Source organism: Actinocatenispora thailandica (assembly GCF_016865425.1).
In the GTDB taxonomy this organism is placed as follows: domain Bacteria; phylum Actinomycetota; class Actinomycetes; order Mycobacteriales; family Micromonosporaceae; genus Actinocatenispora; species Actinocatenispora thailandica.
In genome coordinates this window covers 4,363,148-4,418,758 of the sequence record NZ_AP023355.1, presented here as the reverse complement: position 1 = coordinate 4,418,758, position 55,611 = coordinate 4,363,148, and the positions used below count along the sequence as shown (strand labels likewise).

The following is a 55,611-nucleotide window of genomic DNA, read 5'->3' as shown; positions in this document are numbered from 1 at the left end:
ACCGACGAGACGCGAACCGCCCGCGGGTACCACCCCCGGCCCATGTACTACCCCCGGATCCGCTCATGTACCCTTGTCCGCGTCGGTACGCCACACCACGGCGCACACGATCCCGCGTAGCTCAATTGGCAGAGCAGCCGGCTGTTAACCGGCAGGTTATTGGTTCGAGTCCAATCGCGGGAGCTTCTTTCCAGGTCAGAGGCTTGACGGCGGCACTGCCCAAGATCAAGACCATGCTTTACCCTCACTTTTCGATCTGGGTCGCGTACCCGTCTTCCAGGGCCGCCGCGATCCGCGGGTTGACGGTGTTGCGGGCGAGGTAGACGTCCTGGGTCATCGACGGCCGCTCGTGCCCGAGCTGATCGGCCATCATCCGCGGCGTGAATCCGGCGTCGTCCAGGAACGTCGCCATCGTCTTGCGGAATGTGTGGCTGGTCACCCACGACAGGTCCCCGGTCCCGCGAGCCGCCCGGAACGCGTTCAACACGTTCGATGGATCGCGGAACCCGGTTCCCCGGTTGTTCGGAAACAGCGGGTCGTCCGGTTCGTATCCGTCCTCGGCCCGTTCCTTCAACGTGGCCAACGCCCAGGAGGGAAGCAGCAGGCTGCGCTTACCGGCCCGCGATTTCGTGCCCGTTCGAGGTCACCGAGTTCGTCATGCGTGCCGACAGCAATGCGCTGACTACAACATACCGATCGAGGACTGACTGTGACGACGCCAGAATCGCCCAACCGCAACGGTTCCGCCAAGGTCCGTGTTCGGACCGCGGACGACATCCCAGCCTGCGTACAGGCGCTCAAAGACGTCTACGCAGTAGATGGGTACCCCGTCGAGGGAGTGAGCCAGGCGGAGAAGTGGCTGTTTCCAGACGGTCTGCTAGAGGCATGGGTTGCAGAGGTCAACGGCGAGGTCGTGGGCCACGCGGCCGCCTCCGAACCGAGAGACGAGGCAGCGGTACGGATGCCGGTCGAGAAGGACGGCACACCGCTTGACCACATCGCGGTCGCAGCCCGACTGTTCGTGGCCCTGAAGGGACGAGGGAACGCTCTTGGGCGGGACCTGGCGGTCGCGGTGTTCGGCTACGGGCAGCAGCACGGACGCAGGATCGTGTTCGACGTGATGACCAAGGATCAGACCGCGATCCGGCTCTACGAGCGCATGGGTTGCATCCGCCTCGGTACCACCGTCCACGAGTTCGGCGACAACCAACAGGTCCCCGCCTACTGCTATGTGGCCCCGTGAGTGGCGTCAATCGACGAGTGGGAACGCGATGAGCGCGAGGCGTTACGTGGCCAGAGGGGTACCGGGCGGGTACCGAATCTGGGACAACAAGCGACGCCGTTGGTGGGGCGACCTGTACGAGCTGTGCCCAGACGACTTGCTCGTAGAACTCAACCATGGTGCCAGTTACGAGAAGGTTACAGCCCTGCTCAAGCGCTACAGAGCCATGAAGCGCTGAGTGAGCGGCACCGAACCCCAGATCCGGTGAGAACTTTCTGTACGGGCTCAAGGCGGCCCTGACGGGCCGCGCGCGCCGCCGTTCGGGCCGCGTTCCGGCCGCTCTGCTGGCGCCCGCGGCCGGAACGCTTCAGGCCCGCGGCAGGCGCGCACACCAACAGGGCCGCCACCCTCGGCAAGTCCACACCGAGAGCGACGGCCTCATCGAACGAATCGTGGCTGCCGGCCGCGCCGGTCACTGCCGGCGCCGGATGGCAGGGCCCGCCGGGGTGGGTCGGCCGGGCGGCGGTTCACCGGACGGTTGCGGGTACTGCGCCTCCGGCGGGGGCGCTCAGGCTCCGGGATGGCCGGGACCGCCGCCCGGCCGCTGGGTTGCTGGGTGGTTACCGGCCGCCATCCCGTCACCGCCGCCCCAGGCACAGCCGAGCAGACCGCCGCCGGGCCGCCAGCGTGGGCGGGCACGTCCAGGCCGTCGGCAGGTGGCGGCCCCGGCGGCGGTCTGCTCCCCGGAGGGTGGGACGACGGCGACGGGATGGCGGCCTCAACGTGGTAGTCATATAACGGAAACTGGCCAGTCACGGCGGCAGCCACGGCACACGTCGGAGATACCTAGATCACTCTCTGCCACAACGAAGGACCCGAAAGGCTCTCGTGTCGATGCCGAAGACACATCCGGACGAGATCGATATCGACCGGGCGCTGGTCGCTGGATTGATCGAGAAACAATTTCCGCAATGGGCGCACCTGCCCATCGTCAAGGTCGCGTCTGATGGCACCGACAATGCGATGTACCGCCTTGGCGACGACATGGCGGTACGCCTGCCTCGTCTACCCAGAGCCGCCGAGATGGTGATAAAGGAGCAGCGGTGGTTGCCAGAGCTTGCTCCGCTTCTGCCACTGGCGATACCTGTGCCCTTGGCCGCAGGCATGCCTGACGACGAATATCCCTACCCATGGTCGGTCTATCGGTGGCTGGCCGGCATGGACCTTGCGCATGACTCCGGTTCCAACTTGGAAGAGGCGGCCGTCGGGCTCGGGCAGTTCCTTACCGCACTTCAGGCAATCGATACCACCGGCGGACCGTCGTCGGCTCGGGCAACGCCAGTCGATCCCCGAGACGACGGGTCGGTCCGATCCACCATTGGCTACCTCGCCGCTTCCGGCGTCATCGACGCAGAGCCGGCGATCGGTGTGTGGAAGGCCGCACTGGCGGCACCGGCATGGCGTCGCTCGCCACTGTGGATTCACGGTGACCTGTTCCCTTCGAACCTGCTCGCGACGAACGGCCTATTGACCGGTGTCATCGACTTTGGGCTACTGGGGTTGGGTGATCCGGCCTGCGACATGCTGCCGGCCTGGACCTTACTGACCACCGGAAGCCGTGACCTGTTCCGCGCGGAATCCGGCGCTGACGACGCGACCTGGGTGCGGGGGCGCGGTTGGGCATTGAGCGCCGGGCTCGGGGCCGTACGCGTCTACCGAGTCACCAATCCGGTGCTGGCGGCAGCCGGTCATCGTGCCATTGCCGAGACCATCGCCGACTACCAGCGCAAGTGCTGACGTGACCGACACCGACTGTCTCCGCTTCTCCGGAACATGCCTGGTTTCGTATCGCAGCCCCACGGCTTCTTGTGTCCGCCAGTCGGTGAGGCGTTATGGCCGGCGCCTACCGGCGGCGTCCACTCGCACGTCCCTCGTGTCAGAGCCAACCCATGCTTGTGGATGGGAAGTGAGAGGAACCGAGGGCAACCAGGAGGTTCGATGGCTGGCTAACCTCGTAGGCAAGGCCAGGCAGAGGGCAGCAACGAGCAACACCGAGATCGACCCGACGGAAGCGGGCAGGTTATTGGTTCGAGTCCAATCGCGGGAGCTTCCGTTCCGGAGTTTCTCCGCTCGGCGAGATCGCTTCGATCGTCCGCCACCTCCCGTTACCGCGCTCGGCGTTGGCGCTACGTCGGCTGGACTCTGCGTCGGCTGGACTCGGCGCTCTCGCCGTGATGGCCCGCGGGTTCTAGAAGAAGGCGGATAAGTCACTAAATCTCACCTTGCTTGCTTCGCTGTGTGACTCTCGGCCGTCACCCGATCGAGCAGGGGAGTTGCCGGATGCAACGACGAAGGCTCATCAGCGGCGTGGCGGCGGGCGCGGTCGCCGTGCCACTGACCGCGCTGGCCACCACGTCCACCGCGAACGCCCAGGATGTCGACAAGGTCAAGCACCGCCAGTCCACCAGTACCGAGGGGAGCGCCATCGTGGGCAACATCGACCCGACCGAGGACGCGTACGGCAAGTCCTACACCGCGACGGTGGACCTGTCGGGTCCGCCGGAGAACGACGAGTACGCCACCGTCACGGTGGACTTCCGGGTCGAGGTCACGAACGGCCAGGGCACCTTCCAGGCGTTCACCGCCGCCGACATGGAGAACCTGGTGACACAACTGCTCAGCTCGTACCGCAGCCAGTTCGCCGGGAGCGCGTCGGCGAACCCGGTGCGGTTCACCGAGCAGGTGACGCTCACCGCGACGACCAACCTCAGCTGACAGCCGCTGGCGGCACGCGACCGCACCCGCCCTGCTGGGTGCGGTCGCGTGCCGCCGCACGTTCACGACCGGAACGAAGCGAGGGCGGGATGCCGGAACGCATCGACTACCTGGACGATCCGGACGCGCCGACCGCCACCCGCGCCACGTCATCCGCTACACCAGCAACGGCGGTGCGGTACTTCCCGGTCGGCGAGGCGCCGCGGCTGTTCAGCCAGCAGCATCGGGACGCCCTCACCGATCTCGCCGCGGGCCGGTCCGCCGTCTTCCGCTGAACCAGCAGCCGGCTCGGATCGAACCGGCGAACCGGCGAACCGGCCCGCCGCCGGCCGTGGCGGGCTCGGCCGCCGCTACCGGGGGCGGCGGCGGAACTGGGGGAGCTGCTGCAGGTCGTACGGGTAGGGGTGGGGGCGCTCGCTGGCCTCGGTGAGCCGGTCGAGGTGCGACGGGTCGAGCGACCAGCCGGCGGCGCCGAGGTTGTCCCGCAGCTGCTCGACCGTGCGTACTCCGACGATCGGTGCGGTGACCCCGGGGCGTTGCAGCAGCCAGCGCAGCGCGACCTGGGCCGGTGTGCGGTCGACCTCGGCGGCCACCGCTCGTACCGCGTCGATCACCTGCCAGGTGGTGTCGGTGTCGCGGCGCGGCCAGCTGCCGTCGGAGTCGGCGCGGGTACCGGCGGGCGGCTGGCGCATGCCCCGCTGGTACTTGCCGGACAGCCAGCCACCGGCCAGTGGGCTCCAGGCGACCAGGCCGGCGCCCTCCTGCTCGCAGACCGGGATCAGCTCCCACTCGGCCTCGCGGGTCAGCAGGTTGTAGGTGGGCTGCAGGCAGGTGAAGGGTTCCCAGCCGTGCTGCCGGGCGAGGCCGATCGACTTCTGGAACTGCCAGCCGGTGTAGTTGGATGCCCCGACGAACCGCACCTTGCCGTCCCGGACCAGCGTGTCGAGCGTCGACAGCGTCTCCTCGATCGGGGTGGCGTCGTCGTACACGTGGATCTGGTACAGGTCGAGGTAGTCGGTGCGCAGCCGGCGCAGGCTGTCCTCGACCGCGTGCAGCACGTGTTTGCGGCCGGCGCCCCGCACCGGCTCGCCGGGCGCTTTCTCGCCGTACACCTTGGTCGCGATGACCAGGTCGTCGCGGTCCCGGCCGGCGAGCCAGCGGCCCAGGATCTGTTCGGCGCGGCCCGAGGCGTACACGTCGGCGGTGTCGACGAAGGTGCCGCCGGCGGCGGTGTACTCGTCGAGGATGCGGTGGCTGGTCTGCTCGTCGGCGCGGTCGCCGAACATCATCGTGCCCAGGCACAGCTCACTGACCTGGAGCCCGGTGCGGCCGAGGAAGCGAAGGTCCATGTGCCGGACGCTACGGCCTGGACCGCGCTCCAGATCAACCCCGTTCGACGGGGTCCGGGTGCGGAGTCAGGGTGTTCAGGAGGGTGCGGCGCAGCCCGTCGGCGCCGATGCCGGGCCGGTGCTCGGCGGCGGCGTGGGCGAGCGCGATGACGGCACTGGCGAGCCAGCCGGCCGGCAGCCGATCGTCGAACTCGCCGGTGCGCTGGCCGCGGCGGATCACCCGTTCGATCCGGTCCGCGACCGGCGCGTGCCGTTGCCGGTCGGCCTCCGCGCCGACCGGCTCGGCGGCGATCTGCTGGAGCAGCGCCGGGTAGCGGCCGGTGGTCTGCTGGCCGGCGGCGAGCAGCCGCAGCAGCGCATCGCCGGCGGTACCGGAGTCGAGGTCGACGGCGTCCATCGCGGCGGCGGCCTGCTCGGTGAGCTGCTCGACGACGGCGGCGAGCAGCCGTTCCCGGGAGGCGAAGTGGGCGTAGATCGTCTGTCGGGTGACGCCGGCGGCGCGGGCGACCGCGGCCAGGCCGGCGTCCGGGGTGGCGTCGAGCACCTCTGCCGCGGCGGCGAGGATCGCGGCGCGGCTCTTGCGGGCGTCGGCGCGGCGCCGGGTCGTGTCGGCTCCGCGCACATCGGCCGGCGCGGGCGTGTCGCGCCGGCGTCCCGGTGGCACCGGGTCGGTGGCGGGGCGGGGCACAGGTGCGTTCATCTCTTACACCTTGTCAAAATTGAACCCGGGAATATATCTTACAACATGTAAGAGATAATACCGGATCGTGAGACTGGGCGGTACGCCATGCGTTCGTTGACCGACACCGAGCCGGCGCGGTTCATCGCCGACTTCTTCACCTCGTTCACCGCCGATCTGCTGCGCGACGACACCGACCCGGCACTGATCGTCGATCGGTACCACACCGCGGACGTCGTGCAGGTCGCCGACGGCAACGTGATCGACCGGGACAAGCTGATCGCGCACACCCGCCCGGTGCGTAAGAACCGGCCGAGCATCCGGATCGAGGTGCACGACGCGGTCGCCGACGGCGACCTGCTTGCCGCGCGGTACACGCTGCACGCCCGGCAGCGCGGCCGTGACCTGGCCATCGACGTGTGCTTCTTCGGCCGGTTCACCGCCGATGGCCGGATGCGCAGCGCGCACCTGCTCACCCGCGCGCTCGCCGACTGACGAGTCCGGCGCTGCCAGCGAGCCCGACGGGCCCCGCCGGAGACGACGATGGCGCCCGACCGGCCGGCCGGGCGCCACCCTCGCGTGTCGGGTGCGACCTATTCGAGGTAGTCGCGCAGCAGCTGCGAGCGGGACGGATGGCGCAGCTTGGACATCGTCTTGGACTCGATCTGGCGGATCCGTTCCCGGGTCACGCCGAACGCCTGGCCGATCTCGTCCAGGGTGCGCGGCTGGCCGTCGGTCAGTCCGAACCGCAGCCGGACCACGCCGGCCTCCCGCTCCGACAGGGTGCCGAGCACCTGCTGCAGCTCGTTCTGGAACAGCGAGAACGACACCGCCTCGACCGCCGACACCGCCTCGGAGTCCTCGATGAAGTCACCGAGCTGGCTGTCGCCCTCGTCGCCGATGGTCTGGTCGAGCGAGATCGGCTCCCGCGCGTACTGCTGGATCTCCATCACCTTTTCTGGGGTGATGTCCATTTCCTTGGCCAGCTCCTCCGGGGTGGGCTCGCGGCCCATCGACTGGAGCAGCTCGCGCTGCAGGCGACCCAGCTTGTTGATCACCTCGACCATGTGCACCGGGATGCGGATCGTGCGCGCCTGGTCGGCCATCGCCCGGGTGATCGCCTGCCGGATCCACCAGGTCGCGTAGGTCGAGAACTTGAAGCCCTTGGTGTAGTCGAACTTCTCCACCGCGCGCACCAGGCCGAGGTTGCCGTCCTGAATCAGGTCCAGGAAGGCCATCCCGCGGCCGGTGTAGCGCTTGGCGATCGACACCACCAGCCGCAGGTTCGCCTCCAACAGGTGGTCCTTGGCGCGGATGCCGTCCCGCTCGATCTGCTTCAGCTCGCGCCGCAGCTCGATCGTGACCTCCTCGCCGGACTCCTCCTTCTGCCGGAGCAGCTCCGCCGCGTACAGCCCGGCCTCGATCCGCTTGGCGAGGTCGACCTCCTGCTCGGCGTTGAGCAGCGGCACCCGACCGATCTGCTTCAGGTACGCCCGGACCGAGTCGGCGGAGGTGGTCAGCTCGGCGTCCTTGCGGGCCTGCCGCAGCGCCTCGGAGTCCTCGTCGTCCCAGTCGAAGTCGTCGGACTGCTCGCCGTCACCGTCGCCCTTCTTGCCGCGCGCGGTCTTCTTCGCGGCAGTCTTCTTGGCGGTCTTGGCCCGAGCGGTCTTCTTCGCCGGCGCCGGCGGCTCCTCGGCGGCGAGGTCGACCTCGTCCGGAGCCTCGTCGGTGGCCGGTTCGTCGGCGGGCTTCGCCGCCTTCGCGGCCGGCTTCTTCGCGGCGGCCTTCTTCGCCCGCTTCGCCGGGGCCTTCTTGGCCGCCTCCGGCGCGCCCGCGCCGGCCGGCTCGACGTCGCTCGCCTCCTCGGCGGAGGCGGCAGCGCCGACCGGCTCGGTCACCGTGGCCGGGGACGGCTGGGTGGCGGCCGGGGTCGACCGGGTCACTGCGGGGCGCGTCGAGGACGCGGCCTTGCCGGTGGTGGCCGGGCGGGTGGGCGTGGCACGGCGGCGCTTGGCGGTGCCGGCGGAGCCGTCCACCACCACGGTCACGCCGGCCTGGGCGAGTGCCTTGAGGATCTTGCGACCCTGGGCCGGGGTCACCTCGGCGGCGGCCAGCACCCGGGCCACGTCGGCGGAGGTGAGATGGCCGGACGAATCGGCCTGCGCGACGAGCGAGTCGGTGACGGCGCGAACGTCGGAACCGGCGGAGGAAGCGGCTTCGGACACAAACGACCTTCCAGAGAAGACGAGAACACCGCCCGGTCGGACTCGGCCGGTCGGGCTCTCCAGCAGGGCCACTGGCTTCGCGGCGAGCCACCGCGGGGACCGGCGTGAAGTATAACGAGGTAACAGCCGGGCGGCCCGTCGACGCATCGGTACCGGGTCCGATCGGTCTCGACGATCTCCCCGAACGGTGGGTGGAGCTGAGTCGGCCCCACGCAAGATCGCCGCCATCTTGCCGACACTCAGTGTGCACGTCACCGCCGCCCGCCGGCCCGCTCGCACCGGCTCGTAGGCTCATCCGGGTGAGCCGAGTACGAATCGAGTCACTCTCGCTGCCGAAGGCCGATATCGGGCCGATGAACCCGCTGCCGCCGGTCGCCGGGCCGCCGGCGGCGCCGTACCGACTGTCCACTGAGGAGTTGCCGGCCGCGGTGGTGCGCAACGCCGAGCACGGCGCGCCGCGCACCCTGCTGCCGTACCTGACCCAGGACGGTTACTCTCGGTTGCGGCAGCCGGGGAACTCTCCACCGTCGTACTCGACAACGACGTGCTGCGTGCCACGTTCGTCCCGGAGCTCGGCGGCCGGCTCTGGTCGCTGGTCGACCTGCGCGACGGTCGCGAGTTGCTCTACCGCAACCCGGTGTGGCAGCCGGCGAACCTTGCGCTGCGCAACGCCTGGTTCGCCGGCGGGGTGGAGTGGAACATCGGCACCCGTGGGCACAGCCCGACGACCTGCTCGCCGCTGCACGCGGCGCTGCTGACCGGGCCGGGCGGGGTGCCGATGCTGCGGATGTGGGAGTACGAGCGGCTGCGCGGCGCGGTGTTCCAGGTCGACGCGTGGCTGCCGGCCGGCGCCGACGCGTTGCGGGTGCATGTCCGGATTCGTGCCACTGCTCCCGAGCCGACCTTCATGTACTGGTGGTCCAACACCGCGGTACCCGAGGACGTGCGGGTGCTCGCTCCCGCCGACCGGGCGTTCTGCACCAGCTACGACGGGACGATCCGGGCGCGGCCGGTACCGGTCCAGGACGGGGTGGACACCTCGTACCCGCTGCGCAACGAGCACGCGGCCGACTACTTCTTCGACACCTCCGGCGTGTCGCGGCCGTGGATCATCGCGGTCGACGATCAGGGCGGCGGGCTGGCGCAGACCTCCACCGCCCGGCTGACCGGCCGCAAGTTGTTCGTCTGGGGCACCTCCACCGGCGGCCGGCACTGGGCCGACTGGCTGTCGCCCGGAAACGACGGGTATGCCGAGATTCAGGCCGGCCTCGCCGCCACCCAGTACGAGCACCTGCCGATGCCGGCCGGCGCGTCCTGGAGCTGGCTGGAGACCTACGGGCCGGTCACTGTCGACCGCGAGGTCGCACACGGTGACTGGACCGCTGCGGTGTCGCATGTGGACGGTCAGCTGGCCGCCGCGGTCCCGGCGGCGCAGCTGGACGCCGAGCTCGCCGAGGCGGTACGGCTGGCCGACGCGCCGCCGGCCGAGCGGGTCTGCGCCGGCTCCGGCTGGGGCGCGCTCGAGCGGCACCGCCGCGGGGCCGGCTGGTGCGACGAGACCGGTACCCCGTTCGACGAGGACACCCTCGGGCCGGAACAGCAGCCGTGGCTGGCCCTGCTGGCCGACGGCGCGCTGCCCCCGGCGGACCCGGCGACGCCGCCCGCCTCGTACGTCGGCGGCGCCGGCAGCGAGCCGGACTGGGCGGCCCGGCTCGGCGCGGACACCGGCTGGCTCGCCGCGTACCACCGGGGGGTGCTGGCGCACCAGCGCGGCGACGCCGACACCGCGGCGCGCGAGTACGCGGCGTCGCTGGCCGCCGCGGAGTCGGCGTGGGCGGTGCGCGGGCAGGGCCTGCTGGCGACCGCCGACGGCCGGGTCGAGGCGGCCGCCGACCTGCTGGAACGGGCGTACCGGTCGGCGCGATGGTGCCGGCAGCTCGCCGCCGAGGCCGGCGAGGCGCTGCTCGCCGCGGACCGGGCCACCGGATGCCTGGCGCTGCTCGACGGGGCGCCGGCCGAGGTGCGCGAGCACGGCCGGATCCGGCTGCTGACGGTCCGGGCCGCGCTCGCCGCCGGGCAGCCCGATCGGGCTCGCACGATCCTGTCCGACGGGCTCGAGGTCGCCGACCTGCGGGAGGGCGAGACGTCGCTCGACGCGCTGTGGACCGCCGCGTTCCCGGACCGCCCGATCCCGCCCGAGTACGACTTCCGGATGCACTGACCCGCCCCGGCCGGCGACGCACCGCCGCGGCCGACGCGATCGGAGACCTGGGCCCACCCTATGGCGGTACCGGCGGGGCGGGCCCGGGGTCAGGTACCGGCGGCGCCGTCGATGGTGATGGTCTGGCCGTGGATGTTGGTGTCGGCGAGCAGCAGCATCCGGACCACCGGGAGCACCTCGGCCGGCTCGGTGAGGTGGCCGGTCGGGGTGCGGCGGACGATCTGGTCGAGCTGGTCGGTGCCGAGCACCGAGGACATCTCGGAGGCGAAGAAGCCGGGTGCCACGCAGTTGATCAGCGCGCGGTCGCGCAGCTCGCGGGCGAGCGAGCGGGTCGCCGCCTCCATCCCGCCCTTGGTCGCCGAGTAAGCGACGAGGCCGGGGAAGCCGCGCCGGGCGCAGATCGAGGTGACGTTGACGACCCGGCCGCGCCGGCCACCGGCGAGCATCCGGCGCAGCACCAGCCGGGTCAGCAGCAGCGGCGCGGTGAGGTTGACCTCGATCAGGTGGGCGAGCCGGTCCGGCGAGGTGTGCACGTGCAGCGAATCCTGGCCGATCGCGGCGTTGTTGACCAGCGCGTCGATCGGGCCGAGCGAGGACTCCGCGGTACGGACGAACTCGGTCGTCGCGGCCCGGTCGGTGATGTCGACGGCACCGGCGAGCACCCGGTCGGGTTCGGCGTCGGCGAGCTTGGCCAGCTCCGGGGTGATGCTGCGGGCGAACGTGGCTACCCGCAGCCCGCTGCCGACCAGATCCTCCACAATGGACAGACCGAGGCCGCGCGAGCCGCCGGACACCAGGACCACCGACGCGGGCGGTACGAACGGTTCAGACATCGCTCTTCAACGTTTCCTTCACCGGGATCTCGGACAGGATGCGGATGTGCCGGGGTACCGCCGTCTCGGCCAGCCGTTCGCCGGCGAACCGTTGCAGCGCAACGGTGTCCACCGAACCATCGGTGACGATCTCGGCGCTGACCACCTGGCCGACCAGCGGGGCGCGGCGGCCGGTCACCCGGGCCCAGCGCACCGCGGGATGACCCAGCAGCACCTCGCGGACGGTGCCGGCGGACACCTTCGTACCGCCGACGTTGATCTCGTCGCGGCCCACCCGGCCGGGCAGCAGCACCCGGTCGCCGGACAGCTCGGCCCGGTCACCGGTGCGGACCAGCTCCGGCTGCCCCAGGCCGCGGTGCGGTGAGCCGACCAGCAGTTCCCCGTCCGCCACGGACAGCCTGGGCCGGTCGCCGGTGTCGCGATCCAGCCAGGAGGCGGGGAAGCCGGCCCGGCCGTCGTGCACCACGACCGCGGCGCCGACCTCGCTGGAGGCGTAGATCCAGCTGATCCGGGCGGCCGGGAAGGCGTGCCGCAGCGCGTCCAGGATCGGCTGGTCCACCGGTTCGCCGCCGAGCGTGAGCTGCGCCAGGGCGAGGCCGGCCAGCTCGTCGCCGTGCCGGTACAGTGCCTGCCGCCAGAACGTCGGCGTGCCGGACACCGCGGTCACCCGGTGCGTCACCGCGGCGGACACCCAGTCGTCCACAGTGGACGGAACCACCAGATCCTGACCCGGCACCGCCAGCGACAGGGTCACCAGCTGCCACCACGCGTAGGTGCCCGGCGAGTACGGGCAGAGCCACACCCGCGGTGGCTGTGGCGCGCGCACCGTGGTGAGCCCGGCGAGGGTGTGCGCGACCTGTTTGGGGCGACCGGTGCTGCCGCTGGTGAGCAGCCACAACCGGCCCGGATCGGCGGCCCGGTGCGCCGGCACGCCGTCCTCCGGCAGGGCGAAGCCGGCCTCGATCAGTTCGACCCGCAGCGCCTCGTCGACCCGCGACCGCGACGCGACCAGCAACTCGGTGTCGTGGTCGACGTGATGGCGCACCGCGGCGAATGCGGTCGTCGCATCGTCGGTGCACACCGCGACCGGGTCCGGCAGGCTCGCCGCATCGGCCAGATCCGCCCAGCTCGTGACGACGTCGCCGAGCACCAGCCGGTTGTCCGCCGCGATCATCCGAGGCCCCTCCCGGCGGTCGCGCCCGCGCCTCCGGCGGTCGCCGGGTCGGCGCCGGGACGCGCGGCCCGGGCCACCTCGCAAGCGGCGACGTCGAATGCGATCGGGTCGGCGCCGGGACGCGCGGCCCGGCCACTCCGGCCCCCGGCCCGCTCGGCGCCGCGGCGGGCGCCTCGCCCGGCCCTGGCGTCCGGGCTCATGCCGGGTCCTGCAGCTCGGTCAGGAAGTCGAGCACGTCGCCCACGGTACGGATGGTGCGCAGGCCAGGCGCGTCGAAGTTGAGCTCGCGACCGATCTCGTCCTCGACCCGCAGCGCCAGCTCGGAGAAGTCCAGCGACCGGAACCCGATCGCGGCCAGCTCCGCGGACTCGCCCGCCGGAAGATCCTTTCCCTGCGCGGCGAGTACCTGCGTGAGCAGTTCCCGGATCTGATCCCGGTTGAGCGCGGAAATCGGTGCGGCGGATCCGTCAGAATTCATTTCTGCACAACCTCGTGTTCATGTGGGGATAGGGTGCGTGGCGGCCTGGAATGTAGCGTACGAACCGCAACCGAAGGTGAATTCCAGGGAGCCGTGAATGTTGCGTGTCGCGCGTGAGGCGGAGCGCGAGACCATCCGACGCTGGCGCAATCACCCGCAGGTGCGGGCGGCCAGTTTCACCGACCACGAGATCGCCGCGGACGAACACCGGGTGTGGTGGCGGCGGGTCGCCACGGATCCCACCCGGGCGCTGCTGGTGTACTGCGAACCCGACGGTGCCGCGGCGCTGCCGACCGGCGTGGTGCTGTTCGAGGACCTGCGTACCGAGTCCGGGCAGCGCACCGGCTCGTGGGGTTTCTACCTCGACGTCGACGGCGTCGAGGCCCGGGGCACCGGGCTGTCCTCCTGGCTCGGCGTGCAGCGGGCCGCCCTGGACCACGCGTTCGACGTGCTGGGTCTCGACCTGCTCACCGGCGAGGTGCTGGAGCACAACACCGCGGTGCGCCGCGGCAACCGGCGGTTCGGGTTCGTCGAGGGGCCACCGGCGGTGCGCACCGTGGCCGGCCGCACCGTCCGGTACCGGCGGATCAGCCTGCGCCGGGACCAACGTCGCGGCACCTCCCGCCCCGCGCCGGCCGCCGGCACCGCTTCACCAGGGGCCGCTTCGCCCGGCGCCACCCGGACCGCTTCACCCGCCGAGACCGCTTCGCCCGGCGCCACCCCGACCGTTTCCCGCGAGGAGAACAGATGACCAGCTCGGACCCGACCAGCCGGCCGGACGTACAGATCGGCAAGACCAGCATCGGGCCGGCGCACCCGCCGATGATCATCGCCGAGATGTCCGGCAACCACGACGGCCGGCTGGACCGCGCGCTGGACATCGTCCGGATGGCCGCCGACGCCGGCGCGCACGCGGTGAAGCTGCAGACCTACACCGCCGACACCATCACCGTCGACGTGGACACGCCCCGCTTCCGGCTCGCCGCCGACCACAAGCTGTGGCCCGGCCGCCGGCTCTACGAGCTGTACCAGGAGGCGCACACGCCGTGGGAGTGGCACGAGCCGATCTTCGCGCTCGCCGCCGACCTGGGCCTCGCGGCGTTCTCCAGCGCGTTCGACCCGACCGCGATCGAGTTCCTGGAAGGGCTGGACGTGCCCGCCTACAAGGTGGCGTCGTCCGAGGTCACCGACCTGCCGCTGGTGCGCGGAATGGCGGCCACCGGCAAGCCGCTGATCATCAGTACCGGGATGGCCACCCTCGGTGAGATCGACGCCGCGGTGCGGGCGGCCCGCTCGGTCGGCAACGACCAGCTGGTCGTGCTGGGCTGCACCACGTCGTACCCGGCGCCCCCGGAGGACAGCAACCTGCGCTCGCTGCCGGTACTGGCGGGCGCGGTCGGCGCGCACGTCGGCCTGTCCGACCACACGCTGGGTATCGGCGCGGCGGTCGCCGCGGTGGCGCTCGGCGCGACCGTGATCGAGAAGCACGTCACGCTGTCTCGTTCGGACGGCGGCGTCGACTCGGCGTTCTCGCTGGAACCGGCGGAGCTGGCCGCGCTGCGGACCGAGACCGAGACCGCCTGGCGCGCGCTCGGCCGGGTCTCGTTCGGCCCGTCCTCGGCCGAGGCGGAGGGGCTGCGGTTCCGCCGGTCGCTGCACGTGGTCGAGGACGTTCGCGCCGGTGATGCGGTGACCGCGCAGAACGTCCGGTCGATCCGGCCCACCGGTGGGCTGGTGCCGGACGCGTTCGACACCGTCGCCGGCCGCACGTTCCGTACCGACGCCGCCAAGGGCACCCCGCTCACCTGGGACCTGCTCTGAGGGTGCCACCTGCCGCCGGGCCGGCGGTGCCACCCGCCGCCGGGCCCGCGGTGCCACCTGCCTCCCGGCCGGCGCGGCGGTGCCGGTCGGGTCAGCGGGTGCCGCCGTTCGACCCGGCGACCGCGTCGGCCGGGTCGAACGACGGCTCCGGTCATTCGGGGCTGGGCGGACCCGACCGAATCCCGGGTTCGATCTGCCTCGGACGACCTGCGGCGGCGGGGCGGAGCGCGGCGAGGGCGTCGGCCACCCGGCCGGCGCCCAGACCGTCGACCAGCTGCCAGGCGGTGGCGTGCAGCCGGGTGCGTTCGGCCCGGTCGGTCAGCAGCCACCGCAGCGTGCTGGTCGCCGGCGCCGGATCCTCCCGCAGCGCGGACAGCTCGCCCAGGCCGGCGACGGCGCCGGTCTCGACCGCCCGGCCGTACCCGATCCGCTGGTTGCCGACCACGCAGACCAGCGCGGCCGCCGCGCCGAGGCAGGCCAGTTCCCAGGCGGAGGTACCGGACGCCGCGACGACCAGGTCCGCCTCGGTGACCAGCCGGGCCAGCTCGTCGGTCGGCCCGATCACCCGGCGCCGCTGGCCCGCCGGTACCGGCACCGTGGCCACCGCCGCGGCCAGTTCGGCGGTGGCGGCGACGACCGTGACGTCGCACGGCACGCCGGTGGCGGCGAGCGCGGCGGCCAGTACCGGGGCCGCGCCGTGCGGGTCGGTGCCGCCGAAGAACGCCAGTACGCCGGGCCGGCCGGCCCGCGCCACCCGGGGCTGCGCCGGCCGGTGGGCGCGGATCTCCGCCCGCTGCAGCGCGTACCGCAACCCGGCCAGCCGTGGCGCCGGCCCCGGGTCGCGTTCGGCACCGAGGTTCTGGTCCAGGTACAGGTCGGCCGGCTGTACCGGGCTGTCCCCGTCGACCAGCGCGAGCACCGGCCGGCCGGCGGCGCGCAGCCGCTCGCCCACCCACGGCGGCATCAGGTACGAGTCGAGCACCACGGCGTCCGGCGCCACGGTGCGCGGCACTGCGGTGTGCGGTGCGGCGGTGTGCGGTGCGACGGCACCGCACACCGCCGCGGCCGGCTCCGCACCGCCGGGCCCCGGCGGTGCGGAGCCGAGCACGGTCGCCACCGGGTCCGGGCCCGGCGGTACCCAGTCGAAGCCGGCGGTGGCGAGCCGGCGGGCGGCGAACGGCAGCTCGCCCAGGTCGGCGACGAACCGTACCGTGGTGCCGCGTGCGGCCAGCTCCTCGGCCAGCGCGAGGCAGCGCATCAGGTGCCCGCTGCCCGCCGTGCGTCCGGCGTCGCAGCAGCACACGACGTGGTTCACCCGGCCTCCAGGACCTTCTGGCGGACGTGCGCGTTCATCCCGGTGACCTCCGGGTGGGCCCGCAGCCAGCCGATCAGCTCGGGCAGCGCGACCGGCCGGTCCCCGAAGCGGTCGACGACCGACTCGATCAGCCGCCAGTCGTCCGGCGTGTCCAGGGTGACCCGCAGGTCGGAGGCGTCCGGATGCAGGGTCAGGCCGAGCATCGACCAGCTGGCCGGGTCGGTGTAGAGCCCCGAGGTGACGTGCGTGCGATGGTGCCCGACCGCGGTGGCGGACAGCTCGCGCAGCGCGCCGGCCGCGATCACCTCGACGTCGGTACCGCGAGGCAGCCGGCGCGGCAACGCGGTACTGACGTAGTCCAGCCACGGCGCCGCCCGCCAGGCGTTCGCCGCGGCGGCGACCACACCCGGGTCGAGCAGCGGGCAGTCGGCGGTGAACCGCACCACCGCGTCGGCCGGCCGGTCGTCCAGCGCCGCGACGAACCGGGAGAGCACGTCGTGCACCGAGCCGCGGCTGGTCGCCACGCCCAGCGCGGTCGCCTCGGCGACGACCGCGTCGTCGGCCGGGTCAGTGGTGGTGGCGACCACCAGCTCGTCCAGGGCGCCCGAGGCGCGGGCCGCCCGGATCACCCAGCCCAGCACGCTGCGCCCGCCGAGCGGCCGCAGTACCTTGCCGGGCAGCCGCGTCGAGCCCATCCTGGCCTGCACAATGCCGATGATTCTCGTCATGTCGTTCCCATTCGGTGTTCACCTGGTAATAACCTCGTCGGTTTTCACTGACCGCAACACGGCGTTTTCTTGGAAGGAATCGTTGAAGGCAGTGTCCACACTCACGGGTTCAGACATTCTCATCACCGGGGGAACCGGTTCGTTCGGCAAGGCCTTCATTCGGCACCTGCTGGACCATCATGACCCGGCCCGGGTGGTGGTGTTCTCCCGGGACGAGCTCAAACAGTACGAGGTTCGTCAACTGTTCAACGACGATTCACGGTTGCGTTGGTTCATCGGCGACATCCGCGACGTGGACCGGCTGCGCCGGGCCATGCACGGCGTCCAGTACGTGGTGCACGCCGCCGCGCTCAAGCAGGTCGACACCGCCGAGTACAACCCGTTCGAGTACGTGCAGACCAACGTCGCCGGCTCGCAGAACGTGGTCGAGGCGGCCATCGACAGCGGCGTGCGCAAGGTGGTCGCGCTGTCCACCGACAAGGCGTCCAGCCCGATCAACCTGTACGGGGCGACCAAGCTCGTCGCGGACAAGCTGTTCGTGTCGGCGAACCACTACGCCGCGCACCACCCCACCCGGTTCGCGGTCGTGCGGTACGGCAACGTGATGGGCAGCCGCGGCTCGGTCATCCCGTTCTTCGCCAAGCTGGCCGCCGAGGGCAAGTCGCTGCCGATCACCGACAAGCGGATGACCCGGTTCTGGATCAGCCTGCCGGCCGCGGTGCAGTTCGTCGTCGACTCGTTCGACCTGATGGCCGGCGGCGAGCTGTACGTGCCGCGCATCCCCAGCATGCGGGTGCTGGATCTGGCCACCGCGGTGGCGCCGGACGCGCCGACCCACGAGATCGGCGTCCGCCCCGGGGAGAAGCTGCACGAGGAGATGATCTCGCCGGAGGAGGGGCGGCGCGCGCTGCGGCTGGCCGACCGGTACGTGCTGCAGCCGACGATCGCGACGTGGGGCTACCGGCCGCCGGCCGAGGCGGAGACGGTACCGGCCGACTTCAGCTTCCGCTCCGACACCAACGACCTGTGGCTGTCGGTCGAGCAGCTGCGCGAGATGCTCGTCGCCGCGAAGGCGAGCTGAGGTGCTCCCGTACGGTCGGCAGTCGATCGGCGACGAGGAGATCGAGGCGGTCGCGGCGGTGCTGCGCGGCGACTGGCTGACCACCGGCCCCGCGGTCCGCGCGTTCGAGGCCGAACTGTCCACCGTGGCCGGCGGCGCGCACGCGGTCAGCGTCACGTCCGGCACCGCCGCGCTGCACACCGCGTACGCGGCGGCCGGGATCGGGCCCGGCGACGAGGTCGTGACCAGCCCGATGACGTTCGTGGCGACCGCCTCGACGGCCGCGCTGCTCGGCGCCACCGTGGTGTTCGCCGACGTCGAGCCGGACACCGCGCTGCTGGACCCGGCCGCCGCGAAGGCCGCACTGACCGACCGCACCCGGGTGGTCGCCGCGGTCGACTACGCCGGCCACCCGGCGGACTACGACGCGCTGCGGTCGGTCGCCGACAGCGCCGGGGCGCTGCTGCTGGACGACGCCGCGCACTCGATCGGCGCATCGTATCGGGGGGCGCCGGTCGGCTCGATCGCCGACCTGACCACGTTCTCGTTCTTCCCGACGAAGAACCTGACCACCGCCGAGGGCGGCGCGGTCGTCACCGGGGACGCCGAACTGGCCCGGCGGGCCGCCCGGTTCCGTAACATCGGGCTGGTCCGGGAGGCGGACGAGTTCCGCATCACCGATCAGGGCGGCTGGCACCAGGAGGTGCACGAGTTCGGGCTCAACTACCGGCTGCCGGACGTGCTCTGCGCGATCGGCAGCGTGCAGCTGCGCCGGCTGTCGGCCTTCCTGTCCCGCCGCGCCGAGCTGGCCGACCGGTACCGCCGCCTGCTGTCCGACGTGGACGGCCTGGCGCTGCCGGCGCAGCGGGCGGACGTGACGCCGGCCTGGCACCTGTTCCCGGTGCGGGTGCTCGGCGGCCGGCGCCGGGAGATCTACGACGGGATGCGCGCCGGCGGGATCGGCGTGCAGGTCAACTACGTGCCGGTGTACTGGCACCCGGTGTTCGCCGACGCCGGCTACCGGCGCGGGCTGTGCCCGAACGCCGAGGCGTACTACGCCGAGCAGCTGTCGCTGCCGATGTATCCCGGGCTGACCGACACCGACCAGGACCGGGTCGTCGAGCGGCTGCGCGCCCTGCTCACCTGAGCGTCCACAACAGACACCAGCGCGGCACGGCAGATCGAGTGAGGACGGCGATGAACCACCAGAACCACTGGTACGGGCACGCGCACGCGCTGGCCCGCTACTGCGGGCTGGCCGCACCGCCACGGATCTGGGGGTACCTGCAGCACGGCTGGAACGTGCACGACGGGTACGGCGCCGACGACAGCCCGGCGCCCGGGGTGCCGCGGCTGGTCTGGTCGGACGGGCCGCGCCGGCGCGGCATGCTCGCCGGCCGGCACGGCTACCGGGTGATCGGCGCGCCCTTCGCCTACCTGCTCGCCACCCCGGGTGCGCCGGCCGGCGGCGCCGGCGGGGCGGTCGGGCCGCCCCCGGAGCGGCGCGGGACGATCTTCTACCCGTTCCACGGGTGGGAGGCGCAGTCGGTGTTCGGCGATCACCGGGCGCTCGCCGCGGAGATCGTCGAGCGGGCTGAACCGCCGGTCACGATCTGCCTGTACTGGCTGGAGTTCAGGCATCCGCAGCTGCGCGAGATGTACGAGTCGTTCGGCTTCCGGGTGATCACGCATGGACCGCGCGGCGGCCACTACCAGGGCACCGACCCGTGGTTTCTGAACAAGCAGCTGGCCGAGCTGCGGGCGCACCGCTGGGTGGCGGCGAACCGGCTGTGCACCGCCGTGCTGTACGGCGCCGCCGCCGGCTGCCGGGTGGGGGTCTACGGCGACCCGATGATGATCGAGAACGAGCACCCCGCGTACGGCGGGATCGCCCGGATCCGCCGGCTCTGGCCCGAACTGCACGTACCCGAGGTGGATCCGGAGCAGGCGGCCGAGGTGGCCCGGCAGGAGCTGGGTGTCCGGCACGTCGCGCCGCCGGCCGAACTCGCCGACCTGCTCGGCTGGCCACCCCTCGGGCAGCGGGCCGGGACGGAGTCGGTGGCGTGAACCGCATCGAACCGACCCGGCCGGCCGGCGCCGGGCGGCACGCGCCGACCTGCGGGCAGCGGCGTGCGAGTCGCGGCCGGAGTGCGTCCGGGCACCCCGCTGTCGTTTCGACGAGGGAGGAACGGCGATGAGCGCGTCGACGGTGACCGTGGACGCCGGCGCGGTTCCGCTGCTGGGCGGCGAGCTGCTCGGCGAGTCCGATCTGGACGGTACCGACCGGTACGGGGACTGGCTGCTGCCGCTACTGGCCGAGGCGTTGCCGGCGACGGGCCGCACGCTGGTCCTGGGCCGGTACCACGACTCGTTGCTCACCGCGCTGGCCGCCCGCGGCAGCCAGGTGGACCTGGTGCTGCGCAGCCTGCCGGATGCCGCCGCCGCGCGGGTACGGCTCGCCGCGGCCGGTGTCCGGGTCCGCTGCGGTGGGTTGGACCGCATCCCGGCCGGCTCCGGCTACGACGCGGTCCTCGCGGTGGACGACCCGGTGATCCTGTCCGGCCCGGACCACCTACCGGGATCCTGGCCGGCGACGCTCGCGACGATCGGTGCGCTGGCCCGCCCCGGCGCGCCGGTCGTCGTCCTGGTGCCCAACCCGTTCGGTCTGGACCGGCTGGTGCACGGGGACGCACCGACCACTGCCGGGCCCGGTGTCGACCCGGCCGGTTCGGCGGCCGGGATCGACGGCGTGCCGGGCGGGGTGGCCGCGGTACCCGGTGTGCTCGCGGCGGCCGGGTTGCCGGTCCGGACACTGCTCGCCGGCTATCCGGGGCTCGTCGCCACCGCGACTGCGCTGCCGCCGTACCCCGAGGGTGGCGACACCGCGGCCGAGGTGCCGGCCCGGCTGATCGCCGCCGGGTACGCCGCGGCCCACGCCGGCCCGGCGCTCACCGACCCGGGCCGGCTCGCGTACCAAGCGGTACGCCACGGCCTCGGGTTCCCGCTCGCACCACACTGGATCGCCATCACCACCCGTCGCGTCGGATCGGTGACCGGTACGGGCAGCCGCTCCGCGGCGGTCCACCCCGGGCCGGTCGGCACCGAACCGGTCGGCACCGAACCGGTCGGCACCGGCCCGGCTCACCCTGAGCCGGGCCGTACCGAGCCGGCGGCCGACGGCAGGCCGCCGGCTGATGTGACCGACGCCCTCGACACGGCGCCGGCGGCGATCGTGCTCGCCGACCGGGGGCAACCGGCGTACTGGGCGGTGCCCCGGGTGGTGCGCCGGGCCGGGGCCGGCTGGCGGGCCGAGCCGCTGCGGCCCGACCACTCCGTCCGGCTGCTGGACCACCTGCGCCGGGATCCGCGCCGGCTGACCGGAGCGGTACCGGCGGGGGAGAGCCTGGCGGACGCGCTGGCTGCGGCCTGCCGCCACGGTGACCTCGTCGCGGTACGCGGGCTGGTCACCGGGTATCTCGGCTTCCTCGGGACCGGTGCGCAAGCCGGCCGGTGGCGCGCGGTCTGGTCCGACGACGAGGCGGGGGAGGACCCGCTCTGCCGCGCCGACCGGGTGCTCGCCACCTGCGACGCCGTCCTGGTCGGCCCCGCCCCCGCCGACCCGGACGGTGCGATGCCGGAGGCCGGCGACACCGGCGACGTCGACCGGGACGGTGCCGGCCCGGACGGCGCCGCCGGCCCGACCGGCTCGCTGGTCCTGCGGTTGGCGGATCGCAGCTGGTCGTCGGGGGTAGCGGTACCGGTCCGGCTGGTGTTCCTGCGCGGCCTGCAGCGGTTCGCCTACCGGTTGCTGGCCAGCGGCGCGCCGCACCCGTGGCCGGCCGGCCTGTCCGCCGACCGGCTGGCCAGCACGCTGGCCGCCACCGCCGACGTCACCACCTCGGCGCGCGAGCTCGCCGACGCCGCCGCCCTGGCGGTGTACCTGACCGCTCCGCTCGGCACGGACGAGCCGCCGCCGGCGGCGGAGGAACCGGGCGCCGGCCAGCTGGCGCCGGGGCAGGCGGTGGCGGGCGGCGCCGAGCCGGGCGAGCACGCCGAGGCCGTCCGGTACGCGGCCGGGCAGCCCCGCTGGGCGGCCGACCCGGCGCTCGCCACACCACCGCCGCGCGGGTACGCCGAGGCGCTCGCGGTGATCGGTGCGCTGGGCGCCGAGCTCGCCGACGCGCGGGCACAGATCGGTTGGCTGGACGTCACCGTCGCGGAGCGCGACCGGCGGCTGTCCGAGCTAGGCACCCTGCGCCGGTCGGTGACCTACCGGGTCGGCTACCTCGCCACCCTCCCGTACCACCTGGGCATCCGGCTGCTGCGCCGGGAACTGCGCCGGCTGCGCCGGCCCTGACAAGGAGATACCCGAGTGCGTCTGAACGCGGCCACCGCGGAGTTCGACCGGTTCCTCGCCGTGGCCTCGGTCTACTGGTCCAACAACATCCGGCCGGTGGGGCCCGGTGCGGGCACCATCGTGGTCGAGGTGCTGCACCAGGACCTGCGGGTGGCGTTGCGCACCCTGACCGTGGCCAACGGGCTGCGCCGGATCTTCCCGGCCCGGCTGATCGTGCTGACCGGCAGCGACCCCGACTGGCACGACGCGCTGTGGACCCGGTTCGACACCGGCCTGGTGCGCAAGCTCGCCGACGCCTACCAGGCCGACGACGTGCTCGACGTGCACGAGCTGGTCGACGCCTACCTCGCCACCGGTGCCGCGGCCGGCCCCGGCAGACCGGCCGGAGGGGATGACGCGGTCGGCTGGGTGGGCGCCGCACCGGCGTTCCGCGTCGCCGGCCGCGGGGTGCCGACGCGCACCGGGCGCGAGCCGCTGGACGCCGCCGAACTCGCCGCCAACCGGTACGCCACCGCCTGCCGGCTGCTGAAGGTACCGCGGCTGACCGACGAGCACCGCGGCGGCGAGAAGTACCGGCGGATCGTGGCGCGCACCGACGCGTTCGCCGACGCCTACGACCGGCTGTTCGCCGCGTTCACCCCGGATGCGCTGGTCACCAGCCACGTCGACTACAACCAGTGGGGGCTCGCGGTGAGCGCGGCCCGGCGGTACGGGACGCCGATCCTGCACGTGCAGACCACCGGTTCGCTGAAGTCGTACGCGGTCTACCCGGAGGACTTCGACACGGCGCCGAGCCCGCGGGCCGCGCTGACCGGCCGGATCGGCGAGTACTTCGAGAAGACGCTCTGGCCGATGCGGGAGTCGCTGCGGCACGGGGCGGAGCTGGTGTCCTGGCGGGCCAAGGGGAACCTCGGCCGGCCGTCCTGGTGGCGGGGCGGCGCGACGGCGTCGGTGGACATCCGTACCGGCACCGAGCGGCGGCAGCTGCGGTCGCACGCGGCGCACCGGTTCGGGTTCGAGCCGGACCGGCCGACCGTGGCGGTGTTCAACCACGCGGTGTCCGACGCGCTGGGCACCAACGTGGAGCACTTCGCCGACCTGGCCGACTGGTTCGAGCGCACCGCCGACTACGCCGCCGAGCGGACCGACGTGAACTGGCTGTTCGTGGACCATCCCAGCCAGGGCCTGTACGATGCGACCGGGTTCTTCGACGCGGTCGCCGACCGGCACGCCGGGCGCGGCAACCTCGCCTTCGTGCCGAGCGCGAAGCTGGCGAAGAACCTGCTGCTGAGCCTGACCGACCTGGGGGTCACGGTGCGCGGCAGCGTCTCCAACGAGCTGCCGGCGTACGGGATCCCGGCGGTGATGGCCGGCTGGGCCGAGTGGTCGGCGTGCGGCTTCGCCCGGGTCGCCACCGGCGTCGACGACTACTGGTCGGTGCTGGACGACTCGATCGGCGGGCTGCGGTCCGGCGCCGAGCTGGTGTCGCCGGAGCAGCAGGAGCGCGCCCGGCTGTGGCACTGGTTCTACCGCACCGCCGCCGACGTGCCGACCTCGCTGGTACCGCACTGGGAGGCCGGCCAGTCCGACCAGCTGCTGCGCATCCTGCGGGTGGCGATGCAGCACGTGGAGTCGGACGGCGACCCGGCGTTCACCGCGGTACGGCGGATGTGGCGGCGCCGCGAGCCGTTCCTGACCCGTTTCGACCTGTCCGCCGCCGAGGACGAGCTGTGGGAGGGCTGATGTTCGACACCGTGCTGGACCGGCCGGTGCCGGCGCTGCGGCCGCCGGTGACGGTACGCACCGGCGGCGGCGCGTCGCTGCAGATCTGCGACGGCTTCGTGCGCGGTACCGGCATCGTCGGCCGGTTCTCCGCCAGCCCGGGTCTGCTCGGGCTGAAGGTCGCGGCCGGCGGGCCGGTGCGGGTCAGCGTGGTGCTGCGGGCCGACCGGGAGACGGCGACCTGGTGGGAACACCGCGTCCCGGATTCGGTACGGCCGCGCCGGCCGCATGCCGCCCGGCTGCTGCTGGTCCGGTCGCAGGGCGCCACCCGCGCCGCGGCGCTGCTGACCCGGCCGCGCGGCGCGTTCGCGCTGGACGCGACCGCCACCGTGCGTTTCGACCTGGCCGCCGACGAGCTCCCGGCCGACGGCCTGCTGGTGCTGGAGATCGCCGACGCGGCGGCCGGGACCGGCAGCCTGCCGTACGCCGCGGTCGGGGTCCGGATCGATTCCGTCGCCGTCGAACCACTTCCGGCGGTCGGCCCGGCGGTCTCGGCCGAGGGCCAGGTGGCGCCGGCCGGCGGTTCGTCGGTCGAGGACGGGCTGTTCCTGGTGGCACCGCCCAACCCGGACCCGGTGCGCTACCGGTGGGTGCTGCGCGCCGCGCCGCAGCCGCCGGCCGCGGTCGACCCGGTGACCCCGCAGTACGGGCCGCTCTGGCAGGAGCCGCCGACCGGCGCGCCGCCGCTGCGCTACCGGGACAAGGGCATCGCGCTGGCCAGGCGCCGGTACGAGGCGGCCCGGTTCGCGGCGCTGCGCCGGCTGCGCCGCACCACGCTGCGCACCGGCCGTACGGTGACCGCCCCGGTGCGGTACGCCACCGCGCCGGCGACGGTACGGGCCGCGCTGGCCGAGCCGCCGGTGGTCCGGCTCGTTCCACTGGACGGCGGCGCGCCGCGGCCGTGCCGGGTGCACCGGCGCGGCGGCGAGCTGGCCGTCGAGTACTCCGGTCGGCTGGCCGGCCCGGCGGTGGTGCGGATCGAGACGGCACGACCGCTGGACTGGCGGCTGCGCCGCACCGAGATCGATCCGGTACCGGCGGTGACGCCGGAGCTGTCCGGCGACGCCGAGGCCAACCGGGAGCTGCTGCAGCGGCTGCTGGCCGGGCCGGCGGCGATCCGGCTGCCGGCCGGCGAGTACCCGGTGGCGGGCGGGCTCACCGTGCCGGCCGACGCGACGCTGCGGGGCGACCCGGCGGGTACCACCCTGGTGCAGCCGGTCGCGGCGGAGGCGCCGCTGCTGCACGTGCTCGGCTCCCGGGTGCTGCTCGCCGACCTGACGCTGCGGCTGCCGGACGCGCGGCCCGGCCCGCACGACGGCGACCGGTGGACCGCGGTCACCGTGGGCCGCTACTTCTACCCGGAGCGGCCGGACTGGATCGACGAGGTCGAGCTGCGCGGCCTGGCGGTGCGGCGGGCCGGTCGCTGCCCGGCGAACTCGGTGGCGGTGCTCGGCGCGGTCCGCGACCTGACCGTCGACGGGCTCTCGGTGTCCGGCGGCGGTACCGGCCTGGCGGTGCACTGGGGTGCCGTCGGCACCGACGTCACCGAGCTGACCGGCCCGTCGTACCACCCGTACCGGCTGCGGCTGCGCGACGTGCGGGTGGCCGACGCGTTCGAGGGCTGCTACCTCAGTTCGGTGCACGACGTGTCGCTGCGCGGGCTGCGCTGTACCGGGGTGGAGATCGGCTTCCGGCTGCTGCCCGGCGACAACACCGACCGGTTCCACGCCACCCCGGGCAGTTCGCCGGTGTCGTCGAGGATCGAGGTCAGCGACGCCGAGGTCGGCTGGTGCGGCCGGTACGCGGTGCGGATCGCCGGGTGGGGCCGCAGCGAGGTGGACGGCCGTACCGGCGTGCTGGCCTACCGGGACGTCAGCGTCGCCGGCGTGCTGCTGCGCGCCGAGCCGCCGCTGGCGAACGACGCCGACCGGGTGTCCCTGGTACTGGAACGGGCCGAGGGCGTCGCGATCCACGGGGTGCGGCTCGCCGGTGCCGAGGTCGCCGAGGTGCGGCGGGACGACGTGCCGGTCACCCTCGACGCGCTCGCGCATGATCGACACGACGGGTAGTTGGTCCACTTCGGACAGTGCGGGAGCGTGACGTCCGACCGGCCGTGCTCGTTCAGTAGAGAGGTGCTGCCGGGTCCCGGCCGGCACCTCACGGACAGGTTGTCACCGGGCCGGCGGCACCAGCCGGCCCCACCACCCGGGCGAGATCGACGCGGTCATCGCGCATCCCGCCGGCGGCGGTGGAACAGCCGAACCGGTCCGGCCAGGTCAGTGCCGGGCCGGCCGCGACCCGGCCAGCGGTGACCAGACGAGTGCGGGGAGAGAAACCGGTGCGGCAGGACATCGACGACACACATGCGGGTCGGCTTCCCAAAGGTCCGACGCGTCCTTTACTGTTGCCGCCCATGAGCGATACGCCCGATCGCAACGACGAATCACCCCACACCGCCCCGATCGCGACCCGTGCGGTCGCCGGCCGTGGCCATCTGTTCGACACCACGCTCTACCAGGCCTGGGCGATCGACGCCGACGGCGGCTGGCGCTACCTGCCCGCCGACGCCAGCCCGGACGCCGCGGCCGACGGCGCCGGCGAATCCTGGCGCGCGCTGACCAAGGCCGGTGCGCTGCACTGCCCGTACCCGGGTTGTGCCGCCGCCTTCTCCGGCGTCCGCAAGGGCGCCGGTCGGGTCGCCTTCGTGCATCCCAAGACCGAAGCCACGCACACCGACAAGCAGGCCAAGCTGGAAATGTGGCGGCTCGCCGGTCGACAGGCCGTGGCCGGCTGGGCGCGGCAGGCGTACCCGGGCGGCACCGTCCGCACCGCCGACATCGACCTGACGCCGACCCCGGACGTGCTGATCGACACCGCCGACGGGACCCGGATCGCGGTGCACCTGCTGGCCGACAAGATCTCCGACGCCGACTGGCGGGCCCAGGCCGACGCGCATCGCGAGGCCGGCGTCACCGCCGTCTGGCTGCTCGCCAACACCGGCGCGTTCGCCAAGAAGGCGCCGGGGACCGACCTGTACCGGCCGGCCGCGCCGGTGCCGGCCGCGCTCGCCGGCCAGGCCACGGTCGCCTGGCTGAACCCGTTCCTCGGGTTGATCGGCCAGGCCGACGCGGACGCCGACGCGACCGCGCTGGCCCTCACCGAGCTGCCGATCGAGGCCTGGCGCCTCGACGCCGGCGCCAAGTCGGCCGCGGCCACCGAGCCGGCCGGCAGCACCGAGCCGGCCGGCAGCACCGAGCCGGCCGACAACACCGAGCCGGCCAGCACCGCCGAGCCGGTTGCCGAGGCCGACCCGGCCGGTTCGGTCGTCGCCGAGGCGGCAGCCGAGCCGGCCGACGCCGCCGAGCCGCCGGCCACCACCGCCGGCGATGCGGCAGCCGCGCCGGCCGCCGCAGACCCGGCGGACTCCGCGACGAAGCCGGCCGAGGCCGAGCCGGCGGCGGAGGTGGCCGCCGCGAAGGCCGGGGTGGAACAGTCCGCCACCGACGAGCCGCCCGCGCAGAAGGACGCGGACGTCACCGCGGGCACCGACCAGCCGGCCGCCGTCGCGACCGACGCGCCGACCAGCGTGGCGACCGCCGAACCGGCCGAGGGGAAGGACGCCGACCTCACCGCGGGCACCGACCAGCCGGCGACGGCGGGCGCCCCGGCCGCCGCGGAGCCGGCCGCCACCCGGCCGACCGGACGAGGCACCCAGGCCGGCCGGCCGCCGGCGGCGCCGCGGTCCGGCGGGTGGCTGCGTCGAATGCTCGACCGGCTGCGCCGCCCGGCCGCCTGACCCGCGGCGTGCGTTGTCCGATGCCCACCGATCCCGCCGGGATCGGTGGGCATCGCGCTGTCCGTACCGTTCGGCCCCGGCGGGTGCTATTCGGCACGCGTACAGGTGGTGCACAGGAAAGTCCCCACGGTGCCACAGCCGGCGTGGCCACGATGGGTACATGCGGCAGACAGGTATCGAGCCCGGCCGGGCCCACGGCGGCGCCGGCCCGGTGCGGCTGAGCCGGCCGGACGGCTCGGACGTCCGGGTGCTGGTCGTCGACGACGAGCAGACCCTCAGCGAGCTGCTTGCCATGGCCCTGCGGTACGAGGGCTGGGACGTGCGGTCGGCCACCGACGGTGCCGGCGCGGTCCGGCTGGCCCGCGAGTTCCGGCCGGACGCGGTGGTGCTCGACATCATGCTGCCCGACCTGGACGGGCTGGAGGTGCTGCGCCGGATGCGGTCCGAGGCGCCGGAGCTGCCGGTGCTGTTCCTGACCGCCCGGGACGCGGTGGAGGACCGGGTGGCCGGGCTCACCGCCGGCGGCGACGACTACGTGACGAAGCCGTTCAGCCTGGAGGAAGTGGTGGCGCGGCTGCGCGGGCTGATGCGCCGGGCACACCGGGTCGCCGCCCGGGAGGGCTCGCTGCTGGTCGTCGGCGACCTGAGCCTGGACGAGGACAGCCACGAGGTGCGCCGGGACGGGCAGGACATCCAGCTGACCGCGACCGAGTTCGAACTGCTGCGGTTCCTGATGCGCAACCCGCGCCGGGTGCTGAGCAAGGCGCAGATCCTGGACCGGGTGTGGAGCTACGACTTCGGCGGCCAGGCGAACATCGTCGAGCTGTACATCTCGTACCTGCGGAAGAAGATCGACGTCGGTCGCGACCCGATGATCCACACCCTGCGCGGTGCCGGCTACGTGCTCAAACCGGCGCTCTGAACCGGTGATGACCGGCAGCCCGCAACCGCACCCCGCCGGTACCGCGGCCGGTGGCCCGCCGCGACGGCGGGCCCGGTTCGCCGGCTGGTCGCTGCGGTCCCGGCTGACCGCGATGGTGGTGGTACTGATCGCGATCGTCTGCGTCGCGGCCGGGGTGGCCACCGAGGTGGCGCTGCGCTCGTACCTCTTCGCGCAGCTGGACGGCCAGGTCGACCAGGCCGCCCGGCACTCGGTGGTGATCCAGCGCGGGCCGGAACCGCCCGACGTGCAGCCGGGACACCGCCAGCCGCAGCGGTTCCTGGGGCTGCCGGCCGGTACCGTGCTGGCCACCGTCGAGGGGGGCGCGGTCACCGACGGGCAGCTGGTCGAGACGCACTCGGTCGGCGGCCTGCCCACCGAGGCCGGCCAGCAGCTGGCCCAGGTACCGGCCGACGGCCAACCCCGGTCCGTCGACCTCGGCGGTGACCTCGGCACGTACCGGCTGGTCGGGCTGCCGGTCGGGAACGGAGAGACCGTCGTCGCCGGTCTGCCGCAGGGGTCGGTGGACGCCACCCTGCTGCGGGTGGCGCTGATCGAACTGCTGATCGCCTCGGGCGCGGTGCTGATCGGCGGCACGGTCGGTGCCCTGGTGGTCCGGCACTCGTTGCGCCCGCTGCGCCGGGTCGCGGCGACCGCGAGCCAGGTCGCGGAGCTGCCGCTGGAGCGCGGCGAGGTGGCGCTGTCGGTCCGGGTGCCGGACGCCGACCTGCAGCCGACGACCGAGGTCGGTCAGGTCGCCGGTGCGCTCAACCGGATGCTGCAGCACGTGGCGAACGCGCTGTCCGTCCGGCACGCCTCCGAGCAGCGGGTGCGGCAGTTCGTCGCGGACGCCAGCCACGAGCTGCGCACCCCGCTCGCCGCGATCCGCGGGTACGCCGAGCTGACCCGCCGCGGCGGCCACCACCTGCCGCCGGACGTGCGGCACGCGATGGACCGGGTCGAGTCCGAGTCGGCGCGGATGAGCACGCTGGTCGACGACCTGCTGCTGCTGGCCCGGCTGGACTCCGGGCGGCCGCTGGCGCACGAGGAGGTCGACCTGTCCCGGCTGATCGCCGACGCGGTCAGCGACGCGCACGTGGCGGGACCGCAGCACCACTGGCAGCTGGATCTGCCGGCCGAACCGGTGCTGGTCACCGGTGATGCCGCCCGGCTGCATCAGGTGGTGGTCAACCTGCTCGGGAACGCCCGGACCCACACGCCGCCGGATACCACGGTGACCGCCCGGCTGCGCGGTGATCGCCGGGTCGCGGTGCTGTCGGTCCGCGACGACGGGCCGGGGATCGCCCCGGAGCTGCTGCCCCGGGTGTTCGAACGGTTCGCCCGCGGCGACTCGTCCCGCTCCCGGTCCGCCGGCAGCACCGGGCTGGGCCTGGCCATCGTGTCGGCGGTGGTCGCCGCGCACCACGGTACGGTCGGGGTCACCAGCCCGCCGACCACCTTCACCGTCCGCCTGCCCACCACACCGCCGCCGAGCGCGAGCTCCGACCCGCCGGTGCCGGCTGCCGCACCGGCACCGCGGGCGGCTCTGCCGGCACGGCCGGCAGACCGATCCGGCGGTACGCCGCAGCAGCAGTGACCGGCCGGGCGGGGTTGCCCCGCCCGGCCGGCCGGGTCTGCGGTCAAGGCCGCTGTCGCGGCTTGTCCACCACGGAGACGGTCATGGCGTCGAGGTCGCGGACGGTGCCGGCCGGCACGTCGCTGTCCGAGAGCGCGGTGATCCGCATCCCGATGTACTGACCGGTGTCCGGGTCGATGATGATCTCCTCCCGATCGCCGTACGCGTCGAGACCGAGCGCGGTGCCGCGCCTGCCGGCGAGGTTCGCGACCCGCTCGGTCACCTTCAGGTTCGGCAACATCGCCAGTGCGCGGTAGATCGTGCCCCGCAGCTTGGCCGGGATCACGCCGGAGCTGAGCAGCATCGCGCTGGTCTGCATCACCTGCTGCTCGACGTCGGCCGCGTGCACCGGCTTGCCGTTCGCCGCCCAGGCCAGGTACTTCTTCGGGTCCTGCGGCACCTGCTTGAGCAGTTCGGTGTTCGGCTGCTTGCGTACCTCGTTGCCCTGCACGCAGCGCGGGGTGCCGCCGGAGTACACGTGGTAGAAGTCGCCGCAGGCGGCCTCGGTCCAGGCCGGTGGATCACCGAAGCCCTTCCGCGCCTGTGCACCGTGCTTGGCGATCTGCTCCTTCGTACCCACCAGCCACTTGATCGAGCCGATCTGACCGAAGTGCTGCACCCAGGTCCCGGACTGGTCGTACGGCACCCACTTCTCGGTCTGCGTGGTGCGGCGCCAGGCGAGCGTGTAGTGGTCGGGCGCGTAGACGTAGACCTCGGAGCTGATGTCCTTGACGTACAGGTACTGGCCCGGGCCCAGCTTCGGGTCGCCGAACTGGACGGTCTTGGTCGCGGCGGCCCGCATCGTGCTGCCGCCGGGCACCGTGGCGACGGTCGTCTTGTCCGGTACCGCCGCCCGCTTGTGCTGCGATGGGTGGTGCTGGCCGAACGGGCCGGTGAAGGCGACCGCGGCGGCTGCGACGACGGCGACGCCGGCGGCGATCGCGGCGGACACCCAGCGTCGGGTGCGGATCGGCCGCGGCGGCGTGCCGTCGTGCTGGCGCGAGGGGGTGAGCATCGGTACGCCCTGGTGTGCGAGCGCGTCGTCCAGGGTGGCGCGGGCGGTGCCGAGTCGCTCGCCGGCGTCGTCGGCGTGCAGCGCGTCGAGCGCCCGGTCCAGGTCCGCGTCCGTCCACAATGGACGGATTGGTTCGGTTCGGTGATCAGTCATCGGTGCCGTCCTCGTGCAGGGTCGTGGTGGGGCACTGCCGGCGCAACCAGCGGCGTACCCGGTGCAGCCGGGAACGCACGGTGCCCGGCGGGATGTGCAGGACCTGGCCGATCTCGGTGGCGTCCAGCCCGGCCCAGCTGGTCAGCAGCAGTACGTCCCGGTCGCCGGGCGGCAGCTGGCTCAGCGCCGCGGCGAGCTGACCCACCCGGTACGCCGCGTCCACCCGGTCGCCGACCGCCTCCGCGTGGTCGGTGCCGGCGGTATCGCCGGCGGCCAGCCGCGAGGTCGCCCGCAGCCGGCGCATCTCGGTACGTTCGTGCTGCTTGAGCTGGTTGCCGGCGATGCCGTAGAGCCAGGCCCGGATGCCGGCCCGGTCCGGGTCGTAGCTGGCCCGGCGACGCAGCGCGGTGAGGAACGTCTCGGCCACGATGTCCTCGGCGGCGCTGGCGCCGACCCGGCGGGCCAGGTAGCGCTGCAGGCCGGGGGCGTGTTCGGTGAACAGCCGACCGAACCGTTCGGTCAGCGCGGTGTCGGTGAGTGCGGCGAGGTTGGGCCGGTCCAGCTCGCCGGCGTCGGAGTGTGCCGGCGATGCGCCGGCAGGGCTGGTCATCTGGGTGCCACGTCCTTACCTCCCGTGGGGCCTGATGTCGGTCACACTGCTTGTTCGCCGCATGCCCAGCAGGTGTTCACGAGCTGTGGACCGAATGCTCGCCGGCCGCTCGGCCGGGCCGGTGCTCCCGCGGTACGGCGAGCGGCCGGCCGTGGGCCCGGAGGGGCATCACGGCCGGCCGGAGGGGCTGCCTCAGCGCCGGTGCACGGCCAGCGCCCGGCCGAGGCAGAGCAGCGATGCGACCGAGGCCACGGTACGGATCGCGTTCCAGGCCAGCCACGGCGTCCGGATCCGGTCGATGACCGGCCCAGCGTGCGCGGTCCCGGCGGCGGCGAGCTGCTCGTTGAGCGGGATGTCGCCGACGATCGTGGCACCGAAACCGACCACGTACAGGGCGAGCGCGAGCAGCGCGAACAGCGCGGCGGTGCGGTTGCCCCGGCGCCGCTGCTGCACCGTGGCGATCGCGGTGACCGCGAGCGCCCCGAAGAACGCCGCGAAGAACACCGGGTTCTCGATCGACTCGTTGATCCGGTTCATGGCCTCCGCGTACGTCCTGTCCGATGCGCGCGACAGGCCAGGGATCACCGCCACCTGGAACGCGAAGTACACGCCGGCGACCAGCCCGACGGTCAGCAGCGACAGCATCAGCATGGTGGCGCCGGAGGTGGCGTACCGGCGGGTCCGCGGCGCCGCGTTCGGGACGGCGGGAGTGGGCGGAGGGGTCGAGATCGTCATGACCCGATTCCACCGTGAGGCGGGTCTCGGGGCCATGGTCACGGCGCTCGAGGAGCATGCGTACGCGTCTAGAGTGGCGGCGTGGATCCGCTGGACGCGCTGCTCACCGGGCCGCGGGCACACGGCGCCTTCCTGCTGCGCAGCTCGCTCGCGCCACCGTGGTCGATCCGGGTACGCGACGAGGCGCCGCTGACGCTCGTCGCGGTCGCCGGCGGGCACGCCTGGGTGCTGCCGGCCGCGAGCGACCCGGTGCGGCTGGCGCCGGGAGACGTCGCCGTCCTGCGCGGGCCCGACGAGTACACGGTGGCGGACGAACCGGGCACCGAGCCGCAGGCGGTGATCCACCCCGGACAGCGCTGCACGGCGCCCGACGGCACCACGCCGTACCCGATGACCGGCCCGCGGAGCTGGGGAAACAGCCCGGACGGGGGCTGCGTACTGATCACCGGGACCTACCAGGTGCTCAGCGAGGTGTGCGGGCCGCTGCTGGCCGCGCTGCCGCCGGTGGTGCACGTACCGGAGTGCACGTCGCCGTTGGTCGGGCTGCTGGCCACCGAGGTCGAGCGGGACGAGCCGGGCCAGGAGGCGGTCCTCGATCGGCTGCTGGACCTGCTGCTCGTGGCGGTGCTGCGCGACCACCTGTCGCGCCCCGGCCACGAGCCGCCGCCCTGGTACCGGGCGCAGTCCGACCCGGTGGTGGGGCCGGTGCTGCGGTTGCTGCACGACGACCCGGCGGCACCGTGGACCGTCAGCGCGCTCGCCGCCGAGGTGCACGTGTCGCGGGCCGCGCTGGCCCGCCGGTTCACCGAGCTGATGGGGCAGCCGCCGATGGGCTACCTGACCCAGTGGCGGCTGGGGCTCGCCGCCGACCTGCTCCGCGAGCCGGACGCGACGGTGGCCGGGGTCGCCGCCCGCGTCGGGTACTCCACCGCCTTCGCGCTGTCCACCGCCTTCAAGCGGGTGCGCGGGATCAGCCCGCGCGAACACCGCGAACGTGCCGCCGCGAGCCATCCGCCGGTCGCCGCCCCGGGCTGGCGCCGGCTGCCCGCCTGACGCTCTTCCCGCCGCGGGCGTGCCCCGGGCCCGCACCGGTCCCGGTGCCGTTGGGCGCCGGGGCGGCGCTTCGGATCAGAGCACGAAGCCGTGCGGGAACGGGTCGGTCGGGTCGAGCAGGTAGCTGGCGGTGCCGGTGATCCAGGCCCGGCCGGAGAACTCCGGTACCACCGCCGGCAGGCCGCCGACCTCGGTGTCACGCAGCAACCGTCCGGTGAACCGGGTGCCGATGAACGACTCGTTGACGAACTCGGTGTCCAGCGGCAGCTCGCCGCGGGCGTGCAGCTGCGCCATCCGCGCGCAGGTACCGGTACCGCACGGGGACCGGTCGAACCAGCCCGGATGGATCGCCATCGCGTTGCGGGAGTGCCGGGCGTCCGAGCCCGGTGCGAGGAACTGCACGTGCTTGCAACCGGACACGTCGCTGTCGACCGGATGCACCGGCCGGCGCTGCGCGTTGATGCTGTCCATGATGGACAGTCCGGCGGCCAGGATCTCGTCCTTGCGGCGCCGGTCGAACGGCAGCCCGACCCGCTCGATCGGCAGGATCGCATAGAAGTTCCCGCCGTACGACAGGTCGTAGCGCACCTCGCCGAACCCCGGCACCCGCACCACCGCGTCCCGTTCCAGGCAGAACGCGTCCACGTTGCGCAGCGTGACGCGCTGCACCGCGCCGTCCCGGACCGCGACCCGCGCGGTCACCAGCCCGGCGGGGGTGTCCAGCCGGACCAGCGTCTCCGGCTCGGTGACCGGCACCATGCCGGTCTCCACCAGCACCGTGGCGACCCCGATGGTGCCGTGCCCGCACATCGGCAGAAACCCGCTGACCTCGATGTACAGCACGCCCCAGTCGGCGTCGTCGCGAGTCGGCGGCTGCAGGATCGCGCCACTCATGGCGCCGTGCCCGCGCGGCTCGTCGACCAGGAACCGGCGCAGCTCGTCCAGGTGCTCCATCGCGTACCGGCGGCGCTGCGCCATGCTGGCACCCGGGATCGGTGCCACCCCACCGGTGACCACCCGGGTCGGCATGCCCTCGGTGTGCGAGTCGACCGCGGTGATCGCGCGTGCGGCCCGCATCAGGACTCCCGCAGCGCCGCGATCGCCCGGTCCAGGTCGGCGGTGAGCTGCTCGCGCTGGGCGGCGGTCAGCGGCCCGCGCGGCGGCCGGCACGGACCGCCGTACCGGCCGGTGCGGTCCAGGCCCAACTTGATCGCCTGGACGAACTCGGTGCGGGTGTCCCAGCGCAGCGTCGCGACGATCGGTTCGTACAGCGCCCGCGCCTCGTCCAGCTTGCCCGCCTCGGCGAGCGCGTACAGCCGGGTCGTCTCGGCCGGGAACACGTTGGGGAACCCGGCGAACCAGCCCGCCGCGCCCATCAGCACCGCCTCCAGCAGCACGTCGTCGGCCCCGGCGACGACCTGCAGGTCCGGCGCGTGCTCCTTGATCTCCAGCACCCGGCGCACGTCGCCGGAGAACTCCTTGACCGCGACCACGTTGTCGATCGCGGCGATCTCGCCGAGCAGCCGGGGGGTCAGGTCGACCTTCGTGTCGTACGGGTTGTTGTAGGCCATCACCGGCAGCCCGACCGCGGCGACCGCCTGGTAGTGCGCGACCACCTCGGACTCGTTGGCGCGGTACATGGTGGGTGGCAGGCACAGCACGCCGTCGGCGCCGTCCTCGGCCGCCGCCTCGGCCCACCGGACGGCCTGGTGACTGCCGACCCCGTGCACGCCGACGATGACCGTCGCGTCGGCGCCGACCGCGTCGATCGCGGTCCGGGCCACCCGCCGGCGCTCCTCGTCGGTCAGCGACGAGTACTCGCCGAGCGATCCGTTCGGGCCGACCCCGTGACAGCCGTTGTCGACCAGCCAGCGGCAGTGCTCGGCGTAGGCGTCGAAGTCCAGCGCGAGACCGGCCGGTGCGCTGGCCTGCTCGCGGTAGAAGACGGGCGTCGCCACCACGACACCGCCAAGTCCACGCGTCGAAGTACTCACGAAGGCTCCTCACTGTGTTCGGTGTCCGCGGCGGCGGCGAGTTCGCCGAGGCGGATGGGTTGGGCGATCGGGCGGTGGTGCGGGTTGCCGCCGCGGGCCGCCGTACCGGCCGCCGCCCGGCGGCGCGCGGCCTCGGCGGAGCGCAGCGCCGCGACCGTCGGACCGCAGATGCGGCCCTGGCACGGGCCCATCCCGGCCCGGGTGCCCAGCTTGGCGACCCGGGGGTCCTGGTCGGCCGCCAGCCGCAGCGCGCGGTACCGGACGTCCTCGCAGCGGCAGACCACGGTGTCGTCGCGCAGCCAGCCCGGCCAGCCGGCACCGATCGGATGCGCGGCGGCCAGCCGGTCGGCGAACCGGCGCCCCGCGGCCACCCGGCGCCGCAGCGCGCGTACCGCCGGGCGGTCCGGGCCGCCGGCCGCGAGCCAGCCGGCCAGCGCGCCCTCCGCTCGGGCGGCCGGCGCGCCGGCGATGCCGGTGAGCTCACCGACCGCGTACACCCCCGGCCGGCTGGTGCGCAGGTCGGCGTCGACGGCGACGAACCGGCGACCGTCCGGCTCGGCGCGCAGCGCGCACCCCGCGGCGACCGGCAGCTCCAGCTGCGGGCTGAACCCGTGCCCGACGCACACCGCGTCCACCGCCACGGTGCGCTCGGTGCCCGGTACCGCCGACCAGTCGTCGCGCAGCCGGGCGGTGACGACCTCCTCGACCCGGCCGTCACCGCGGGCGGCGACCACCGCGCGGCCGGCCAGCACGGGGACCCGGTGCCGGGCCAGCGTCGCCGCGTACCCGGCGAGTTCGGGCAGCTTGCCGGCCTGGGCGGCGAGCTGCCACGGGCGCGCGCCCCAACCGGCGGCGATCCGGCCCGGCCGGTTCGCCTCCAGCACCTGCCGGACGGTCGAGCCGGCGCCGAGCAGCGCGGCGGCCACCGGCAGCAGGAACGGACCGGTGCCGGCGACCACGACCTGCTCACCGATCGCCACCCGTTCGCCCTTCACCAGCGCCTGCGCCGCGCCCGCGGTGACCACCCCGGGCAGCTCCCAGCCGGGGAACGGCAGCATGGTGTCGTGCGCGCCGACCGCGAGGACCAACGCGTCCGCCTCGATCGTGCGGCGCCGCCGGCCGGCGCCGTCGGCCGGCCCGGTCAGCACGTGCACCACCGGTATCCCGTCGGCACCCTCCAGCGCCCACACGCTGGTCTCCGGCAGGAACGTGCAGCGCGAATGGCCCAGGACCTGGTCGCGCCGGGCGGCGAAGTCGCGCCAGCCGTGCTGCAGCCGGTCCGGTCGGGTAGCCCCGAACTCGGGCGCCGGCGCCCGGTGGTACTGGCCGCCCGGCTGCTCGGCCGCGTCGACCAGCGTGACGTGCGCGCCGGCGCCGAGCGCGGTGGCCGCCGCCGACAGCCCACCCGGCCCGGCCCCGATCACCGCCACGTGCCTCACCGGGCACCATCCACACTGGACGGTGTCGTGGCGGGAGCAGGCGGCTCCGGTTCGCCACCGGCCTCGTTGTCGTCCACCGTGGACGGGGCGGCGGCCCGGGACTGGGTGGCGATCACGTCACCGTCGCGGGCGCGGCGGCGGCAGGCCCGTACGTCCGGGATGCCGTTGACGGTCAGCAGGCAGTCGAAGCACACCCCGATGCCGCAGAACACGCCACGGGCGCCGCCGGTCGGCCCGTACCGCCAGGCGGTGCGGCCGGCGGCGAGCAGCACACCGGCGATGGACTGCCCGGCGATCCCGGTGACCGGCGTGCCGTCGACCAGGATCGTGACCGGCCGGTCGGCGCGGCCCAGCACGTCGGCGTCGGGCCGGATCGCTCGCGAACTCATGGCCGCTCCCCGCCGGTCTCCGGGCGGCGTCCCGACGCGGTGCCGCCGCCCGGCTGGCCGGTGCGTGCCCGCTCGCTCACGTGCCCTCCTCGATGGCGACGGTGGATCGGTTGGGGGAGAACGGGGCCGGATCGATCGGCGGGGTGCGCCCGCAGAGCAGGTCGGCGACGATCCGGCCGGTACCGACCGACAGCCCGATCCCGGCGCCCTCGTGCCCGGTGGCGTGCCACAGGCCCGGCAGCCGCTCGTCCGCCCCGATCACCGGCAGGTGATCCGGTACGAACGGCCGGAACCCGCCGTACGCCCGCATCACCGGCACCCCGGCCAGCCCCGGGAACAGCCGCAGCGCCTTCGCCGCGATCGCCGACCACACCGCCACCGGCATCGCCTCGGCGAAGCCGACCTGCCGCCGGGACGAGCCGAGCAGTACGGTGCCGCCCCGGGTCGACTCGACCACCGCCGAGGTCTGCACGGCGGTCTCGTCGCTGGCGACCGCGCCGACATAGTCCGCGTCGTACACCTTGTGGAACACCGTCGGCGGTTGCGGCGTGGTGACGAGCACCTCGCCGCGCCGCGGCCGGACGTCGATCGGGGCTCCGAGCGACGCGGACACCGCGCCGGCCCACGGGCCGGCAGCGTTCACGAAAGCGTCGCCGGCCACCGTGCCGTCGCTGGTGCGTACCGCGGTGAGCCGGCCGCCGGCGCGCACCGGACCGGTCACCGTGCAGCCGGTGCGCAGCACTGCGCCGGCCGCGAGCGCGTCGCCGAGCAGCAGCGTGGCCGCACCGGCCGGCTGCACCTGCGCATCGTCCGGGTAGTGCACCGCCGCGGTGTGCCCGCGGGTCAGGTGCGGCTCCGCGGCGTGCAGCTCCGCGTCGTCCAGCTCGGTCGCGGTGACCCCGGCCGAGCGCTGGGCGGCGGCGAACTCGCGCAGCGCCGCGGCGCCGGCCGCGGTGGTGGCGACCACGATGCCGCCCTTCGCGTCCCACTCGGCGACCCCGGCCTCGCCCGGGTGCCGGCGGCCGTCGGTGGTCGTCGCGGAGCGGGCCCGCGGTTCGGCGAGCACCCGCGGCCACAGCTCGCGGGACAGCTGGGCGAGGGCCAGCTCCGGTCCGGGTTCCTTGTCCGAGACGAGGATGTTGCCCTCGCCGTGTGCGGTGGTCGCTGCCGCGGCGCCACCCCGGTCGAGCAGCACCACCTCGCAGCCGGCGCGGGCCAGCTCGCGGGCGCACGCGGCGCCGACGATGCCGGCGCCGACCACCACCACCCGCATGGAGCCTCCCGTTCATTAAACCGAACGATTCCGAGGGTACAACCGGTCCACGGCCGATGTCACGGGGCGATCGGGGTTCCGCCCGCCGAACGGCGCCGGCCCGGCGCGGCCGGCCGGGCGATCAGTGCGGCGTGACGGGGCTGCCCGCGCGGTCCGGTCGGTACTGCAACAGCAGCACCGAGGTCACCTCGCCGTCCGGCGCCTGGTAGCTGTGCGGCGCCGTCGCGTCGAACCGGATGTAGTCACCCGGTTCGAGCCGGGTGGTCCGACCGGCCAGGTGCACCAGCAGCGTGCCGGCCTGCACCGTGGTGTGCTCGATCCCGACATGGCCGTCCGAGTCCTGCCGCTGACCGGCCCGAACCCGCTGGTCGTAGAGCTCGACGATGCTCTCCCCGGTCTCCAACCGGGACAGCGGCCGCAGGTCGACACCGGCCCCGCGCAGCACCTCGACGTCGGCGCCGCGCACTACCGTCGGCTCGGTCGTACTGGCGTCGAGCAGGTCCGAGATCGGCATCCGCAGCGCCCGGGACAGGCTGAACACCGTCTCGATGGTCGGGTTGCCGGAGCCGGACTCCAGCTGCGACAGGGTGGCCTTGCCGATGCCGGACAACCGGGACAGTTCGGAGATGGACAGGCCCAGGCCGGACCGCGCCCGCCGCAGGTTGGCGGCCAGCTGGCCCCGGATCGATCCTTCCGCCCCGCGCACCGTGGCCGCCTCCCCGTTCGCCTCGCCGTACCCGCGAGGGTCCGCTCGTCGTTCGTTCCACCGAACGATACCGCGAGGTGCCGGCCGGCCGGCGCGCGCCGACCCGGTGGGTGTCCGGCGGAACCGGGTCCCGGTCAGCAGGTACCGGCGGTTTGCTTCGTCGGGGCCTGCCCGCAGCTGGCCCCGGCCCGCCGGTCCGGTTCGTCGGGGCCGGCCCGGAGCCGGTCCGGAACGGCCGGGAGCAGACCGGTTCGTCGGGGCCGGCTAGAGCCGGTCCGGGGCGGGCAGGCCGAGCAGCGCCAACCCCTGCGCGAGGGTGCGACGGGTCAGCCGGCACAGCGCCAGCCGGTTGCCGCGCACCGGCGGCTCGGCCGCGAGTACCGGGCAGCTCTCGTAGAACGCGGTGAACGCGCGGGCCAGCTCGTACAGGTAGCCGCACAGCCGGTGCGGCTCCAGCAGCGCCGCGACGTCCGCCGCCACCTCACCGAACCCGTCGAGCGCCAGGATCAGCGCGCGCTCGGCCGGCGCCACCGGTACCGCCGGATCCGGCGCCGGGAAAGCGGCCGGCTCCCCGGCGCGATCCGACCCGCCGATCGCCCCGGCCGCGGCGGACTCGCCCGGCGCCCCGGCGCGGCGCAGGATCGCGGCGACGCGGGTGTGCGCGTACAGCAGGTAGACGCCGGTGTTGCCGGTGAACGACACCATCCGGTCCGGGTCGAACCGGTAGTCCTGCTGCCGCGAGGTGGCCAGATCGGCGTACTTGACCGCGGCGATCCCGCACAGCTCGGCGATCCGGTCCGCCTCGGCGCCCGAGATGGCCGGATTCTTCGCCAGCACCACCCGCCGGGCGCTCGCCACCGCCTCGTCGAGCAGGTCGGACAGCCGCGCTGTGTCGCCGTCCCGGGTCCGGAACGGCCGGCCGTCGGCGCCGAGCACCATCCCGAACGCGACGTGTTCGGCGTGCACGTCGTCGGGCAGCCAGCCGGCCCGGCGGGCCGCGGCGAACACCTGGCGGAAGTGCAGCCCCTGCCGGGCATCCACCACGTACAGCATCCGGGTCACCCGCCGCCGGTCGACCCGATCCCGGACGGTGGCCAGATCCGTTGCGGCGTAGCCGAAACCGCCATCGCTCTTGCGTACGATCAGCGGCACCGGTGCGCCGTCGTGGCCGGTGAACGCCGGGTCGAACACGCACAGCGCGCCATGCGAGGGCACCGCGATCTCCCGCCGTACCAGCTCGTCGACGACGCCGGGCAGCGCGTCGTTGTAGCGCGACTCGCCGGCCGCGTCGGCCTCGGTCAGCAGCACGCCGAGCCGGTCGTACACCTGCTGGAAGGCATGCTGCGACTCGGTGACGATCTGCCGCCACCGGTCCAGGGTGTCCGGATCGCCGGACTGCAGCGCGACCACCCGCCGGCGCGCCCGGTCCGCGAACGCCGGATCGGCGTCGAAGGCCGCCCGCGCGGACCGGTACAGCGCGTCCAGCGCGGAGACCGCGGTGACACCGGGGGCGAGCCGGTCGTGTTGCCACGGCGCCTCCGGATGCTCGACCAGGTACTGGATCAGCATCCCGAACTGGGTGCCCCAGTCGCCCAGATGGTTCTCCCGGATCACCTCGGCGCCGAGGAAGCCGAGCACCCGCACCAGCGCGTCACCGATCACGGTCGACCGCAGGTGCCCGACGTGCAGCTGTTTCGCCACGTTGACCGACGAGTAGTCGACGACCGCGCGTACGCCGGCCTGCGGCGTACCGACGCCGAGCCGGTCGTCGGCGAGCCGCGCGGCGACCTGGCCCCACAGCGCGGCGTCGTCGAACCTCACGTTGAGGAATCCCGGTCCCGTCACCGAGACGGCGCCGGGCAACCCGGTCGCCACCCCGCCCAGCCGATCGGCCAGCTGACCGGCGAGCTGGGCCGGGGACCGGTGCGCCGCCCCGGCGAGCGACAGCGCCGCGTTCGACTGGACGTCCACTCCGGGCCGGTCGGAGCGTCGGACCAGCGGGTCGGCGTCGCGTCGGTCCGGCAGCACCGCGCCGATCGCGGTACCGACGGCCTGTTCCACCCGTTGCGCGAGCGACGCCACGCTGCCCATTACCTGGCTCCTCCGGTTCGTCGGGAAGCCGCCAGCCTGCCACAGCACGTTGCGCGGCACCGCCGAGTTTCGCCGCGTGCCGGGTGCCCGGCCGGTGCGCTGGAAAGGCGGTGATCGGTGCGCTGGCCGGTACCGGTGGATCCGCGACCGGTACCGGAAGGGGCCCGTCGACAGGCGTGCCCGGCGGATCACCGTGATCCGCCGGGCACGCCCGATGTCACCGGAACGTCAGCAGACGATGGTGTGGTCGCTGGTGGCGTAGGCGAGCTTCTTGTTGCCCGCGCCGTCGTACCACTGGATCGTCAGCTTGCCGCCGTACGGCGAGACGATGGCCGTCGACTGCCCGGCCTTGACCGTGTGCGGCCAGCCGAACCAGGTCGTCTTGCCGTCGTAGGTGACGCCGGCGTGGAACGTCCGGTCCCGGCCGCCCGACACGTTGGTCACCTGCCACACGTTGTGCTTGTCGGTCGACGACACCCGGCACAGGTTCGACGGTTCGAGCACGCTGGGCTCGAACGCCGGCGGCGCCGCCTGCGAGGTGAAGTGGTCGGTGACGTCCTGGGCGTCGGTGACGATGTGCACGTCGTTGACCGACGCCTTCACCGCCTGCGGCGCCGGGAACGTACCGAGCTCGACACCGTAGTAGCCGACGGTGAAGCCCTTCAGGTCCGCGGACCCCCAGTCGGCCAGGGTGCGCCGGTCGGAGACCTTGTGCGCGGCGTCCGGGTTCTTCGTCCACCACCAGCCACCGGTGGTCTGCGTGGTGTCGAACCGGGTGCCGTCGACCCCGCTGCCGCCCTGCGCCGGGTCGTACACCAGGGTGCCGTCCCAGTGGCCGGCCGTGTCGTACACCCCGAGCTGCAGCGTCGGCAGCAGCGCCGCGTTGGCCGGCTGGGCGGCCAGCTGGACGGTCGTGTACCCGAACGAGGCCACGTTGGCCAGCGGCGTCTTGGCGGCCAGCGGCCGCAGATAGCCGGCCTGGTCACCCGGCGCCGAGACCGCCAGCGTGACCCCGCGGCGGCTCAACGTCGCGGTCGAGAAGTCGCCGTTCATCGTGTTGCCGGGGATGAACAGCTGCTTGTCGACGCTGCGGATCGTGTTGTCCTGCGGGGTCGGTGCGGCGTTCGCGGCGCCCGCGGCGAGCAGGCCGCCGGCGACGGTCGCGACCGCGGCCATCGCCAGTAACTTCCTGTGCATGTACCACATCCCTTGCTTGTCGAGCCGCGCGTGGCGACTCCGCCAGCGGCCCGGGGTAACGCCGGGTCGCTGACAGCACGTACCGAACGGACCCGCGCCGGGGGTCCTCGGACGACCGGAGCCATCGGCGGTCGCCGGAGCGCGGGCCGCTTGGTCTTCGCCGCGGTGCACCCGGTTCGCTACCGGGTGCAGCCGGAACGGCCGGTTCGGTCAGCGAGGACCGGCCGTTCGGTGGGTATCGCGCCGTACCGGTGGCGAACCGCGCCGAACCAACCCGTACCACCCGTATCGCTGCGGCGGGGATGCGCCACGTCGGAGGACACCGGCAACGTCCGGCCACGAGGGCGACCTCGTCCGGTGGCGACGGACCGACCTTGCCCGCGCACCGCCGTGACCCGCCGGCGTGCCGCGGGATCAGCCGTCGCAGCAGAACGGGCCGTCGCAGGGCTGGCCGTGCTCGCTGCCGTACGCGGCGAACGGGCGCACCGGCGCCAGCACCGTGGCGGCGACCTCGTCCGGCAGCGCCGGCGCGGAGCGGTCCAGCGGGTGGTCCCAGCCGACCGGCGTGGTGTCCAGGTCGTAGCGAACCGCTCCGGCCACGAACAGCGTCCACAGTGGATGATCAGGGAACCCGTTGAGCCGCAGCACCCACCAGCGGCCGTCGACCCGGGCCGCCGCCGGGAACCGGCCGTCGCCGGTGCGGCGCCACCCTGGCCGTGCCGCCAGCTCGGGACGTGTCATGCCACCAGTGTGCGCCGCGGTGGCCGGCCGGTCTGCCCGCCGGGCGCGTCGGCCGGTCGCTCAGCGGTGCCGCCGGCCGTCCCGGTACCGGGCGAGCGCGGGGCCGTGCGGCGCGGCGTGCTGGCCGTGCAGTTCGGCGTGCTCGAAGAGGTCCTCGCCGGTGTGCTCGACCGCGGCGGCGCCGCCGGCCCCGGCCAGCAGCACCACCAGCAGCCCGGCGAGCAGCAGCGGGCGTCGGCGCGGCGGCGGAGCGAGCAGGGCGCGGACCCGCTGCGGTACCCGACCGCCGACCGCGGCCGCCACCGGCGAGGCGGGTCGGCGACGGCTGGCCAGTGCGGCGTGTGCCACCGCGCGGGCCACCAGCTGCCGGTCCCCGACGACCGCCGCGGCGTCCTCGTCGGCCCATCGCTCGATGGCCTGGGCGACGGTGTCGGCGGTGCGCCGCAACAGCGGATTGACGGCGGCGGCGAGGTCCGCGGCCAGCCGCCACCAGGCGTGCCGGTGGGCCATGTGGGACCGCTCGTGCGCGATCAGGGCCCGCTGCTGGTCGGGGTCGAGCGCGGTGAGCAGCGCGGTGGTCACCACGATCCGGCCGACCACCCCGGGGGTGGTGAAGGCGTCCGGCACCGCGGAGTCGACGATCGCCACCTGGCCGGGCCGGGCCAGTCGCCGGCAGGCGAGGTGCACCCGGACCAGCTGCCGGCAGCGGTCGACGACGGCGCGTACGCCGAGGAAGGCGAGCGGCAGCAGCACGGCGCCCGCCGCGAAGCCGACCGGTGCCGGCAGCGGCGAGTCGGCGTGCAGCGCGACCGGGGACCAGTGCCCCCACTCGGCGACCTCGCCGATCTGGCCGAGCCAGACGGCCGCCATCACGGCGAGCACGAAGCCGCCGCAGCCGGCCGCCAGCACCGAGCCACCGGCGAGCAGCCGGGTGGCCGCGGCCGGTGGCAGTCGCCGGCCGGCGAGGGGTGCGACGGCCGCGAAGGCCAGGCAGGCGCCGAGGCACACCACGACGGCGGCGATCACGACCCGTCCTCGTCGTCGCGTGGGCTGGCGAGCAGCTCCTCCAGCAGCTTCTCGTCCTGGTCGCTGAGCACGTCGATGAAGCGGGCCAGCACCGCGGCCCGATCGGTACCGGCGTCCAGCAGCCGGCTCATCCGGCGTGCGGTGAGTTCGGCCTCGTCGGCGACCGCGGTGTAGGCGAAGGCGCGGCCGACCCGGTGCCGGGTGGCGGCGCCCTGCGCGACGAGGCGGGTCAGCACGGTCATCACCGTGGTGTACGCCCAGCCGCCGCCGAGCACCGTACGCACCTGTGCGGTGGTCATCGGTTCGGTCGATGCGGACAGCACCTGCCAGACCCGGCGGGTCAGGCCCACCCGGTCGGCGCCGTCGTCGGTACCCATCGCCACCCCGCACAACTACGACATCGGATGTAGTAATAATAGCTGCGACGCTCAAGTGTAGTAGCCGGGTCGTGTCGCACCGCCGCTCGGTCGCCGGAGGAGCGGGATGAACCGACACCATGCACTGTCGATGCTCGTGGGGTATCTGGAGGCGCACCGGATGGGCTGGGACAGCTCACTGTTTCTCGATGTCAACCGGTTGTCCGCGGACACCGGATGGGCGCACGGGTTCATGGCCGGGTACGCGCTGTGGGGCGGTCTGGTGGCGCTCACCGTGGCCTGGGCCTGCTGCGGGCTGTCGGCCCGGCGCGGGGCGGACCGGCGACCGCTCGCCGGCGTACTCCTCACCGCGGTGGCCACGGTGGCCGCGTTGGCGCTCAACCAGATCATCAACCCGGTGGTCGACCGGCCGCGGCCGTTCGTGACGCTGCCGCACGTGCTGCAACTGCTGCCGCACGCCGCCGACGGGTCGTTCCCGTCCGACCACGCGATGATCGCCGGCGCGTTCGCCGGCGGGCTGCTGTTGGTGCACCGGCGGTGGGGAGCGCTCGCCGCCGTACTGGCCGTGTTCCTGGCGTTCGCCCGGGTCTATGTCGGCGTGCACTATCCGACCGATGTCGGTGCCGGGTTGCTGATCGGTGCCCTGGTCGCGGTGGTACTGGTGGTCTGCCTGACCGCGCCGCTGGCCCGGCTGCTCGACCGGCTCGCCGGTACCCGGCTGCGGCCGTTGATCACGGCCGACCGCCCGACCGCGACCTGACCCGGTTCAGTCGGTGGTCGGGCGTCGCCGGCTGGTCGCCGACCGGGGTGGCTGCGCCCGCATGTGGTCGCGGGCCCGGGTCATGATCTCGGTCAGGGCGTGCAGATCCTCGTTGGACAGCGAGTCGAACAGCAGGCTGCGGGTGACCTCGATGTGGCCGGGCATCAGTCGCCTGATCAGGGCGAGGCCGGTGTCGGTGATGGCGGCCACGGTGGCGCGCTGGTCGTCCGGGCAGCCGGTGCGGGTGATCAGGCCGGCTCGCTCCAGCAGTTTCGCCTGGTGGGTGAGGCCGCTGCGGCTGTACACCACGCCGTCGGCCAGTTCGGTCATGGTGAGCTGTTTCGTCTGGGCGAGCCGGGCGAGCAGCTGGAACTGCACGTAGCTGATGCCCCCGTCGGCGCGCAGCTGCTGTTCGACGGCGTGCTGCAGCAGGCTCACCGACTCCATCAGCGCGAAGTAGGCGCGCAGCTGCTCGGGTTCCAGGGCGTCCGCCATGCCGACAGTCTAGTTGCTTCGATTTCGAAGCAGAGTGACGACCCTCACCGGCCGGCGCTGTTGTTTCGAGCTCGAAGCAGTGGCACGGTGGGGGCACTTCGAAATCGAAGCAAATCGCGGGAGGGCAAATCATGAAGGCAGTACGTTTCCACCGGTACGGCGACAGCGACGTCCTGGCCTACGAGGACGCGCCGCGCCCGGTGCCCGCCGCCGGGCAGGTGCTGGTGCAGGTCGCCGCCACCACGTTCAACCCGGTCGACGCGTCGATCCGGGCGGGCCGGCTCGCCGAGGTGTTCCCGGTCGAGTTCCCGCACGTGCCCGGTGTCGAGGTCGCCGGCACGGTCGCCGAACTCGGTGCCGACGTCACGGGCCAGCAGGTCGGTGCCGCGGTGCTGGCCTACCTGCCGATGACCGCCGACGGCGCCGCCGCCGAGCACGTGCTCGCGCCGGCCGAGGCGCTCGCCGCGGCGCCGCGGACCGTACCGCTGGCCGACGCCGCCGCGCTGCCGGCCGCCGCGCTGACCGCCTGGCAGGCGCTGACCGAGGTCGCGGGGCTGACGACGGGGCAGCGGATCCTGGTCAACGGAGCCGGCGGTGCGGTCGGCGGGTACGCGGTGCAGCTGGCGAAACAGCTCGGTGCCGAGGTCACCGCGACCGGCAGCGACCGCAGCGCGGACCGGCTCCGCGAGTACGGTGCCGACCGGATCGTCGGCTACGTCGAAGGTTCCGCGCCGGTAACCGGTGCGCCGTTCGACGTGGTGCTCAACCTGGTGCCGACCTCGCCGGAGCAGTCCGCCGTGCTGGTCGGGCTCGTCGCCGACGGGGGAGTGCTGGTCAGCGCGACGGCGCCGGCCGACCCGGACCCGGCCCGACAGGTCCGGACCGCGCAGGTGTTCTCCCGCAGCGACGCCGCGCAGCTCGCGGAGCTCGTCGCCCGGGTGGACGCCGGTACCCTGCGCATCGACGTCGCCGACCGGCGACCGCTGGCCGACCTGCCGGCGGTGCACGCCGACTACGCCGCCGGCCGGCTCGCCGGTCGTACCATCCTGATCCCGGCCTGACCGACCGCGGGGCCCGCATCACCGCGCTCGTGCGATGTGGAGCCGTTGCGGCGCCACCGGATCCCGCCGGTGCGGGCCCGGTGGCGCCGCCGTCCGCCGGGCTCCCGGAGCGCGGCTGCCCCGGTCCGCGGGCCGCGGCGACCCGGCGCGACCGGGTACGCCCCGGGCCGGTCAGCGGAACGCGTCGGCGTTGCGGGCCGCCCAGCCGGCGAAGCTGCCCGGCGCCCGCCTCAGCAGCGCCTCGACGTCCGGGCTGACCTGCCGCTCCTCGGCGGACGGGTGACCGAGCACGTCGAGGGTGGTGTCCGCGATCGGGCCCGGCATGAACGCCAGCATCGCGGCCCGCGCGTCGGCGCGGCTCAGTTCGGAGAACCCGACCGGCTCGCCGAGCGCGGCACCGAGCGCCGCCGCCTGCTGGCGCGGCGAGATCGGGGCCGGCCCGGTCAGCACGTAGGTACGGCCGGCGTGGTCGTCGGAACGCAGCACCGTCGCGGCGACCGCGGCGATGTCGTCCGGGTCGACGACCGGCAGCGAAACGTCCCCGTACGGCGCGGCCACGGTGCGGTCGGCCCGCACCGACGCCGCCCACTGGTACGCGTTGGAGGCGAAACCGCCGGGGCGCAGCACGGTCACCGCCGCAGGCGTGTCGAGCACGGCCTTCTCGGCGGCGAGGAACCAGCCGTGCGACGGCGACTCCGATCGGGTACCGGCGCCCTGCGAGCTGAGCAGCACGATCCGGCGCACCCCGGCCCGTACCGCGGTGTCGGCGAGCAGCGCCGGGTCCAGTCGCGGGTCGGCGAGCAGCAGGAACAGTGCGTCGGCGCCGGCCAGTACCGGGGCCAGCGTCGTCGCGTCGGTCAGGTCCGCGGTGGCGTGCGTGACCCCGTCCGGTACCTCCGCGGCGGTCCGGGACACCGCGACGACCTGCTCGCCCGCGTCCGCGAGCGCCCGGACCAGCGGTCCGCCGATGTTGCCGGTCGCACCGGTCACAACGATCATGATGACTCCTGTTTTCCCAGCTCAGGCGCGGCGTTGTCGCCGCGACGTGGGAAAGCTAGCATCGTCGGGATAGTAGGTACCTAGAGGAAAGTGGCTAACCCGAGAGGATGCGGATGAGCGCAACGTGGGCGGAGGATCGGGCCGTCGACCCGGCCCTCGACGCCGAGCAGGCGTGCCCGATCAGCCCGGTGGTCGACATCGTGTTCAGCCGGTGGACGACGCCGATCCTGTGGAGCCTCAACGCCTTCGGCCGGCAGCGGTTCGTCGAGCTGTCCCGCCGGATCGGCACCATCACGCCGAAGGTGCTCACCCAGCGGCTGCGCCAGCTCGAACGCGACGGCCTGGTGGTGCGCACCTACCACCCCGAGGTGCCGCCCCGGGTCGAGTACGAGATCAGCGAGCTCGGCCGCAGCCTCGCCCCGCTGTTCGCGCACCTCGCGGAGTGGGCCGGCGAGCACCTGCCGGAGGTCGACACCGCCCGGCGCAGCTACGACGCGTCGGACCGCCCGCTGCCCTGACCGTCGCCGGCCTGCGGCCTCAGGGATTCGGGATGATCTTGAAGACGACCCGGGCGCCGGTCGTGGTGTCGATCCGCTCGTTGATGCCCCACAGCTCGCCGGTCTGCGGCCAGTACGACAGGTTCTGGGTCAGCGGCGGACCCTGGGTGAGCACGTGCGGCGACTGGTCCGGCAGCGCCTTGTGGATGCAGATCCAGTCGTTCGGATCGGTACCGGACGGTGGCGTGCCGGGGCAGTCTCCGGTGAGGTAGAACGCGGTGCCGTCCGTTGCCGCGCCCTGCAGGTGCCAGATCGGCGACGAGTACGCCTCGGTCGCGTGCACGATCCCGGTCTCCGGCAGGCCGGTCGACGAGTCGGCGAGCGGCCAGCGGATCACCCGGGCGCCGGCCGGTGAGCTGCCGTCGGTCGGCGCGTAGTACTCCGCGGTGATGAACGACGCCCGGTCCGGCGCCAGGCTGATCGAGTTGAGGCAGGGCTTGCTGCCGGTGGCGGAGTTGCACGACACCCAGCCGCCGTCGGCGCCCCACACCGTGCGGTACTCGGCGATCATCGGCAGCGCCCAGGCGTGCCACCGCGCGTGCGCGCCGTCGGCGTACAGGCCGACGTTGCCGGCGTTGCCGCCGCTGGTGATCGTCTGCCAGATGTGGTCGAGGCTGAACACCTGCAACCGGGTGCCGGTGGCGAGGAACAGCCGGTTCCCGTACCACATCAGCCCGTCGGCGTGCACGTTCTGCACCGAGCGGAAGTCCGCACCGCCGCTGGCGTTCCGGTACGGCTCGACGAGCAGCAGGTGGTGGTAGGGCACGCCGGCCGAAGGCTTGGTGTAGTCGGCGATGCTGACCCGCGCGAACGCGTCGGACGGTGCGTGCCAGCTGGCCGCGAGCAGTCGCTTGCCGTCCACGTACCCGGTTGCCGACGCGTCGCCGGAGCCGGTGATGCCCTGCGGCACCCACTGGTCGGTCGTGTCGTCGTCGTGGTCCCAGCAGAACCCGGACGGCGAGTACGTCGACGCCAGGTGGGTCGGGTGGCACAGCGGCCAGCTGCCGGTGCGTACCACCCCGGAGGACAGCACGTCGTCCAGCGACGTGCGGTGGATCCGCGGGTCACTTTCCAGTTGCGCCACCAGCCCCTGGTAGTTCGCCGCGGTACCGGCCGGGTCCAGGGTGAAGCCGGACGGGTCGAGGTGCGCGAACGCCGCCGCCTGCGGGTGCAGCACGCCGTCGGCGTGCGCTGCGGGGGTGACGGTCGGGCCCGCCGCGGCGGTGGTGGTCGCCGCGAGCAGGGCGGCAATGGCGACTCCGGTCCGGATCCAGCGCATGGCAACCCCTTCGTCCTGGTCTGTCTCGGACCGTACCGGCACACCCCGTTCGTTGCCATGCACGAAACTGTCGCATCCGGCGGCTCGGCGCCGGACGCGGATCGCCGACGGCGGATCGCAACAGACCCGGGCAAACCACGACGGCACCGCGTGACAATTGCCTCTGATTACGGGATCGCGCTCAGTACGGCCGATCCGCACAATGGTGCCCATGCCGATCCCACTTGCCGCCGTCGATGCGGCGTGCCCGCTCGACCGCGCCGCACCGACACCGTCGGCCGCCCGCCGGTGAACCCACCGCCACTGCCCGGCCCGCCCCGCAGCACCGGACCGGGCCGGTCCGGCTGGATCCTGCTCGGCGCGGTGGTTTCGCTGGCACTGCTCGCGGTCGCCGCATCGGCCACCTCGGTGCTGGCACCGTTGCGGCACGGCCGGCCGGACCGGCTCGCCATCCTCGTCACGGTCGGCATCGTGGTCGGCGCCGGACTGGTGGCGACGGTGCTGGTGATCCTGATCGTGCGGCTGGTGTTGCGGACCCGACCCGGCGACCGCGGACTGCGGCACACGCTGCGGATCGCGGTCCCGGCCGCGGTCGTCGCGCTGGCGCTGCTGGCGCTGGTGGGCATCTCCCGGACCGGACTGCCGCCAGCGACACCGGCGGCGTCGAGCCCGACCCCGACGCCGAGCCCGAGCGCGCAGGACGGCGGGGTCGGCGGCACCGCCGGCGCCGGCGGCAGCCTCGCCAGGCCGGTCGGCACCGCCCGGGTCGGCGACTTCGACCACGACGGCAAGCCCGACATCGGCGTCGACCTGGACGGCGACGGCACCATCGACGGCATCTTCGTCCGGCAGCAGGACGCCACCTCGCGGCTCGGCCCCAGCCGGCTGTACGTGGTGCGCCGCAACGGTCGCTGGGTCGGCGCGGTGGACACCGACGGCGACGGCACCATCGACGGCTACGTCGCGTTGGACGACAGCGGCGGCTCCGGCATGTCGCACACCGACGTCGACAGGTACCTGGAGAGCCTGCCGGATGCGCCGTCCGCGCCGCCGATCGACCCCACTCCGCAGCAGTCGGCCGGTACGCGGCACCCGGACGCGTCCGGCGGGCTGAACCTGGCCGCGCTGGGTTGGATCCTGATCGTGCTGGTGGGCGTGGTGGTACTGGCCGCGCTGGTGGCGGTCGCGATCGTGGTCGGCCGGGCCGCCCGCCGGCCGCGCACCGCCGCGCCGGCGCCGGCGCCCGACGAGTTCGCGCAGGCCCGGGAGGCGATGGCGGCGACGGTGCACGGCAGCATCGACGCGATGCTCGCCGACCCGGATCCACGCACCGCCATCATCGGGGCGTACGCCCGGCTGCTGGAGGGGCTCGCCGCCTGCGGGCTGGCCCGGTACGACCACGAGGCGCCGATGGAACACCTGCGCCGGGTGCTGCTGGGCCTGCGGGTACGGCCGGAGCCGCTGCGCGCGCTCACCGAACTGTTCGAGCGGGCCCGGTTCTCGCCGCACCCGCTCACCGTCGACGACCGGGATGCCGCACTCGCCGCGCTGCGCGAGGCCGCGGCGGACCTGACCGCGATGGCGCCCACCGGGGCGGCGTGATGGCCGGACCACCCGCGACCGAGAACCTGTTGCTGCGCCGCGGCGTCACCTTTGCGGTACTGGCGAGCATCGCCGCGGTGCTGCTCGCCCTGGCGTGGCCGGCCGGCGCCGAGACCGTCCTGCGGCTGCTGCTGGCACTGCTCGCCGCCGGTGCGGCGGCGTGGCAGCTGCGCCGGGTCCGCTGGCCGGCCCGCTCCGACCCGTCGACCTCGCCGTTCCGCGCGACCGGCGGCGACCGGTTCGACCGGAAGCTGCCGGTCGGGCTGCGTGACCTCACCGACGACCTGGCAGCGACGCTGCGCAGCGCGCCGGCCGGCGCGATCCCGTTCTCCACCCGTGGCACCCTGCGGGACGAGCTGCGCCGCCGGCTGGCCGACAGCCACGGCCTCGACGCGCGGGTACCCGAGCACGTGCCACGGATCCAGCGGCTGATCTCGCCGCCCGCCTGGGCGCTGATCCAGCCGCCGCCGCCCGGCCAGCACCGCGCGCTCGACCAGCCCGTCCATCTGCAGTACCTGAGCATGATCATCGACGATGTGGAGCGACTGTGAACGACCAACCTTCGATCGGCGTCGAGGCAGCCGGGCCGGGCGTCGCCGGTACCGCCGCCGCGGCCAAGCGGATCCTCGCCGAGGTCGAGCGCGCCGTCGTCGGCAAGCGGCACGTACTGGAACTGGTACTGGCGGGGCTGCTCGCCGACGGCCACGTGCTGCTCGACGACCTGCCCGGGGTGGCGAAGACGCTGCTGGCCCGTTCCTTCGCGACGGTCGCCGGGCTGGAGTTCCGCCGGCTGCAGCTGACTCCCGACGTGCTGCCCGCCGACATCACCGGCACGATGGTGCTCGACCTCGCCACCACCACGCCGGTCTTCCGGCCCGGCCCGGTGTTCGCCCAGCTGGTGCTGGCGGACGAGATCAACCGGGCGCCGGCCAAGACGCAGGCCGCGCTGCTGGAGGCGATGCAGGAGCGGCAGGTGACCATGGACGGCAACACCCACCTGCTGCCGCGGCCGTTCCTGACCATCGCCACCCAGAACCCGATCGAGTCGGAGGGCACCTATCCGCTGCCGGAGGCGCAGCTGGACCGCTTCCTGCTGCGCACCGGTGTCGGCTACCCCACCCCGGACGACGAGCTGGAACTGCTCACCCAGCGGATCACCCGCGGCCAGGACGACGTGCCGCTGACCCCGGTGGTCACCGCCGAGCAGTTCCGCACCATGCAGGCCAGCCTGGAACAGGTGCACGTGGACCGCAGCATCGCGCAGTACGCGGTCGCGCTGGTCACCGCGACCCGGTCGGACAAGCAACTGGAGGTCGGCTCCAGCCCGCGCGGGTCGCTCGCCCTGATCAAGCTGTCCCGCGCGATCGCGGTCCTCGCCGGCCGCGACTTCACCACCCCCGACGACATGCGCGCCATCGCGGTACCGGCGTTGGCGCACCGCGTGGTGCTGCGGTCCGAGGCGTGGGCGCGCCGGGTCTCCTCCGACGACGTGGTACGCCAGATCGTCGACCGCGTCCCGGCACCGAACTGGCGATGACCGCACCCACCGGGCAGCCCACGATGCTGCCACCGCGCCGCGACGGCCGGCTGGTGCCCTACCTGGCGGTCGCGATCGGCGCCCTGGTCGTCGCGGTCGTCGCCGGCGCCCCCGCGGTGGTGGCGCTGGCGGTGCCGTTCCTGCTCGCGCTCGGTTTCGGCCTGGCACGGACCGGCCCGCTGCCGGTCACCGCGGGCATCACGGTGGACACCGAGCAACTGCTGGAAGGCGACCTGCTGCGGGGCGAGATCACCCTCGACTGGTCCGGCCCGCTGGACCTGGAGGTGCTGATCCGCACGCCGAACGGGATGGCCGCGGTGCCGGGCCACCCGACGCGGTGGGCGATGCCCGCCGCCGCCGGGCCGGTCCGGCTGCCGGTGGTGCTGCGGGCCGCGCACTGGGGCCGGCACCCGGTCGGCGAGGTGTGGGTACGGGCCCGGGCGCCGCGCGGCCTGCTGGTGTGGCAGGGCCGCGTCGCGACCGGACCGTCGCTGCGGGTACTGCCGCAGGTGGAGCGGCTGAACCGGCTGCTGGATCCGGCCGAGTCGCGCACCGCCGCTGGGGTGCACCAGGCACGCCGGATCGGCGAGGGCTACGAGTTCGCCGAGCTGCGCCCGTACGAGCCGGGCGACCGGCTGCGCGACCTGAACTGGGGCGCCACCGCGCGGCACCGCCGCCCGTACGTCAACCGGCACCACCCGGAGCTGTCCGGCGAGGTCGTCGTCGTCCTCGACACCTACACCGACGGCACCACCGAGGTACTGGCCCGGGCCGCCCGCGCGGCCTGGGCGATCGCCTCGGTACACCTGCAGGCCGGCGACCGGGTCGGGTTGATCGGTCTCGGCGGCGGCTGGCGCACGCTGCATCCGGCCGGTGGCGAGCGCGCCAAGTACCAGCTGCTGGAGACGATGCTCGCGATGGGAGCCGACGCGGTGGACACCACCAGCCACAACTGGGTCTCGCACCGGCTGCCGGTGCCCGAGTCGGCGCTGGTGATCGCGCTGACCTCGCTGTACCAGCGCAGCGTGGTGCGGTTCTGCCAGGAGTGGCGGTCCAAGGGGCGCACGGTCGCGGTCGCGGTACTGGACGCCGGCGACGCGTTGCCGCCGCCCACGTCGAGCACCGAGGTGGTCGCGCGTCGGCTGTGGCGGTTGGAGATCGACCGTCGCCGCGCCGCGCTGACCGGTGTCGGCATCCCGGTCGTCACCGTCGGTCCTGGCGGCCTGGCCCGTTCCGTGGTCGGCGGCCTGCGCCGCGCCGGCCGCCGCTCGCTCCGGGCCGCCCGGTGACCGGCCCGCGGCTGCTCCTCGCCGCCGGCTCGTTGGGCTGCGTCATCGTCGTGAACGCGGTGGCGCTCGCGCTCGGACCGGCCAACGCCCGGCCGATCTTCGCCTGCTGCGCGGTGCTGGCACTGGCCGCCGCGGTCTTCGGCCTCCTCGCCCGCGACGACCGCTTCGGCCTGACGCTGCTGGCCAGCGCCCCGCCGGTACTCGGCCTGCTGGCCACGGACCGGACCTGGTTGCTCGGCCCGCTCGGGGTGCTGCTGTTCGTCGCCGCCGAGCTGGGTGCCTGGAGCTGGGAGCAGCGCGGTGCCGGCACCGACCCGGCGCCACCGGCCCGCCGGGTACTGCGCTCCGCCGCGCTGGGCGGGATCGGGCTCGTCGTCTCGCTGCTGTGTTACGCGGTCGGTGCGGTCCACCCGCTCGCGGGTACCGCCGCGGTGTTCGCCGCCGCGCTCGGCACCGCCGCGGTCGCCTGGGTGCTGGCCCGCGCCGCCACCCGCCGCTGACCGTACCCGGGGGCGGCAGTGCGGCGGCCTTGCCGCACGCTTGCCGGGGCCTTGTCGTGCACCGCGTACGCTCGGCGCGCTCACACGGTTCCGGCAGGCCAGCGGCGGTACGCCCCGGCTGGGGCCGCCGACCTGGGGACGCACCGGGGCCCGCAGCGGCGGCCCGGGCGAGGGGGACTGCCATGCCTGCCGGGTGCCACCACTGCGGCCACCCCGACGTCGACCACGACGACGTCTGCTACCACGACTCGCCCGAGGACCGCTGCGTGGAGCACCCGGACCTCGCCGGGCCCCAGTGCCCGTGCGAGCGCTATCTGCCTCCGGTGCCCGCCGTCCCGGCCG

At 73.9% G+C, this 55,611-nt stretch carries 52 protein-coding genes, 1 tRNA gene and 1 pseudogene (1 of these 54 running past the window's edge); 28 read left to right on the top strand and 26 right to left on the bottom strand.

Annotated features, from left to right (window positions below; all coding sequences use genetic code 11):
• Positions 1 to 110 precede the first annotated feature (110 nt).
• Positions 111 to 183: transfer RNA gene (locus Athai_RS19665), tRNA-Asn, on the top strand.
• A 61-nt stretch (positions 184 to 244) separates the two neighbouring features.
• On the opposite strand, the gene Athai_RS19660 is transcribed toward Athai_RS19665, so the two are convergent.
• Entirely contained in the window at positions 245 to 601 is a 357-nt protein-coding gene (locus tag Athai_RS19660; RefSeq protein WP_275422649.1) for a tyrosine-type recombinase/integrase, read from the bottom strand.
• Between the two features lie 108 nt (positions 602 to 709).
• On the opposite strand from Athai_RS19660, the gene Athai_RS19655 reads away from it, so the two are divergent.
• From Athai_RS19655 to Athai_RS19640, 4 genes are all read left to right on the top strand, one after another.
• Positions 710 to 1,243: a GNAT family N-acetyltransferase gene (locus Athai_RS19655; RefSeq protein ID WP_203962854.1), complete on the top strand. Its 534-nt coding sequence runs from the start codon at positions 710 to 712 to the stop codon at positions 1,241 to 1,243.
• An 873-nt stretch (positions 1,244 to 2,116) separates the two neighbouring features.
• Positions 2,117 to 3,019, top strand: coding sequence for an aminoglycoside phosphotransferase family protein (locus Athai_RS19650; protein WP_239157439.1), 903 nt, complete (start codon positions 2,117 to 2,119; stop codon positions 3,017 to 3,019).
• 543 nt (positions 3,020 to 3,562) lie between these two features.
• Positions 3,563 to 3,997, top strand: coding sequence for a hypothetical protein (locus Athai_RS19645; protein WP_203962852.1), 435 nt, complete (start codon positions 3,563 to 3,565; stop codon positions 3,995 to 3,997).
• Between the two features lie 89 nt (positions 3,998 to 4,086).
• Positions 4,087 to 4,272: a hypothetical protein gene (locus Athai_RS19640; RefSeq protein WP_203962851.1), complete on the top strand. Its 186-nt coding sequence runs from the start codon at positions 4,087 to 4,089 to the stop codon at positions 4,270 to 4,272.
• A gap of 75 nt (positions 4,273 to 4,347) precedes the next feature.
• On the opposite strand, the gene Athai_RS19635 is transcribed toward Athai_RS19640, so the two are convergent.
• Together Athai_RS19635 and Athai_RS19630 are read right to left on the bottom strand one after the other, a co-directional pair.
• Entirely contained in the window at positions 4,348 to 5,346 is a 999-nt protein-coding gene (locus Athai_RS19635; protein ID WP_203962850.1) for an aldo/keto reductase, read from the bottom strand.
• Positions 5,347 to 5,380: 34 nt separating this feature from the next.
• Complete coding sequence (locus tag Athai_RS19630; RefSeq protein WP_203962849.1) at positions 5,381 to 6,046, bottom strand: TetR/AcrR family transcriptional regulator; 666 nt, start codon at positions 6,044 to 6,046, stop codon at positions 5,381 to 5,383.
• A gap of 87 nt (positions 6,047 to 6,133) precedes the next feature.
• On the opposite strand from Athai_RS19630, the gene Athai_RS19625 reads away from it, so the two are divergent.
• Positions 6,134 to 6,520, top strand: a complete 387-nt coding sequence (locus tag Athai_RS19625; protein WP_203962848.1) for a nuclear transport factor 2 family protein — start codon at positions 6,134 to 6,136, stop codon at positions 6,518 to 6,520.
• A 98-nt stretch (positions 6,521 to 6,618) separates the two neighbouring features.
• Here the strand turns inward: Athai_RS19625 and Athai_RS19620 are convergent, their stop codons facing one another.
• Positions 6,619 to 8,250 (bottom strand): RNA polymerase sigma factor, encoded by a 1,632-nt coding sequence (locus tag Athai_RS19620; protein WP_239157041.1) that lies wholly within the window; start codon positions 8,248 to 8,250, stop codon positions 6,619 to 6,621.
• A 535-nt stretch (positions 8,251 to 8,785) separates the two neighbouring features.
• Between Athai_RS19620 and Athai_RS19615 the strand changes: the two are divergent.
• Positions 8,786 to 10,471: pseudogene (locus Athai_RS19615) on the top strand (DUF5107 domain-containing protein); the annotation flags it as partial.
• An 89-nt stretch (positions 10,472 to 10,560) separates the two neighbouring features.
• On the opposite strand, the gene Athai_RS19610 reads toward Athai_RS19615, so the two are convergent.
• From Athai_RS19610 to Athai_RS19600, 3 genes are all read right to left on the bottom strand, one after another.
• Positions 10,561 to 11,304, bottom strand: a complete 744-nt coding sequence (locus tag Athai_RS19610; protein ID WP_203962845.1) for an SDR family NAD(P)-dependent oxidoreductase — start codon at positions 11,302 to 11,304, stop codon at positions 10,561 to 10,563.
• Positions 11,297 to 12,478 (bottom strand): AMP-binding protein, encoded by a 1,182-nt coding sequence (locus Athai_RS19605; RefSeq protein ID WP_203962844.1) that lies wholly within the window; start codon positions 12,476 to 12,478, stop codon positions 11,297 to 11,299. The genes Athai_RS19610 and Athai_RS19605 overlap by 8 nt, the downstream gene beginning before the upstream one ends.
• A 196-nt stretch (positions 12,479 to 12,674) precedes the next feature.
• A complete protein-coding gene (locus Athai_RS19600; protein ID WP_239157040.1) occupies positions 12,675 to 12,956 on the bottom strand; it encodes an acyl carrier protein in 282 nt (93 codons plus the stop codon).
• A 97-nt stretch (positions 12,957 to 13,053) separates the two neighbouring features.
• Between Athai_RS19600 and Athai_RS19595 the strand changes: the two genes are divergently transcribed.
• Together Athai_RS19595 and pseI are read left to right on the top strand one after the other, a co-directional pair.
• Positions 13,054 to 13,707, top strand: coding sequence for a GNAT family N-acetyltransferase (locus Athai_RS19595; RefSeq protein ID WP_203962843.1), 654 nt, complete (start codon positions 13,054 to 13,056; stop codon positions 13,705 to 13,707).
• Complete coding sequence (pseI, locus tag Athai_RS19590) at positions 13,704 to 14,777, top strand: pseudaminic acid synthase (RefSeq protein ID WP_203962842.1); 1,074 nt, start codon at positions 13,704 to 13,706, stop codon at positions 14,775 to 14,777. Before Athai_RS19595 ends, pseI begins: the two co-directional genes overlap by 4 nt.
• Positions 14,778 to 14,928: 151 nt before the next feature.
• On the opposite strand, the gene Athai_RS19585 is transcribed toward pseI, so the two are convergent.
• Both Athai_RS19585 and Athai_RS19580 read right to left on the bottom strand, forming a co-directional pair.
• On the bottom strand, positions 14,929 to 16,092 hold the full coding sequence (locus tag Athai_RS19585) for a spore coat protein (protein ID WP_203962841.1): 1,164 nt from the start codon (positions 16,090 to 16,092) through the stop codon (positions 14,929 to 14,931).
• A complete protein-coding gene (locus Athai_RS19580; RefSeq protein ID WP_203962840.1) occupies positions 16,089 to 16,820 on the bottom strand; it encodes a cytidylyltransferase domain-containing protein in 732 nt (243 codons plus the stop codon). Before Athai_RS19580 ends, Athai_RS19585 begins: the two co-directional genes overlap by 4 nt.
• Positions 16,821 to 16,911: 91 nt before the next feature.
• Between Athai_RS19580 and pseB the strand changes: the two genes are divergently transcribed.
• The 9 genes from pseB (at position 16,912) to Athai_RS19535 (ending at position 30,352) form a co-directional block, all read left to right on the top strand.
• Entirely contained in the window at positions 16,912 to 17,901 is a 990-nt protein-coding gene (pseB, locus tag Athai_RS19575) for a UDP-N-acetylglucosamine 4,6-dehydratase (inverting) (protein ID WP_239157039.1), read from the top strand.
• A gap of 1 nt (position 17,902) precedes the next feature.
• On the top strand, positions 17,903 to 19,027 hold the full coding sequence (locus Athai_RS19570; protein WP_203962838.1) for a DegT/DnrJ/EryC1/StrS family aminotransferase: 1,125 nt from the start codon (positions 17,903 to 17,905) through the stop codon (positions 19,025 to 19,027).
• Positions 19,028 to 19,077: 50 nt separating this feature from the next.
• On the top strand, positions 19,078 to 19,947 hold the full coding sequence (locus Athai_RS19565) for a hypothetical protein (protein WP_203962837.1): 870 nt from the start codon (positions 19,078 to 19,080) through the stop codon (positions 19,945 to 19,947).
• A gap of 127 nt (positions 19,948 to 20,074) precedes the next feature.
• Entirely contained in the window at positions 20,075 to 22,237 is a 2,163-nt protein-coding gene (locus tag Athai_RS19560) for a hypothetical protein (RefSeq protein ID WP_203962836.1), read from the top strand.
• 15 nt (positions 22,238 to 22,252) lie between these two features.
• On the top strand, positions 22,253 to 23,980 hold the full coding sequence (locus tag Athai_RS19555) for a hypothetical protein (RefSeq protein WP_203962835.1): 1,728 nt from the start codon (positions 22,253 to 22,255) through the stop codon (positions 23,978 to 23,980).
• Entirely contained in the window at positions 23,980 to 26,088 is a 2,109-nt protein-coding gene (locus Athai_RS19550; RefSeq protein WP_203962834.1) for a hypothetical protein, read from the top strand. Before Athai_RS19555 ends, Athai_RS19550 begins: the two co-directional genes overlap by 1 nt.
• A 344-nt stretch (positions 26,089 to 26,432) precedes the next feature.
• A complete protein-coding gene (locus Athai_RS19545) occupies positions 26,433 to 27,815 on the top strand; it encodes a hypothetical protein (RefSeq protein ID WP_203962833.1) in 1,383 nt (460 codons plus the stop codon).
• 160 nt (positions 27,816 to 27,975) lie between these two features.
• Positions 27,976 to 28,737, top strand: a complete 762-nt coding sequence (locus Athai_RS19540; RefSeq protein ID WP_203962832.1) for a response regulator transcription factor — start codon at positions 27,976 to 27,978, stop codon at positions 28,735 to 28,737.
• A gap of 112 nt (positions 28,738 to 28,849) precedes the next feature.
• Complete coding sequence (locus Athai_RS19535; protein ID WP_239157436.1) at positions 28,850 to 30,352, top strand: sensor histidine kinase; 1,503 nt, start codon at positions 28,850 to 28,852, stop codon at positions 30,350 to 30,352.
• A gap of 43 nt (positions 30,353 to 30,395) precedes the next feature.
• Here Athai_RS19535 and Athai_RS19530 read toward each other — a convergent pair whose 3' ends face one another.
• The 3 genes from Athai_RS19530 to Athai_RS19520 form a co-directional block, all read right to left on the bottom strand.
• Entirely contained in the window at positions 30,396 to 31,559 is a 1,164-nt protein-coding gene (locus Athai_RS19530) for a CU044_5270 family protein (protein WP_203962830.1), read from the bottom strand.
• Positions 31,552 to 32,169 carry an RNA polymerase sigma factor gene (locus Athai_RS19525; RefSeq protein WP_203962829.1) on the bottom strand — a complete coding sequence of 206 codons (618 nt, stop codon included), beginning with the start codon at positions 32,167 to 32,169 and terminating at the stop codon, positions 31,552 to 31,554. Before Athai_RS19525 ends, Athai_RS19530 begins: the two co-directional genes overlap by 8 nt.
• A gap of 192 nt (positions 32,170 to 32,361) precedes the next feature.
• Entirely contained in the window at positions 32,362 to 32,904 is a 543-nt protein-coding gene (locus tag Athai_RS19520; RefSeq protein ID WP_203962828.1) for an anthrone oxygenase family protein, read from the bottom strand.
• Between the two features lie 81 nt (positions 32,905 to 32,985).
• Here Athai_RS19520 and Athai_RS19515 point away from each other — a divergent pair, with 81 nt between their 5' ends.
• A complete protein-coding gene (locus Athai_RS19515) occupies positions 32,986 to 33,957 on the top strand; it encodes an AraC family transcriptional regulator (protein ID WP_203962827.1) in 972 nt (323 codons plus the stop codon).
• Positions 33,958 to 34,032: 75 nt separating this feature from the next.
• On the opposite strand, the gene Athai_RS19510 is transcribed toward Athai_RS19515, so the two are convergent.
• The 11 genes from Athai_RS19510 to Athai_RS19460 all read right to left on the bottom strand — a co-directional run bounded on the left by Athai_RS19510 (position 34,033) and on the right by Athai_RS19460 (position 45,190).
• Positions 34,033 to 35,034 carry a proline racemase family protein gene (locus Athai_RS19510; RefSeq protein WP_203962826.1) on the bottom strand — a complete coding sequence of 334 codons (1,002 nt, stop codon included), beginning with the start codon at positions 35,032 to 35,034 and terminating at the stop codon, positions 34,033 to 34,035.
• Positions 35,034 to 35,951, bottom strand: a complete 918-nt coding sequence (locus tag Athai_RS19505; RefSeq protein WP_203962825.1) for a dihydrodipicolinate synthase family protein — start codon at positions 35,949 to 35,951, stop codon at positions 35,034 to 35,036. The genes Athai_RS19510 and Athai_RS19505 overlap by 1 nt, the downstream gene beginning before the upstream one ends.
• On the bottom strand, positions 35,948 to 37,390 hold the full coding sequence (locus tag Athai_RS19500; protein WP_203962824.1) for an FAD-dependent oxidoreductase: 1,443 nt from the start codon (positions 37,388 to 37,390) through the stop codon (positions 35,948 to 35,950). Before Athai_RS19500 ends, Athai_RS19505 begins: the two co-directional genes overlap by 4 nt.
• Positions 37,387 to 37,779 carry a (2Fe-2S)-binding protein gene (locus tag Athai_RS19495; RefSeq protein WP_203962823.1) on the bottom strand — a complete coding sequence of 131 codons (393 nt, stop codon included), beginning with the start codon at positions 37,777 to 37,779 and terminating at the stop codon, positions 37,387 to 37,389. The genes Athai_RS19500 and Athai_RS19495 overlap by 4 nt, the downstream gene beginning before the upstream one ends.
• A 76-nt stretch (positions 37,780 to 37,855) precedes the next feature.
• Positions 37,856 to 39,052 (bottom strand): NAD(P)/FAD-dependent oxidoreductase, encoded by a 1,197-nt coding sequence (locus Athai_RS19490; RefSeq protein WP_203962822.1) that lies wholly within the window; start codon positions 39,050 to 39,052, stop codon positions 37,856 to 37,858.
• 121 nt (positions 39,053 to 39,173) lie between these two features.
• Complete coding sequence (locus Athai_RS19485; RefSeq protein WP_239157038.1) at positions 39,174 to 39,758, bottom strand: helix-turn-helix domain-containing protein; 585 nt, start codon at positions 39,756 to 39,758, stop codon at positions 39,174 to 39,176.
• Between the two features lie 264 nt (positions 39,759 to 40,022).
• Positions 40,023 to 41,849: an arginine--tRNA ligase gene (gene argS / locus Athai_RS19480; RefSeq protein WP_203962821.1), complete on the bottom strand. Its 1,827-nt coding sequence runs from the start codon at positions 41,847 to 41,849 to the stop codon at positions 40,023 to 40,025.
• 228 nt (positions 41,850 to 42,077) lie between these two features.
• Positions 42,078 to 43,046 (bottom strand): hypothetical protein, encoded by a 969-nt coding sequence (locus Athai_RS19475; protein WP_203962820.1) that lies wholly within the window; start codon positions 43,044 to 43,046, stop codon positions 42,078 to 42,080.
• Positions 43,047 to 43,460: 414 nt separating this feature from the next.
• Entirely contained in the window at positions 43,461 to 43,787 is a 327-nt protein-coding gene (locus Athai_RS19470; protein WP_203962819.1) for a hypothetical protein, read from the bottom strand.
• Between the two features lie 60 nt (positions 43,788 to 43,847).
• Positions 43,848 to 44,813, bottom strand: coding sequence for a M56 family metallopeptidase (locus tag Athai_RS19465; RefSeq protein ID WP_203962818.1), 966 nt, complete (start codon positions 44,811 to 44,813; stop codon positions 43,848 to 43,850).
• Positions 44,810 to 45,190, bottom strand: coding sequence for a BlaI/MecI/CopY family transcriptional regulator (locus tag Athai_RS19460; RefSeq protein ID WP_203962817.1), 381 nt, complete (start codon positions 45,188 to 45,190; stop codon positions 44,810 to 44,812). Before Athai_RS19460 ends, Athai_RS19465 begins: the two co-directional genes overlap by 4 nt.
• 106 nt (positions 45,191 to 45,296) lie before the next feature.
• Between Athai_RS19460 and Athai_RS19455 the strand changes: the two genes are divergently transcribed.
• Positions 45,297 to 45,950, top strand: coding sequence for a phosphatase PAP2 family protein (locus tag Athai_RS19455; RefSeq protein ID WP_203962816.1), 654 nt, complete (start codon positions 45,297 to 45,299; stop codon positions 45,948 to 45,950).
• Between the two features lie 6 nt (positions 45,951 to 45,956).
• Here Athai_RS19455 and Athai_RS19450 read toward each other — a convergent pair whose 3' ends face one another.
• Positions 45,957 to 46,445 carry a MarR family winged helix-turn-helix transcriptional regulator gene (locus tag Athai_RS19450; protein WP_203962815.1) on the bottom strand — a complete coding sequence of 163 codons (489 nt, stop codon included), beginning with the start codon at positions 46,443 to 46,445 and terminating at the stop codon, positions 45,957 to 45,959.
• A gap of 131 nt (positions 46,446 to 46,576) precedes the next feature.
• Between Athai_RS19450 and Athai_RS19445 the strand changes: the two genes are divergently transcribed.
• The gene (locus Athai_RS19445) at positions 46,577 to 47,506 is read left to right on the top strand and encodes an NADP-dependent oxidoreductase (protein ID WP_203962814.1); all 930 of its coding nucleotides are present in this window, start codon (positions 46,577 to 46,579) and stop codon (positions 47,504 to 47,506) included.
• Between the two features lie 171 nt (positions 47,507 to 47,677).
• Here the strand turns inward: Athai_RS19445 and Athai_RS19440 are convergent, their stop codons facing one another.
• Positions 47,678 to 48,505, bottom strand: a complete 828-nt coding sequence (locus tag Athai_RS19440; protein WP_203962813.1) for an SDR family oxidoreductase — start codon at positions 48,503 to 48,505, stop codon at positions 47,678 to 47,680.
• Positions 48,506 to 48,618: 113 nt separating this feature from the next.
• On the opposite strand from Athai_RS19440, the gene Athai_RS19435 reads away from it, so the two are divergent.
• Positions 48,619 to 49,023 (top strand): winged helix-turn-helix transcriptional regulator, encoded by a 405-nt coding sequence (locus tag Athai_RS19435; RefSeq protein ID WP_203962812.1) that lies wholly within the window; start codon positions 48,619 to 48,621, stop codon positions 49,021 to 49,023.
• A 19-nt stretch (positions 49,024 to 49,042) separates the two neighbouring features.
• On the opposite strand, the gene Athai_RS19430 is transcribed toward Athai_RS19435, so the two are convergent.
• Entirely contained in the window at positions 49,043 to 50,341 is a 1,299-nt protein-coding gene (locus tag Athai_RS19430) for a hypothetical protein (RefSeq protein WP_203962811.1), read from the bottom strand.
• 288 nt (positions 50,342 to 50,629) lie between these two features.
• Here Athai_RS19430 and Athai_RS34835 point away from each other — a divergent pair, with 288 nt between their 5' ends.
• From Athai_RS34835 to Athai_RS19400, 6 genes are all read left to right on the top strand, one after another.
• Entirely contained in the window at positions 50,630 to 51,943 is a 1,314-nt protein-coding gene (locus Athai_RS34835; RefSeq protein ID WP_203962810.1) for a DUF4129 domain-containing protein, read from the top strand.
• Positions 51,943 to 52,494, top strand: a complete 552-nt coding sequence (locus tag Athai_RS19420) for a hypothetical protein (RefSeq protein ID WP_203962809.1) — start codon at positions 51,943 to 51,945, stop codon at positions 52,492 to 52,494. The genes Athai_RS34835 and Athai_RS19420 overlap by 1 nt, the downstream gene beginning before the upstream one ends.
• A 14-nt stretch (positions 52,495 to 52,508) precedes the next feature.
• Positions 52,509 to 53,480, top strand: coding sequence for an AAA family ATPase (locus tag Athai_RS19415; protein WP_203965928.1), 972 nt, complete (start codon positions 52,509 to 52,511; stop codon positions 53,478 to 53,480).
• Entirely contained in the window at positions 53,477 to 54,769 is a 1,293-nt protein-coding gene (locus tag Athai_RS19410; protein ID WP_203962808.1) for a DUF58 domain-containing protein, read from the top strand. Before Athai_RS19415 ends, Athai_RS19410 begins: the two co-directional genes overlap by 4 nt.
• Positions 54,766 to 55,269: a hypothetical protein gene (locus tag Athai_RS19405; RefSeq protein WP_203962807.1), complete on the top strand. Its 504-nt coding sequence runs from the start codon at positions 54,766 to 54,768 to the stop codon at positions 55,267 to 55,269. Before Athai_RS19410 ends, Athai_RS19405 begins: the two co-directional genes overlap by 4 nt.
• A gap of 182 nt (positions 55,270 to 55,451) precedes the next feature.
• Positions 55,452 to 55,611: the 5' portion of a hypothetical protein gene (locus Athai_RS19400; protein WP_203962806.1), read on the top strand. Its footprint extends 17 nt past the window's final position; the window shows 160 of its 177 coding nt (coding positions 1-160); it begins with the start codon at positions 55,452 to 55,454; its stop codon lies beyond the right edge, outside the window.

What these genes read in the sequence shown, in the direction of transcription:
- pseI (WP_203962842.1), top strand. Translation starts at nt 13,704, where the DNA reads ATGACCAGCTCGGACCCGACCAGCCGGCCGGACGTACAGATCGGCAAG.
- Athai_RS19530 (WP_203962830.1), bottom strand. Translation starts at nt 31,559, where the DNA reads ATGACTGATCACCGAACCGAACCAATCCGTCCATTGTGGACGGACGCG.
- Athai_RS19540 (WP_203962832.1), top strand. Translation starts at nt 27,976, where the DNA reads ATGCGGCAGACAGGTATCGAGCCCGGCCGGGCCCACGGCGGCGCCGGC.
- Athai_RS19600 (WP_239157040.1), bottom strand. Translation starts at nt 12,956, where the DNA reads ATGAATTCTGACGGATCCGCCGCACCGATTTCCGCGCTCAACCGGGAT.
- Athai_RS19630 (WP_203962849.1), bottom strand. Translation starts at nt 6,046, where the DNA reads ATGAACGCACCTGTGCCCCGCCCCGCCACCGACCCGGTGCCACCGGGA.
- Athai_RS19645 (WP_203962852.1), top strand. Translation starts at nt 3,563, where the DNA reads ATGCAACGACGAAGGCTCATCAGCGGCGTGGCGGCGGGCGCGGTCGCC.
- Athai_RS19640 (WP_203962851.1), top strand. Translation starts at nt 4,087, where the DNA reads ATGCCGGAACGCATCGACTACCTGGACGATCCGGACGCGCCGACCGCC.
- Athai_RS19510 (WP_203962826.1), bottom strand. Translation starts at nt 35,034, where the DNA reads ATGCGGGCCGCACGCGCGATCACCGCGGTCGACTCGCACACCGAGGGC.
- Athai_RS19490 (WP_203962822.1), bottom strand. Translation starts at nt 39,052, where the DNA reads ATGCGGGTGGTGGTGGTCGGCGCCGGCATCGTCGGCGCCGCGTGCGCC.
- Athai_RS19560 (WP_203962836.1), top strand. Translation starts at nt 20,075, where the DNA reads ATGAGCGCGTCGACGGTGACCGTGGACGCCGGCGCGGTTCCGCTGCTG.
- argS (WP_203962821.1), bottom strand. Translation starts at nt 41,849, where the DNA reads ATGGGCAGCGTGGCGTCGCTCGCGCAACGGGTGGAACAGGCCGTCGGT.
- Athai_RS19410 (WP_203962808.1), top strand. Translation starts at nt 53,477, where the DNA reads ATGACCGCACCCACCGGGCAGCCCACGATGCTGCCACCGCGCCGCGAC.
- Athai_RS19495 (WP_203962823.1), bottom strand. Translation starts at nt 37,779, where the DNA reads ATGAGTTCGCGAGCGATCCGGCCCGACGCCGACGTGCTGGGCCGCGCC.
- Athai_RS19435 (WP_203962812.1), top strand. Translation starts at nt 48,619, where the DNA reads ATGAGCGCAACGTGGGCGGAGGATCGGGCCGTCGACCCGGCCCTCGAC.
- Athai_RS19635 (WP_203962850.1), bottom strand. Translation starts at nt 5,346, where the DNA reads ATGGACCTTCGCTTCCTCGGCCGCACCGGGCTCCAGGTCAGTGAGCTG.
- Athai_RS19420 (WP_203962809.1), top strand. Translation starts at nt 51,943, where the DNA reads ATGGCCGGACCACCCGCGACCGAGAACCTGTTGCTGCGCCGCGGCGTC.
- Athai_RS19460 (WP_203962817.1), bottom strand. Translation starts at nt 45,190, where the DNA reads ATGGGTACCGACGACGGCGCCGACCGGGTGGGCCTGACCCGCCGGGTC.
- Athai_RS19520 (WP_203962828.1), bottom strand. Translation starts at nt 32,904, where the DNA reads ATGACGATCTCGACCCCTCCGCCCACTCCCGCCGTCCCGAACGCGGCG.
- Athai_RS19550 (WP_203962834.1), top strand. Translation starts at nt 23,980, where the DNA reads ATGTTCGACACCGTGCTGGACCGGCCGGTGCCGGCGCTGCGGCCGCCG.
- Athai_RS19470 (WP_203962819.1), bottom strand. Translation starts at nt 43,787, where the DNA reads ATGACACGTCCCGAGCTGGCGGCACGGCCAGGGTGGCGCCGCACCGGC.
- Athai_RS19440 (WP_203962813.1), bottom strand. Translation starts at nt 48,505, where the DNA reads ATGATCGTTGTGACCGGTGCGACCGGCAACATCGGCGGACCGCTGGTC.
- Athai_RS19650 (WP_239157439.1), top strand. Translation starts at nt 2,117, where the DNA reads ATGCCGAAGACACATCCGGACGAGATCGATATCGACCGGGCGCTGGTC.
- Athai_RS19580 (WP_203962840.1), bottom strand. Translation starts at nt 16,820, where the DNA reads ATGACGAGAATCATCGGCATTGTGCAGGCCAGGATGGGCTCGACGCGG.
- Athai_RS19455 (WP_203962816.1), top strand. Translation starts at nt 45,297, where the DNA reads ATGAACCGACACCATGCACTGTCGATGCTCGTGGGGTATCTGGAGGCG.
- Athai_RS19545 (WP_203962833.1), top strand. Translation starts at nt 26,433, where the DNA reads ATGAGCGATACGCCCGATCGCAACGACGAATCACCCCACACCGCCCCG.
- Athai_RS19605 (WP_203962844.1), bottom strand. Translation starts at nt 12,478, where the DNA reads ATGATCGCGGCGGACAACCGGCTGGTGCTCGGCGACGTCGTCACGAGC.
- Athai_RS19625 (WP_203962848.1), top strand. Translation starts at nt 6,134, where the DNA reads ATGCGTTCGTTGACCGACACCGAGCCGGCGCGGTTCATCGCCGACTTC.
- Athai_RS19595 (WP_203962843.1), top strand. Translation starts at nt 13,054, where the DNA reads ATGTTGCGTGTCGCGCGTGAGGCGGAGCGCGAGACCATCCGACGCTGG.
- Athai_RS19565 (WP_203962837.1), top strand. Translation starts at nt 19,078, where the DNA reads ATGAACCACCAGAACCACTGGTACGGGCACGCGCACGCGCTGGCCCGC.
- Athai_RS19610 (WP_203962845.1), bottom strand. Translation starts at nt 11,304, where the DNA reads ATGTCTGAACCGTTCGTACCGCCCGCGTCGGTGGTCCTGGTGTCCGGC.
- Athai_RS19525 (WP_203962829.1), bottom strand. Translation starts at nt 32,169, where the DNA reads ATGACCAGCCCTGCCGGCGCATCGCCGGCACACTCCGACGCCGGCGAG.
- Athai_RS19430 (WP_203962811.1), bottom strand. Translation starts at nt 50,341, where the DNA reads ATGCGCTGGATCCGGACCGGAGTCGCCATTGCCGCCCTGCTCGCGGCG.
- Athai_RS19535 (WP_239157436.1), top strand. Translation starts at nt 28,850, where the DNA reads ATGGTGGTGGTACTGATCGCGATCGTCTGCGTCGCGGCCGGGGTGGCC.
- Athai_RS19450 (WP_203962815.1), bottom strand. Translation starts at nt 46,445, where the DNA reads ATGGCGGACGCCCTGGAACCCGAGCAGCTGCGCGCCTACTTCGCGCTG.
- Athai_RS19475 (WP_203962820.1), bottom strand. Translation starts at nt 43,046, where the DNA reads ATGCACAGGAAGTTACTGGCGATGGCCGCGGTCGCGACCGTCGCCGGC.
- Athai_RS19445 (WP_203962814.1), top strand. Translation starts at nt 46,577, where the DNA reads ATGAAGGCAGTACGTTTCCACCGGTACGGCGACAGCGACGTCCTGGCC.